Source organism: Phenylobacterium sp. (assembly GCF_013822795.1).
Taxonomy (GTDB): Bacteria; Pseudomonadota; Alphaproteobacteria; order Caulobacterales; family Caulobacteraceae; genus Phenylobacterium.
This window is the reverse complement of the sequence record NZ_PNLB01000006.1, coordinates 111,903-168,085: the sequence shown is the minus strand read 5'-3', so window position 1 is coordinate 168,085 and position 56,183 is coordinate 111,903. Positions and strand designations below refer to the sequence as shown.

The 56,183-nt window shown below is 68.8% G+C and carries 52 protein-coding genes (2 of these 52 cut by a window edge); 21 read left to right on the top strand and 31 right to left on the bottom strand.

Annotated features, from left to right (window positions below; genetic code table 11):
* Nucleotides 1-1,204 carry the 3' portion of an NAD(P)-binding domain-containing protein gene (locus C0481_RS07485; protein WP_293402228.1) on the top strand. Its footprint begins 158 nt before the window's first position, so 1,204 of the gene's 1,362 nt are visible here — the last part of the coding sequence; its start codon lies off the left edge, out of view; it ends in the stop codon at nt 1,202-1,204.
* Here C0481_RS07485 and C0481_RS07480 read toward each other — a convergent pair.
* Nucleotides 1,201-2,739, bottom strand: coding sequence for a N,N-dimethylformamidase beta subunit family domain-containing protein (locus C0481_RS07480; RefSeq protein WP_293402226.1), 1,539 nt, complete (start codon nt 2,737-2,739; stop codon nt 1,201-1,203). The genes C0481_RS07485 and C0481_RS07480 overlap by 4 nt on opposite strands.
* A 235-nt stretch (nt 2,740-2,974) precedes the next feature.
* On the opposite strand from C0481_RS07480, the gene C0481_RS07475 reads away from it, so the two are divergent.
* On the top strand, nt 2,975-5,218 hold the full coding sequence (locus C0481_RS07475; RefSeq protein ID WP_293402224.1) for a TonB-dependent receptor: 2,244 nt from the start codon (nt 2,975-2,977) through the stop codon (nt 5,216-5,218).
* 125 nt (nt 5,219-5,343) lie between these two features.
* A complete protein-coding gene (locus C0481_RS07470; protein WP_293402222.1) occupies nt 5,344-6,036 on the top strand; it encodes a TetR/AcrR family transcriptional regulator in 693 nt (230 codons plus the stop codon).
* Here C0481_RS07470 and C0481_RS07465 read toward each other — a convergent pair.
* The 3 genes from C0481_RS07465 to C0481_RS07455 are packed head-to-tail and all read right to left on the bottom strand — an operon-like array spanning nt 5,978 to nt 8,750.
* A complete protein-coding gene (locus tag C0481_RS07465) occupies nt 5,978-7,156 on the bottom strand; it encodes an MFS transporter (protein ID WP_293402220.1) in 1,179 nt (392 codons plus the stop codon). The two genes, C0481_RS07470 and C0481_RS07465, sit on opposite strands and share 59 nt — an antisense overlap.
* The gene (locus C0481_RS07460) at nt 7,153-7,806 is read right to left on the bottom strand and encodes a class II aldolase/adducin family protein (protein ID WP_293402218.1); all 654 of its coding nucleotides are present in this window, start codon (nt 7,804-7,806) and stop codon (nt 7,153-7,155) included. Before C0481_RS07460 ends, C0481_RS07465 begins: the two co-directional genes overlap by 4 nt.
* Nucleotides 7,806-8,750 carry a PfkB family carbohydrate kinase gene (locus C0481_RS07455; protein WP_293402216.1) on the bottom strand — a complete coding sequence of 315 codons (945 nt, stop codon included), beginning with the start codon at nt 8,748-8,750 and terminating at the stop codon, nt 7,806-7,808. Before C0481_RS07455 ends, C0481_RS07460 begins: the two co-directional genes overlap by 1 nt.
* A gap of 74 nt (nt 8,751-8,824) precedes the next feature.
* Here C0481_RS07455 and C0481_RS07450 point away from each other — a divergent pair, with 74 nt between their 5' ends.
* Nucleotides 8,825-10,105, top strand: coding sequence for an aminotransferase class III-fold pyridoxal phosphate-dependent enzyme (locus tag C0481_RS07450; RefSeq protein ID WP_293402214.1), 1,281 nt, complete (start codon nt 8,825-8,827; stop codon nt 10,103-10,105).
* 7 nt (nt 10,106-10,112) lie between these two features.
* Here C0481_RS07450 and C0481_RS07445 read toward each other — a convergent pair whose 3' ends face one another.
* Nucleotides 10,113-10,478: a hypothetical protein gene (locus C0481_RS07445; RefSeq protein ID WP_293402212.1), complete on the bottom strand. Its 366-nt coding sequence runs from the start codon at nt 10,476-10,478 to the stop codon at nt 10,113-10,115.
* Nucleotides 10,479-10,697: 219 nt separating this feature from the next.
* On the opposite strand from C0481_RS07445, the gene C0481_RS07440 reads away from it, so the two are divergent.
* The 5 genes from C0481_RS07440 (at nt 10,698) to C0481_RS07420 (ending at nt 20,625) form a co-directional block, all read left to right on the top strand.
* Nucleotides 10,698-11,345, top strand: a complete 648-nt coding sequence (locus tag C0481_RS07440) for a DUF4198 domain-containing protein (RefSeq protein WP_293402210.1) — start codon at nt 10,698-10,700, stop codon at nt 11,343-11,345.
* Between the two features lie 66 nt (nt 11,346-11,411).
* On the top strand, nt 11,412-12,572 hold the full coding sequence (locus C0481_RS07435; protein ID WP_293402208.1) for an efflux RND transporter periplasmic adaptor subunit: 1,161 nt from the start codon (nt 11,412-11,414) through the stop codon (nt 12,570-12,572).
* Entirely contained in the window at nt 12,569-15,637 is a 3,069-nt protein-coding gene (locus C0481_RS07430) for an efflux RND transporter permease subunit (protein ID WP_293402205.1), read from the top strand. Before C0481_RS07435 ends, C0481_RS07430 begins: the two co-directional genes overlap by 4 nt.
* Nucleotides 15,634-18,729, top strand: coding sequence for an efflux RND transporter permease subunit (locus tag C0481_RS07425; RefSeq protein ID WP_293402203.1), 3,096 nt, complete (start codon nt 15,634-15,636; stop codon nt 18,727-18,729). The genes C0481_RS07430 and C0481_RS07425 overlap by 4 nt, the downstream gene beginning before the upstream one ends.
* A 30-nt stretch (nt 18,730-18,759) precedes the next feature.
* Entirely contained in the window at nt 18,760-20,625 is a 1,866-nt protein-coding gene (locus C0481_RS07420; protein WP_293402201.1) for a sulfatase-like hydrolase/transferase, read from the top strand.
* On the opposite strand, the gene C0481_RS07415 is transcribed toward C0481_RS07420, so the two are convergent.
* From C0481_RS07415 to C0481_RS07350, 14 genes are all read right to left on the bottom strand, one after another.
* Entirely contained in the window at nt 20,622-21,296 is a 675-nt protein-coding gene (locus tag C0481_RS07415; RefSeq protein WP_293402199.1) for an alpha/beta family hydrolase, read from the bottom strand. The two genes, C0481_RS07420 and C0481_RS07415, sit on opposite strands and share 4 nt — an antisense overlap.
* The gene (gene corA, locus C0481_RS07410; RefSeq protein WP_293402197.1) at nt 21,287-22,255 is read right to left on the bottom strand and encodes a magnesium/cobalt transporter CorA; all 969 of its coding nucleotides are present in this window, start codon (nt 22,253-22,255) and stop codon (nt 21,287-21,289) included. The genes C0481_RS07415 and corA overlap by 10 nt, the downstream gene beginning before the upstream one ends.
* A gap of 68 nt (nt 22,256-22,323) precedes the next feature.
* Nucleotides 22,324-23,085, bottom strand: coding sequence for a uroporphyrinogen-III C-methyltransferase (cobA, locus tag C0481_RS07405; RefSeq protein WP_293402195.1), 762 nt, complete (start codon nt 23,083-23,085; stop codon nt 22,324-22,326).
* Nucleotides 23,075-25,735, bottom strand: a complete 2,661-nt coding sequence (locus C0481_RS07400; protein ID WP_293402193.1) for a nitrate reductase — start codon at nt 25,733-25,735, stop codon at nt 23,075-23,077. Before C0481_RS07400 ends, cobA begins: the two co-directional genes overlap by 11 nt.
* Before the next feature lie 4 nt (nt 25,736-25,739).
* On the bottom strand, nt 25,740-26,078 hold the full coding sequence (gene nirD / locus C0481_RS07395) for a nitrite reductase small subunit NirD (protein WP_293402191.1): 339 nt from the start codon (nt 26,076-26,078) through the stop codon (nt 25,740-25,742).
* Nucleotides 26,075-28,531: a nitrite reductase large subunit NirB gene (nirB, locus tag C0481_RS07390; RefSeq protein ID WP_293402189.1), complete on the bottom strand. Its 2,457-nt coding sequence runs from the start codon at nt 28,529-28,531 to the stop codon at nt 26,075-26,077. The genes nirD and nirB overlap by 4 nt, the downstream gene beginning before the upstream one ends.
* 25 nt (nt 28,532-28,556) lie before the next feature.
* Nucleotides 28,557-29,774: a nitrate/nitrite transporter gene (locus C0481_RS07385; protein WP_293402187.1), complete on the bottom strand. Its 1,218-nt coding sequence runs from the start codon at nt 29,772-29,774 to the stop codon at nt 28,557-28,559.
* Nucleotides 29,775-29,998: 224 nt separating this feature from the next.
* Nucleotides 29,999-30,991 (bottom strand): CmpA/NrtA family ABC transporter substrate-binding protein, encoded by a 993-nt coding sequence (locus C0481_RS07380; RefSeq protein WP_293402185.1) that lies wholly within the window; start codon nt 30,989-30,991, stop codon nt 29,999-30,001.
* Nucleotides 30,988-31,566: an ANTAR domain-containing protein gene (locus C0481_RS07375; RefSeq protein WP_293402183.1), complete on the bottom strand. Its 579-nt coding sequence runs from the start codon at nt 31,564-31,566 to the stop codon at nt 30,988-30,990. The genes C0481_RS07380 and C0481_RS07375 overlap by 4 nt, the downstream gene beginning before the upstream one ends.
* A gap of 88 nt (nt 31,567-31,654) precedes the next feature.
* Nucleotides 31,655-32,209 (bottom strand): NTP transferase domain-containing protein, encoded by a 555-nt coding sequence (locus tag C0481_RS07370; RefSeq protein ID WP_363223278.1) that lies wholly within the window; start codon nt 32,207-32,209, stop codon nt 31,655-31,657.
* Between the two features lie 34 nt (nt 32,210-32,243).
* Nucleotides 32,244-32,561 (bottom strand): peptidase inhibitor I78, encoded by a 318-nt coding sequence (locus C0481_RS07365; protein WP_293402179.1) that lies wholly within the window; start codon nt 32,559-32,561, stop codon nt 32,244-32,246.
* Nucleotides 32,558-33,016 (bottom strand): DNA polymerase III subunit chi, encoded by a 459-nt coding sequence (locus C0481_RS07360; RefSeq protein WP_293402177.1) that lies wholly within the window; start codon nt 33,014-33,016, stop codon nt 32,558-32,560. The genes C0481_RS07365 and C0481_RS07360 overlap by 4 nt, the downstream gene beginning before the upstream one ends.
* Nucleotides 33,013-33,717, bottom strand: coding sequence for a hypothetical protein (locus C0481_RS07355; protein WP_293402175.1), 705 nt, complete (start codon nt 33,715-33,717; stop codon nt 33,013-33,015). Before C0481_RS07355 ends, C0481_RS07360 begins: the two co-directional genes overlap by 4 nt.
* Nucleotides 33,718-33,805: 88 nt before the next feature.
* Nucleotides 33,806-35,281 (bottom strand): leucyl aminopeptidase, encoded by a 1,476-nt coding sequence (locus C0481_RS07350; RefSeq protein ID WP_293402173.1) that lies wholly within the window; start codon nt 35,279-35,281, stop codon nt 33,806-33,808.
* A gap of 154 nt (nt 35,282-35,435) precedes the next feature.
* Between C0481_RS07350 and lptF the strand changes: the two genes are divergently transcribed.
* The 9 genes from lptF (at nt 35,436) to C0481_RS21875 (ending at nt 45,836) form a co-directional block, all read left to right on the top strand.
* Nucleotides 35,436-36,581, top strand: a complete 1,146-nt coding sequence (lptF, locus tag C0481_RS07345) for an LPS export ABC transporter permease LptF (protein WP_293402171.1) — start codon at nt 35,436-35,438, stop codon at nt 36,579-36,581.
* Entirely contained in the window at nt 36,578-37,681 is a 1,104-nt protein-coding gene (locus C0481_RS07340) for an LptF/LptG family permease (protein WP_293402168.1), read from the top strand. The genes lptF and C0481_RS07340 overlap by 4 nt, the downstream gene beginning before the upstream one ends.
* Nucleotides 37,682-37,736: 55 nt before the next feature.
* Nucleotides 37,737-40,046, top strand: a complete 2,310-nt coding sequence (locus C0481_RS07335) for an LPS-assembly protein LptD (protein ID WP_293402166.1) — start codon at nt 37,737-37,739, stop codon at nt 40,044-40,046.
* Between the two features lie 58 nt (nt 40,047-40,104).
* Nucleotides 40,105-41,472 carry a peptidylprolyl isomerase gene (locus C0481_RS07330; RefSeq protein ID WP_293402164.1) on the top strand — a complete coding sequence of 456 codons (1,368 nt, stop codon included), beginning with the start codon at nt 40,105-40,107 and terminating at the stop codon, nt 41,470-41,472.
* 2 nt (nt 41,473-41,474) lie between these two features.
* On the top strand, nt 41,475-42,485 hold the full coding sequence (gene pdxA, locus C0481_RS07325) for a 4-hydroxythreonine-4-phosphate dehydrogenase PdxA (RefSeq protein WP_293402317.1): 1,011 nt from the start codon (nt 41,475-41,477) through the stop codon (nt 42,483-42,485).
* A gap of 96 nt (nt 42,486-42,581) precedes the next feature.
* The gene (locus C0481_RS07320; RefSeq protein WP_293402162.1) at nt 42,582-44,405 is read left to right on the top strand and encodes a DUF885 family protein; all 1,824 of its coding nucleotides are present in this window, start codon (nt 42,582-42,584) and stop codon (nt 44,403-44,405) included.
* Nucleotides 44,405-45,016 carry a class I SAM-dependent methyltransferase gene (locus C0481_RS07315; protein ID WP_293402160.1) on the top strand — a complete coding sequence of 204 codons (612 nt, stop codon included), beginning with the start codon at nt 44,405-44,407 and terminating at the stop codon, nt 45,014-45,016. Before C0481_RS07320 ends, C0481_RS07315 begins: the two co-directional genes overlap by 1 nt.
* A 39-nt stretch (nt 45,017-45,055) precedes the next feature.
* Nucleotides 45,056-45,535: a transcription elongation factor GreA gene (gene greA, locus C0481_RS07310; protein ID WP_293402158.1), complete on the top strand. Its 480-nt coding sequence runs from the start codon at nt 45,056-45,058 to the stop codon at nt 45,533-45,535.
* Between the two features lie 40 nt (nt 45,536-45,575).
* On the top strand, nt 45,576-45,836 hold the full coding sequence (locus C0481_RS21875) for a CPCC family cysteine-rich protein (RefSeq protein WP_363223293.1): 261 nt from the start codon (nt 45,576-45,578) through the stop codon (nt 45,834-45,836).
* On the opposite strand, the gene mtnN is transcribed toward C0481_RS21875, so the two are convergent.
* From mtnN to C0481_RS07295, 3 genes are read right to left on the bottom strand one after another with little or no spacing between them, the layout of a single operon-like run.
* On the bottom strand, nt 45,837-46,565 hold the full coding sequence (gene mtnN / locus C0481_RS07305; RefSeq protein ID WP_293402156.1) for a 5'-methylthioadenosine/S-adenosylhomocysteine nucleosidase: 729 nt from the start codon (nt 46,563-46,565) through the stop codon (nt 45,837-45,839). It abuts the gene before it with no gap.
* A 20-nt stretch (nt 46,566-46,585) separates the two neighbouring features.
* Nucleotides 46,586-46,858 carry an EscU/YscU/HrcU family type III secretion system export apparatus switch protein gene (locus C0481_RS07300; protein WP_293402153.1) on the bottom strand — a complete coding sequence of 91 codons (273 nt, stop codon included), beginning with the start codon at nt 46,856-46,858 and terminating at the stop codon, nt 46,586-46,588.
* Entirely contained in the window at nt 46,855-47,886 is a 1,032-nt protein-coding gene (locus C0481_RS07295) for a flagellar hook-length control protein FliK (RefSeq protein WP_293402151.1), read from the bottom strand. Before C0481_RS07295 ends, C0481_RS07300 begins: the two co-directional genes overlap by 4 nt.
* A 107-nt stretch (nt 47,887-47,993) precedes the next feature.
* Between C0481_RS07295 and C0481_RS07290 the strand changes: the two genes are divergently transcribed.
* A complete protein-coding gene (locus tag C0481_RS07290; protein ID WP_293402149.1) occupies nt 47,994-48,800 on the top strand; it encodes a hypothetical protein in 807 nt (268 codons plus the stop codon).
* On the opposite strand, the gene C0481_RS07285 is transcribed toward C0481_RS07290, so the two are convergent.
* Nucleotides 48,797-49,093: a LytTR family DNA-binding domain-containing protein gene (locus C0481_RS07285; RefSeq protein ID WP_293402147.1), complete on the bottom strand. Its 297-nt coding sequence runs from the start codon at nt 49,091-49,093 to the stop codon at nt 48,797-48,799. The genes C0481_RS07290 and C0481_RS07285 overlap by 4 nt on opposite strands.
* A gap of 272 nt (nt 49,094-49,365) precedes the next feature.
* Here C0481_RS07285 and rsmA point away from each other — a divergent pair, with 272 nt between their 5' ends.
* Nucleotides 49,366-50,190 (top strand): 16S rRNA (adenine(1518)-N(6)/adenine(1519)-N(6))-dimethyltransferase RsmA, encoded by an 825-nt coding sequence (gene rsmA / locus C0481_RS07280; RefSeq protein ID WP_293402145.1) that lies wholly within the window; start codon nt 49,366-49,368, stop codon nt 50,188-50,190.
* On the opposite strand, the gene C0481_RS07275 is transcribed toward rsmA, so the two are convergent.
* From C0481_RS07275 to C0481_RS07240, 8 genes are all read right to left on the bottom strand, one after another.
* Nucleotides 50,187-50,972: an SDR family oxidoreductase gene (locus C0481_RS07275; protein ID WP_293402143.1), complete on the bottom strand. Its 786-nt coding sequence runs from the start codon at nt 50,970-50,972 to the stop codon at nt 50,187-50,189. The two genes, rsmA and C0481_RS07275, sit on opposite strands and share 4 nt — an antisense overlap.
* Before the next feature lie 18 nt (nt 50,973-50,990).
* The gene (locus C0481_RS07270; protein WP_293402141.1) at nt 50,991-51,911 is read right to left on the bottom strand and encodes a hypothetical protein; all 921 of its coding nucleotides are present in this window, start codon (nt 51,909-51,911) and stop codon (nt 50,991-50,993) included.
* A 170-nt stretch (nt 51,912-52,081) separates the two neighbouring features.
* Nucleotides 52,082-53,311, bottom strand: a complete 1,230-nt coding sequence (locus C0481_RS07265) for a hypothetical protein (RefSeq protein WP_293402139.1) — start codon at nt 53,309-53,311, stop codon at nt 52,082-52,084.
* An 86-nt stretch (nt 53,312-53,397) separates the two neighbouring features.
* A complete protein-coding gene (locus tag C0481_RS07260; RefSeq protein ID WP_293402137.1) occupies nt 53,398-53,871 on the bottom strand; it encodes a hypothetical protein in 474 nt (157 codons plus the stop codon).
* A gap of 61 nt (nt 53,872-53,932) precedes the next feature.
* Nucleotides 53,933-54,700, bottom strand: coding sequence for a sulfite exporter TauE/SafE family protein (locus C0481_RS07255; RefSeq protein WP_293402315.1), 768 nt, complete (start codon nt 54,698-54,700; stop codon nt 53,933-53,935).
* A gap of 7 nt (nt 54,701-54,707) precedes the next feature.
* Nucleotides 54,708-54,890, bottom strand: coding sequence for a DUF3606 domain-containing protein (locus C0481_RS07250; protein WP_293402135.1), 183 nt, complete (start codon nt 54,888-54,890; stop codon nt 54,708-54,710).
* A 52-nt stretch (nt 54,891-54,942) separates the two neighbouring features.
* Nucleotides 54,943-55,308 (bottom strand): YbaN family protein, encoded by a 366-nt coding sequence (locus C0481_RS07245; protein WP_293402133.1) that lies wholly within the window; start codon nt 55,306-55,308, stop codon nt 54,943-54,945.
* 43 nt (nt 55,309-55,351) lie between these two features.
* A complete protein-coding gene (locus tag C0481_RS07240) occupies nt 55,352-55,789 on the bottom strand; it encodes an SRPBCC domain-containing protein (RefSeq protein ID WP_293402131.1) in 438 nt (145 codons plus the stop codon).
* 47 nt (nt 55,790-55,836) lie between these two features.
* On the opposite strand from C0481_RS07240, the gene pncB reads away from it, so the two are divergent.
* Nucleotides 55,837-56,183, top strand: partial view of a nicotinate phosphoribosyltransferase gene (pncB, locus tag C0481_RS07235; RefSeq protein ID WP_293402129.1) — the 5' portion only. The gene runs 958 nt beyond the window's last position; 347 of the gene's 1,305 nt are visible here — the first part of the coding sequence; its start codon is at nt 55,837-55,839; the stop codon falls past the right edge of the window.

The following is a 56,183-nucleotide window of genomic DNA, read 5'->3' as shown; positions in this document are numbered from 1 at the left end:
CTGCTACGAAAGCCTGCACATCGACACCTCGAAGTGGCGGCTGGCGTTCGAAGATTTTCCGGTCCCCGCCGACTGGCCCGACTTCCCGCACCACGCCCAGCTGTTCCAGTACTTCAAGGACTACGTCGACCACTTCGGCCTGCGCGAGACCATCACCTTCAACACTGCGGTCGAGAAGGCCCGCCGCACCGACGACGGCCTGTGGGAGGTGCGGCTGTCGACCGGCGAGACCCGGCTCTACGACGTGCTGTTCGTCTGCAACGGCCACCACTGGAGCCCGCGCGTCCCCGACTATGACGGCGAGTTCAACGGCGCGGCCTTCCATAGCCACGCCTATCGCGACCCGTTCGACCCAGTCGACATGCGCGGCAAGAACATCGTCGTGGTCGGCATGGGCAATTCGGCGATGGACATCGCCTCCGAGCTCGCCCAGCGGCCGATCGCCAAGAACCTCTGGGTCTCGGCCCGCCGCGGCGTCTGGGTGCTGCCCAAGTACATGAACGGCCGACCGGCCGACAAATCGGCCATGCCCTCCTGGATGCCGCGCAAGCTCGGCCTGTCGCTGGCCCGCGCAGCCATCAAGAAGTCGATCGGCAAGATGGAGGACTATGGCCTGCCCAAGCCCGACCACGAGCCGCTGGAGGCTCATCCGTCGGTGTCGGGCGAGTTCCTGACCCGCGCCGGCTGCGGCGACGTGAAGTTCAAGCCGGCGATCGAGCGGCTCGAGGGCGACCAGGTCCGCTTCGCCGACGGCAGTGTCGAGGACGTCGACGCGATCATCTTCGCCACCGGCTACGACATGCGCTTCCCGTTCTTCGATGATCCGGCCCTGGTTCCGGACGCCGATCATCGGCTGCCGCTGTTCAAGCGGATGATGAACCCGGCCGTGCCCAACCTCTTCTATATGGGCCTGGCCCAGCCGCTGCCGACGCTGGTCAACTTCGCCGAGCAGCAGGCCAAGCTGGCCGCGGCCTATCTGGCCGGTCGCTACCTGCCGCCCTCGCCGGCCGAGATGGCCGAGACCACCACGCGCGACGAGGAGGCGCATCTGGGCCAGTACTACCGGTCCAAGCGCCACACCATCCAGGTCGACTTCGGCGTCTATGTCGCCGACCTGCTGAAGGAGATCGTCCGCGGCGAGGCCCGCGCCAAGGCCGCCGGCTACGCGCCGCCGATCCCCGCCCGGGCCGGCGTCGCGGCCTAGGCGGTCCGCGTCACGCCGAACCGGCGCAGGACGTTGTGGGTGATGGTCGCCACGAACGGGTCCTGCGCCTTCAGGCCATGCGCCCATTCGGTCGTTCCGGTGTTGAACACCTCGCCCTCGCCGCGTTTGAAGCTGGCCAGCACCGCATGCCCGCGCAGCACAGCGGCCTGGGCCTCGGGGCTAGCGTTCCCGAACACCACGTTCGCGATCACGTCCAGCTTCTCGGGCGGGATGATCGGGTTGTAGCCGCGGCCGGCCTCCTCGCCGAAGGCGCACGGCGCGATGCCGATGATCTCGAGATTGGCCGGGACGCCGACGCTGGGGATCGCCTTGGGCAATCCGTCCTGGCCGAACTCGAACTTGCAGCCGTCGCTCTCGTAGCCGATCAGCGGCAGGTCGCCGCCCAGGATGTCGCCGTAGAACAGGTCCGAGCCTTCCAGCGCCCAGTGCTTGTCGTCGTAGATCGTGAAGCCGCCCTGCCCGCGTGAGACGCACATGCCCAGGCGGTGATAGCCGGCGAACACGAAGCTCAGGCCGGTCAGCGCCGCTTCGGGCTGCTCGAAGGCGGCGTGTGACCACAGATGCGTGGCGTCCTTGGCCGGCACATCCTCGGCCTCGAAGCCGCGCCACTTGTGGCAGATCAGGGTCTTGCCGTCGTTCTCCCAGCGCACCTTCCAGAAGCAGGTGTTGCCCGACAGGATGCCGACCTTGCCGCCAGCGTCGACGAAGCGCTCGACCTGCGCCCGCTGGCCGCCGGACCAGTACTCGCTGTGGCCGACGAAGAAGGCCGAGGCATAGTCCTTCAGCAGGTCCGGTTCAGCCTCCAGATCGTAGTCGGTGAAGACGTCGAAGACGTAGCCCTCGCGCTCGGCCCACTGCACGAACGCATGTTCCCATTTGTGCAGGAAGCCAGCGGACCCGTCATAGGGCGAGGCGCGGTGCTCCTTCATCCAGGCCGGCTCGCTGGCCCAGGGGCGTTCCTGGAAGCCGCGCTTGCGGGAATTGACCAGTCGCGGGGCGTCAGCCGGCGCAGCGGCGATCAGCGGCGCGAACGGCCGCTCGGTCGACAGCACGCCGATCGCCTGGTCCATCGCCTGATCGAACGGGACCTGACCGCTCATCAGCCCGGTGACGTTGGAATAGGCGTTGGCCCCGCCCCACCAGTTGTAGGCGTGATAGGTGTTGGTCGCCAGGACCAAGGCGGCTCGTGACTTCGGCTCGCCAAGCGGCGGCTTCACGCAGACGAAGTGGTGCGTCTCGGCCCCGGCCGCGTCGGTCAGCTTGATGTCATAGTAGCCCGAGCGCCAATCAGCCCCGACCTCGATCTCCAGGGTCGGCCGCCAGCCGCAGCCGTCGCGGTCGACGTTTTCCGGCACGGGTTGCAACTCGGTCGCCACGCCGTCCTGCGTCAGGACCACATCGTCGGTTCCACCGATCCTGGTGATCTGCAGCCGGCTCGGGCCTTGCGCGCTCGCCAGCAGGGTGAAGCGTTCGAGAGGCCGCACGCTCAGACGATCAGTGTAGCAACCCAGCATATGACACCCTCCCAGTGGCCACGATGTTGTGATAGTTTTTATTATTGCAGGGGGCCAAGGCGTTCGCCAACCCGCAATTTCCCTTGGCCTTTGATGCACGCGGTTTGAGCTGCTGTCGCCGCCAGAACACGCACCGCCGCCCACTTGCGCTCCCGTCGCAGACCCCCTCTTGCGCTATGATAGCTTTTGCTATCTCAAGGGCGCGCATCGCAGTTGCGACAAGAAGATTACGGGGATGAATATGAAGACGCTCTGGTTGATGGGCTGCGCCCTGGCGGCGCTCTCGGCGGGCGCGGCGCACGCGCAGGACAGCACCGCGATGGTCGAAGAGATCGTCGTCACCGCGCAAAAGCGGTCCGAGAACCTCCAGGACGTGCCGGTCGCCCTGACCGCCATCACCGGCCAGGCGCTGGCCAACCAGGGCGTCAACAACGTCGTGGCGCTGAACAATCTCGCGCCCGGCCTGCGGGTCAGCAGCGGCGACGCCGCAGCCAACCCGAAGATCTTCATCCGCGGCGTTGGCCTCAGCGACTTCAACCCGAACTCGTCGAGCGGCGTCGGCGTCTATGTCGACGGCGTCTACATCGGCTCGCCGCTAGCCCAGATGGCCGGTTTCTTCGACCTGGCCCAGGTCGAGGTGCTGCGCGGCCCGCAAGGCACGCTCTACGGCCGCAACACCAACGGCGGGGCGATCAACGTCACCACCAAGCGCCCGACCCAGACCTTCACCGCCGACGTGGCGGCTGAATACGCCACCTATAACGCGGTCAACCTGACCGCCGCGGTCGGCGGCCCGATCGTGCAGGACAAGCTCGCCTTCCGCGTCGCCGGCCAGTACGTCGCCGACGACGGCTTCACCTACAACCGCGTCACCGGCAACGACGTCAACGCCACCGACTATTGGGCCGGCCGCGCCCAGCTGCTGTTCACCCCGAGCGAGGACTTCGAGGTCCTGGCGCAGGTGAACCGCTTCGTGAACCGCGGCGACGCCACCGCCCCGCAGCACCGCGCCCTCTTCCCGGCGACGCCGGAGGCCGTCGGCCCGACCGGTTTCTGCGCCCCGGCGCTCTACTCCAGCGGCCAGTGCACCGACCTGCTCGGCTATGCCGACACCGACAACGACCGCTACGCCGGCGACTACAACCTCGAAGGCAAGGACAAGGTCGACCTGTTCGGCTCCTCGCTGGAAGCCAACTGGGACCTCGGCCCGGTCTCGCTGGTCTCCGTCACCGCATATCAGTGGGCGCATCGCAACGCCCTGGAGAACACCGACTCCAGCCCGCTGCAGATGATCGAGATCAACTACCTGTCGCGCTCGCAGCAGTTCACCCAGGAACTGCGCCTGCAGTCCAACGACCCGGCCGCGCGCCTGAAGTGGGTCGCGGGCCTCTACTACATGGACGAGACCATCAAGAATGCGACGCAGCAGGACATCCTGCGCGACCTGCGTCCGCTGTTCGTCACCCCGGACAACCCGACCGGCGCCAGCCTGGAAAACAGCGTCGCGGTGTTCGGCACGCCCTACACCCAGAAGACCAAGGGCTATGCGATCTTCGGCCAGGCTGACTACTCGCTGAACGATCGCCTGACCGCCACGGTCGGCCTGCGCTGGTCGGCCGACGACAAGGACTTCGACTATCGCAGCACCGCCGAGGGGTCGATCATTCTGCTCGAGTCCAAGCAGAGCAAGACCTTCTCCGACTGGTCGGGTCGCCTGGGCCTGCGCTACGAGGTCAATGACGACGTCAACGTCTACGCCACCTACAGCCGCGGCTATAAGGCGGGCGGCTTCTTCGGCGGCCTGGCGACCACGCCGGAAGAGCTCGAGCCCTACGACAACGAAATCCTCGACGCCTACGAGGTCGGCGTGAAGTCCGAGCTGTTCGACCGCCGCGTGCGCCTGAACATGTCGGCTTTCTATTACGACTACCAGAACCAGCAGGTGTTCGCCCAAGCCGTGCGCAACGGCCTGACGGTCCTGGTGCTCGACAACGCCGCCAGCTCCAAGGTCTACGGCGCCGAGGCCGACCTGACCGCGCGTCCGACCGAGAACCTCTCGATCACCGCCGGCCTGTCGCTGCTGAACGCCAAGTACGGCGAGTACGAGTCCGACGGCGACGACTTCACCGACAACCGCCTGCCGCAGTCGCCGAAGGTGACCTTCAACGCCGCGGTCAACTACAGCTTCCCGCTGGCCTCGGGCGCTTCGATCGTGACCAGCGCCGACGCGGCCTACTCGTCGAAGATCTACTTCGACAATTCCAACGCCGAGCGGCTGTCGCAGGACGGCGTCTGGATCGCCGGGGCTCAGGCCAGCTGGCGTTCGCCCGACACCTCGATCGAGGCCGGGGTGTTCGCCCGCAACGTCTTCAACGAGGACTACTTCGTGTCGATCTCCAACATCGACAGCCTCGGCCAGGACCTGCTGACCTACAACAGGCCGCGCAGCCTGGGCGTGTTCCTGCGCTACCACTACTAAGGTCTAAGACTAAGCTCTAGCGGCCCCGGCGTTTCTATGCGCCGGGGCTTAGCCATGCTTTCGCCGGGCGTCCCGGCCCTGCTATACAATTTGCGATCGTCGATCCGGCGAGAACCTGGAATCAAATGGCGAAACGCGCACCCGCTTCAGCCGCCGCAGGCGCGGCTCCCTCGCTCGACGCCAAGTCCCTGCCCTCGCGGCCGCGCGGCAAGAACACCTATGAAGTCGTGCTGGCCACCGCCGGCGAGGTGCTGGCCGAGGTCGGGTTCGAGCGGCTGACCACCAATCTCGTCTGCGAGCGAGCGGGGCTGACCCCGCCGGCGCTCTATCGCTATTTCCCGAACAAGTACGCGCTCGTCTCGGAGCTGGCCCGCCGCCTGATGGAGGCGCAGGATGAGGCGGTCTTCGAATGGCTCGACGAGGGCGGCGCGATCGCCAGCTCGCTCGAGGAAGCGGTCGCGAAGAACCTGCGGCTGCAGAAGCGGCAGATCGAGATAACTCGCAGCCAACCCGGCGGCCTTTGGATCCTGCGCGCCATCCGCGCGGTCCCGGCCTTCCAGGAGGTCCGCACCGCCTCGCGCAACACCGTCCTCGACCGCATGTTCGAGGTGCTGCGCCAGGCCTATCCGAACGTCAGCGACGATCATCTGCGGACCGCCATGCGGCTCTCCGAGCAGATGACCTACGCCGCGGTTGAGATGATCATTGAAGACCCCAGCCTCGACGACGACAAGGTCGCCGAGGAGGTCAGCTGGATGGTCAGCCTGTACTATCACCAGCTGCGGAAGCGGGCCGGGACGCCGTCAGCAGAGCGATAGCCGCCAGGGCGAGCACGAGAAGCACGGCCGACAGGCCGATGGCGCCCCTCACCTCGTCGTTGCTCACCACGAACGAGGCGACCAGCGGGCCGAAGCTGCTGCCCAGCAGCTGGGCGGTGCCGAGCTGCATGGCTGCTCGCCGGGTTGGGTCGAGCTGGATCAGCAATAGGGTTTGGAACGGTAGGGCGAACAGCCAGAGGAAGCCGAACACGGCTACGGCGCCCATGAACAGCGCCGCCTGCGGCGCGCCGAACAGGATGGCGAGGATGCCGCCGTTCAACGCGCCGACCGCCAGCAGGACGATCCCCGGCCGCTGCCAGCGCCGCGCCGCCAGCGTCGCCGCTGCTCCGCCGGCCACCTGCATGCCGAGCGCCACCGCCACCGCCAGGCCGGCCTGTTGGGCCGACATGCCGGAGAGCTCGGCCAGCGGCTCCAGATAGACCCAGAGCGCGACGATGAAAGCCATGAACAGGAAGCAGGCCGCCAAGCCAAGCAGCGGGCGCAGGCCGATGCCGCCGGAGCCCTTCTCCGCTTTGGGCAGCGGCGAGTAGCTGTCGGCTCCGGCCAGGGCGGCGATGGCGGTCAGTAGCGAGATGACGCCCAGCGCTTCCAGCGCGCCGTTGATGCCGAGCCAGGGCACGACCGTCGCCGGCAATGCCGCGGCCAGGACCAGCTGCGCCAGGGTCTGGACGGTCACGAACACGCCCGACAGATGCTCGGGACGCTGGGCGCGGGTGATGGTGCTGATCGCGGCCCAAAGCATCAGGCCCGCAAACACCCCGGCGGCGCCGCGCATGGCGATCACGCCTGCGCCGGTGACGAAGCAGGTGCCGAACATCGCGCCGGCATGGGCCACACAGGCCAGGGCCAGCTTCAACCGAACCCGGTCCGGCTTGAGGAACGCGGCGGCCAGGCCGCAGGTCAGGCCCAGCGCCAGCAGTTCGACGGTGGCGGCGAGCCCGATCTGCGAGGCGGTCAGCCGGCCTTCCGATTCAAGGCCGCCCAGCACCACAGGCTGCAGGCCCGCGATCAGCAGGGCGACGACGCCAATGGTCAGCGCGATCGTGACGTCCCGGCGGCTGGCGGCGGGAGCGCCCGCCACGCTGAGGGCCGCGGTCACGACTTCTGGCCGTAGGATTTGAAGCGCTGGAGAATGGTGTCCATCTCCTGCTTGTCGAGCAGCTTGGGGCCGCCGATCGCCAGCGTGCCCCAGTAGACCGCCGACTGCTCTTCGACTTCCTCGGCGATGGCCAGGGCGGCGTCGAGGTTGCGGGCGACGACGATCTGCCCGTGGTTGGCCATCAGCGCCGCAGCGCGCCCGTCAAGGGCCTCGACCACGGACTGGGCCAGTTCGGCCGACCCGAAGGTCGCATACGGCGCGACGGGCACGCTGGAGCCGCCGCCGACCGCGACCATGTAGTGCATCGGCGGGATCTCCAGCCCGGCGCAGGCCAGGATCGTCGCATGCCGCGAGTGGCAATGGACGACGGCGTTGGCGTCAGGCCGCCGGCTCAGCAGCCCCCAGTGCATCTGCCATTCGCTGGACGGCTTGAGGCTGCCCTCCGGCGTTGATCCGTCGGGCGCCACATAGACCATCTGCTCGGCGCTCAGCAGCGAGGGGACCACGCCGCTCGGGGTCACCAGCATGCCTTCGCCGAAGCGGGCCGAGACGTTGCCCGAGGTCCCGCGATTGAGGCCGCGGGCGTCCATCGCCCGCATCACATAGGCCATGCGCTCGCGTAGCTGGCCTTCGTCCATCTTCTGAGCCATCAGGCGCTCTCCGCCGTGCGCGCCGCGTTCATCGCCGCCTCGGTCGCTTCGAAATTCTCAAGTTTGCCCAGGGTCGCTAGGCCCTGCGCCACCTGCGCCGCCGTCGCGGTCGCGAACCGGCAGGCCTCTAGCGGCTCCCAGCCACGGTTCAGCGCGGCGATGAAGCCGGCGCAGTAGGAATCGCCGCAACTGGTGGTGTCGATCGGCGTGATCCTGTGAGCCGGCAGCGTAAACCGTCCGGTCGGCAGCACGATGTAAGACCCCTGCCCGCCGTTCTTGATGATGCAGGCCTTGGCCCCACGGGCGAGGAAAGCGTCCGCCGCGGCGTCCAGATCCTCGGTCCCGGTCAGCGCCAGCGCTTCGGCGGCGCTCGGCATGAAGTAGTCGACATAGGGCAGAAGCCGCTCCAGCTCCTGCAGCGCCGACGGCTGCGGCGAGATCAGGTCGCAGGTGATGATTGCGCCGGCTTCATGCGCCGCGCGCAGCAGCTCCGCGGCCGGGCCGCGGTCCAGTTTCGGCCCGCCAACGCCAGCATAGTGGAGGAAACGCGTCGCCTGAGCGGCGGCGAGGACCTCGTCGGTGACGGTCGCGAACATGCCCGCGCCCAGGGCGTGGAAGTTCGGGCGCCGGCCTTGCGAGTCGACGGCCAGAACGGTCGTCGAGGTTGGAGCGCCGGCCATGGTCGCAAGCAGCGAGGTGTCGACCCCGGCTTCTTCGAGCGCCATCCGCACGAAGCGCCCGATCAGGTCGCCGCCGACCGCCGAGGCCAGCTTCACCGGCACGCCCAGCGTCGCGGCGACCATCGCCGCGCCTGCTGCGGTCCCGGCCGGAGCGCAGGCGATGCCTTCGATGAGGGTCGTCCCCTCGCCGCTCGGCAGGCCGTCGATCGGCCGCGCGACGACGTCCAGCGTCGTCAGTCCAATGGTCAGCAGTCCGGACTTCATCGGTTCTCTCCCCTACGCCTTGATTAGTAAGCCCGGCTCGCTAGGATAGTCAAAACTATCTTAGAGGGGCCGACATGGTTTGGACGAACAGCAAGGACAGCGCGCTGCGTGAACGGGCGCAGGCGGTCATCCCCAACGGCATGTATGGCCACCAGTCGGTCATGCTCCTTCCCGACGACTATCCGCAGTTCTTCGACCGCGCCCAGGGCGCCTACCTCTGGGACATGGACGGCAACCGCTACGTCGACTTCCTCTGCGGTTATGGCCCCAACCTGTTCGGCTACGCGCATACGGGCATCGACCAAGCCTACTTCGACCGCGCCAAGCTCGGCGACACCATGACCGGCCCGGGCGAGGCCATGGTCCTGCTGGCCGAGGCGATGACCGCCCAAGTCAGTCACGCAGACTGGGCCATGTTCTGCAAGAACGGCACCGACGCCACGACCATGGCGATGATGATCGCCCGCAACCACACCAAGAAGAACACCATCGTCCTGGCCAAGGGCGCCTATCACGGCGCCGCGCCGTGGTGCACGCCGGTCAAGAACGGCGTCGCCCCCGCCGACCGCGCCAACCAAGTGTTCTACGAATACAACGACGTCGAGAGCCTCGAGGCCGCCGTGAAGGCCGCCGGCTCCGACCTGGCGGCGATCTTCGCCTCGCCGATCAAGCACGACACCTTCATCGACCAGGAACTGCCCAATCCCGAGTACGCCCGCCGGGCCCGCGAGCTCTGCGACGAGCACGGCGCGCTGCTGATCGTCGACGACGTCCGCGCCGGCTTCCGGCTAGCCCGCGACTGCAGCTGGGCGCTGGTGGATGTGAAGCCCGACCTCTCGACCTGGGGCAAGGCGATCGCCAACGGCCACCCGATCTCCGCCCTGCTGGGTTCGGACGTCTGCCGCTTCGCCGCGGCGACCATCTACGCCACCGGGTCCTACTGGTTCTCGGCGGCGCCGATGGCCGCGGCCCTGGAAACCCTGAAGCTGATCGCCCAGACCGACTACCTGGAGCACACCATCGCGCTCGGCGAGCGCCTGCGCAGCGGCCTGGACGAAGCGGCCGGCCGCCACGGCTTCGCCCTGCGCCAGACCGGCCCGGCCCAGCTGCCGCTCATCATGTTCGACGACGACCCGACCTCGGCCAAGGGCTACCTCTGGAACAACGCCCTCCTGAAGCGCGGCGTCTACTTCCATCCCTGGCACAACATGTTCATCTGCGCGGCGATGACGACCGCCGACATCGACGCCACGCTGAACGCCGCCGACGACGCCTTCAAGGTGGTCAAGGAGGCTGGACCGCTGGAGCCGGTCGCCAAGCTGGCCTTCCTGCACCAGATGGTCGACGGCCACTAGACGCTGGTCAGTGCCCGCCTTCGACCCAGGGCACGCCCGCCGTCAGGAAGTCTTCCGCTAAAGCCGCCTCCAACTCCAGCGCCTCCCAACGGCGCATGGGGTTGAGGTGGGCCACCAGGTCCGGCAACAGCCTTACGCCGAAGCGCCGAGCCGGACCACTCGCCTTGTATCCGGACTTGTGCTGGTCGAAGCGCATGTCCGGGTCGCGCGATGTCTGACCGACGTAGAGGCCCCACGGGTCGGGCCGTCGGTCGTCATGCAGTAGGATCACATAGACCGACTGCTTGGCGCCGGACGCGCCCCGCGTCGTGGCGCGCAGGCTCAAGGCCGCGCGCCGCGCTTTTCCCAACCAGTCAGGCGCCCCCTGGATCATGGCCGCCAGCCTAGTGGCTCGCCCCGAATGGAGCGAGCCTGCGATGCGGTCTCTAGAAGCGGCCGGTCGCAACGATCACTGCCGCCCCGACCGCCACCACAATCCAGAACTGTATTGCGATTAATTCGCAGTCGCTGTAGGTCGCCCTGGTGACGTTTGTGCGATTAACTCGCAAGAGCGGCGTGACGACCGTCTCGCATGCGGACAGGAAGGACCAAGATGCTGAAGATCACGACCCTGGCGCTGAGCAGCGCCCTGATGCTGGCAGGCGCGGCCCAGGCCCATGAAGTCTGGGTGGAGCGCGACGGCGCCGGCCCCGCGCGCGTCTATCTGGGCGAACCCGCCGATCCGGTGCCCGCGAACGGCGATCCGGAGTTCCCGAACCTGAAGGCGCCCGTGGTCTTCACGACTGACCGTGGCGCACCGGCCGCCCTCACCCGCAAGGCCGACCACATCGAAGCCGCGGTGAAGACGCCGGGGGACGTCCGCGTCCAGGATGACAACGTCTTCGCTCCGTGGAAGGGCGACGGCGACAAGCTGGAGGGCGCCGCCTACTACGCCCGCGCAGGCCGCGCCGAGACCGCCACCAAACTAGACCTGGAGATCGCGCCGGTCACCGCCAATAGCGACACCTTCGTCGTGGTCTGGAAAGGCCAGCCGCTGGCCGATGCCTCGGTAAACATCGTCAATCCCGACCGTTGGCAGAAGTCGTTCAAGACCGACGCCGCCGGTAAGGTGGCTGTGCCGACAAGTCTGAAGGGCCGCTACCTGCTCGCGGTCAGCCATCCCGTCGACGGCGAGGCGACTATCGGCGGCAAGCCGGTCGCCAAGGTCTATCACACCTCGACCCTGACCTTCGTGAAGTAACCCTCCCGCCCCCGGCGTCCTTGCGGCCGCCGGGGGCGGACCGCAATGCCAGTAATGGAGTACCGAGTGCCTGGATTTCGGGGGCGTGGCCTTGTCATTGCGTCGGTGGCCGCGACGTGCGTCCTGGCCGGCGGCTATTTTGCCTGGAAGACCTTGAGCGCCCCGGCCGAGGCCGAATCCGGCCCCCAGCCCGTGCCGGTTCGCGTCGCCGACGCCGCCGTCCGCCCGCTGGCGATCCATGTGAAGGCGCTCGGCTCGGTCACGCCGCTCAACACCGTCAATGTTCGAAGCCAGGTCGCCGGCGAACTGACCCACGTCAACTTCGCCGAGGGCCAGATGGTCCAGCGGGGCCAGCTGCTCGCACGGATCGACCCGGGCCCTTTCGAGGCCCAGGTCGCCGAAGCCCACGGTCAGAGCCGCCAGAACGAGGCGCAACTCCGCTACGCCCAGCAGCAGCTGCAGATCTACCGCGGGCTCGCCGACAAGCAGATCGTCGCCCAGACCCGCCTCGATCAGCAGGCGGCCCTGGTGGAGCAGCATGGCGGCGCCGTCGCCGCCGACCGCGGTCGCCTGGCCAACGCCCGTATCCAGCTCGACCGGACGCGGATCGTCGCTCCGATTTCCGGTCGTATCGGCCTGCGCCGGGCTGACCCCGGCAATATCCTCTCGGGCGGGACCGGCGAGATAATCGCCGTCATCACCCAGACCCGCCCGATCTCGGTCCTGTTCTCCGCGCCGGAGGGCCGGCTGCCCGAGATCCGCGCGGCGCTGGCCCAAGGCGGCGGCCTGGAGGTCAGCCTGTGGGACCGGGCCGAGAAGTCCGAACTCGCCCGCGGCAAGCTCTCGAACCTCGACAACCAGATTGATCCGCAGACTGGCGCCGTGCGTCTGCGCGCCACCTTCGGCAATGAAGACGAGAGCCTGTTCCCAAACCAGTTCGTGAACGTCCGCCTGACGGTCGGTCGGCTCGACAGCGCCGTCACCGCCCCGGATGCGGCGATCCAGCAGGGATCGTCCGGCCCCTATGCCTGGGTGGTCGACAAGTCCGGCGCCGCTCGGCTGCGCAAGCTGACGACCGGGCCGTCCAGCGACGGCGTCACCGCCGTCCATTCGGGTCTAGCGGCGGGCGATCGCGTGGTCGTCGAAGGCCTCGACCGCCTCAGCGAAGGCCGCAAGGTCCAGATCATCGCCCAGCCGGACTCCCAGGCCGTCCCGGCCAAGTCATGAACCCCTCGCGGATCTTCATTCTGCGTCCGGTCGCCACCGGGTTGCTGATGGCTGCGCTGTTGCTGGCCGGCCTGATCGCCTATCGGCTGCTGCCGGTCGCCGCCCTGCCCCAGGCCGACTATCCGGTCATCCAGGTGTTCACCTTCCAGCCGGGCGCGAGCGCCAAGGTCACGGCCGACACCATCACCTCGCCGCTGGAACGGCGTCTGGGCCAGATCCCGGGGTTGGAACAGATCTCGTCGTCCAGCTCGGGCGGCGCCTCAATGATCACGCTGCAGTTCTCACTCGAACTGCCGATGAGCATCGCCGAGCAGGAGGTGCAGGCGGCGATCGCCTCGGCCTCGGGCTTGCTGCCCGACGGCCTGCCGACGCCGCCGATCTATCGCAAGGTCAATCCGGCCGACGCGCCGATCCTGACGCTCGCCGTGACCTCGCAGGCCACGCCGTTGCATCAGGTCCACGACATGGTGGACACGCGCATCGCCCAGAAGCTGTCGCAGGTCTCCGGCGTCGGCAACATCACCCTGGCTGGCGGCCAACGCCCGGCCGTGCGCATCCAGGCCAATCCCCGCGCGCTCGCCGCGCACGGCCTGACCTTCGACGACATCCGCACCGCGGTCGCCGCCGGCAGCGTCAACCAGCCCAAGGGCGGCTTCGACGGCCCGCAGCGGTCGGTGATGATGGACGCCAACGACCAGCTGCGCTCGATCGAGGACTACCGCGCCCTGATCCTGGCCTGGCGCGAAGGCGCGCCGATCCGTCTCGAGCAGGTTGCGGGGGTGGTGGACGGGGTCGAGGACCGCCGTCTGGCCGCCTGGTCCGGCCCCTCGCCCGCCGTGCTCGTCAACATTCAGCGCCAGCCTGGCGCTAACGTCATCGGCGTGATCGATCGCATCAACGACCTGTTGCCCGAGCTGACCGCCACCCTGCCCGCGGACGTCAAGGTCGAGGTGCTGAGCGACCGAACCCGCGCCATCCGCTCCTCGATCACTCACGTGCAGATCGAGCTGCTGTTCGCGGTCGGCCTCGTGGTCGCCGTGACCTTCCTGTTCCTGCGCAGCGCGCGGGCCACGATCATCCCGGCAGTCGTCGTGCCGCTGTCGCTGATCGGCACGTTCGGCGCGATGCACCTGCTCGGCTACAGCGTGAACAACCTGACCCTGATGGCCCTGACCATCGCCGCCGGCTTCGTGGTCGACGACGCCATCGTCATGCTCGAGAACATCGCCCGCTATCTGGAGAAGGGCGAGGCGCCGCTGGCCGCCGCGCTGAAGGGCGCCAAGGAGATCGGCTTCACCCTGGTCTCCCTGACCATCTCCCTGATCGCCGTCCTGATCCCGCTGCTGTGCATGGGCGAAGTGGTCGGCCGCCTGTTCCGTGAGTTCGCCGTCACCCTGGCGGTGGCGATCCTGATCTCGTTGGTGGTCTCCCTGACCCTGACCCCGGCCATGTGCGCGCGGATGCTGCGCCCGCACGGCGCCCCGGCCCCAGGCTTCCTCGACGGCGTGATCGCCGGTTACGGGCGGGCCCTCGAGTGGGTGCTCGAACGCCGGCCGCTGTTCCTCGGGGTGACCAGCGCCACCATCGCCCTGCCGGCCTTGCTCTATGCCGTCGCGCCGAAAGGCTTCTTCCCGGTTCAGGACGGCGGCGCGATCCAGGTGGTCACCCGCGCGGCGCCCGACGTCTCGTTCCGACGGATGGCGGCCCAGCAGCAGACGGCTGTTCAGGCGATCCTGGAAGACCCGGCGGTCGAGAGCGTCTCATCGTTCATCGGCGTCGACGGCCAGAACGCCACCCCCAACGCTGGCCGTATGCAGATCAACCTGCACCCGCACGGTGAGCGACCGCCGGTGGCCAAGGTCATCGCCGGGCTGGAGAAGCGCACCGCCGGCCTGCCCGGGCTGCAGCTCTACATGCAGCCGACGCAGGAGCTGAACGTCGACGATCAAGTCGCGCGCAGCCAGTACCGCTTCAGCCTCTCCAGTCCGGACGGCGAACGCCTCGTCGTCTGGACGGCCCGCTTGGTCGAGCGGCTGTCAACCGTACCGCAGTTGCGCAACGTTTCCAGCGACCTGGAGCCCGGCGGCCTCGGCGCGCGGATCGTCATCGACCGCCAGGCCGCCGCCCGCCTGGGCGTCACCGCCGCCGATGTCGACTCCGCGCTCTACAGCGCGTTCGGCCAACGCCAGATCGCCACCCTGTTCACCCAGGCCAACCAGTACCGCGTGGTGCTGGAGGTCGCGCCCGACCAACAGTTTGGCCCCGAAACGCTGGAGCACGTCCACCTGAAGGCGGCGGGTGGCGGCCTCGTGCCGCTGTCCAGCTTCGCCAGCGTCGAACTTGAACCCACGCCGCTGTCGCACGCTCGGCTTGGCCAGTTTCCGGCCACGACGATCGCCTTCGACCTGGCGCCGGGCGCGGCGCTCGGCAAGGCCACCGCCGCCATCCAGGACGCCGCCCGGGACATCGGCCTGCCGGCCTCGGTGGAGCTGAAGTTCCAAGGCGCGGCGCGGGCCTTCGACGCCTCGCTCTCAGGGACGCTGTGGCTGATCATCGCCGCGGTCGTGGTGATGTATATCGTGCTGGGCGTGCTCTACGAGAGCCTAATCCACCCGGTCACCATCCTCTCGACCCTGCCATCGGCCGCCATCGGCGCGCTGCTGGCCCTGCTGCTGGCTGGCCGGCCGCTCGACCTGATCGCGGTGATCGGGATCATCCTGCTGATCGGGCTGGTGAAGAAGAACGGCATCATGATGGTGGACTTCGCGCTCGCCGCAGAGCGTGAGGAAAGCCTCACCCCGCGCGAGGCGATCCACCGCGCCGCACTACAGCGGTTCCGGCCGATCCTGATGACCACGCTGGCCGCCCTTGTCGGGGCCCTGCCGCTGATGTTCGCGACCGGCCCTGGGGCCGAACTGCGCCAGCCCCTAGGTCTGGTGATGGTCGGCGGCCTGGCGGTCAGCCAGATCCTGACCCTGTTCACCACGCCGGTGATCTACCTGGCCTTCGACGCCTTGGTCCGCCGCCGCCGTCCCGCTCCAGCCCTCGCCGCCGAAGCGCCGTGAAGCGTCCGTTCAATCCCGTCGAGACGTTCCTGCGGCGGCCGGTGGCGGCGCTGCTGCTCGCCGTCGCCCTGGTGCTTGCCGGGGCCGGCGCCTACCAGATCCTCCCGACCGCGCCGCTGCCCGAGGTCGACGTGCCGGTCATCGTCGTCGAGGCCAGCCTGCCGGGCGCCAATCCGCGCACCATGGCCGCTGCGGTCGCCACCCCGATGGAGCGGGCCATGGGCTCGATCGCCGGGATCACCGCGCTCAACTCGACCAGCGGCCAGGGCTCGACCTCGATCGAGCTGACCTTCGAACTCGACCGCGACATCAACGATGCGGCCCGCGACGTCCAGGCCGCGATCAACGCCTCGCGCGCCATGCTGCCGGCGGGCATGCCGTCAGAGCCGACCTATCGCAAGGTGAACCCGTCCCAAGCGCCGATCATGGTCCTGGCGCTCGCCTCGCCCAACCTGCCGCCCGGCGAACTCTACGATGCGGCCGCCACTATCCTGGCCCAGAAGCTCTCCCAGGCGCCTGGCGTCGGCGAGGTCAGCATCGGCGGCGCCGCCCTGCCCGCCGTGCGCGTGCAGATGAACCCGCACGCTCTTAACGGCTATGGCCTGGCGCTTGACGACGTGCGCAAGGCCATCGACGCGGCCGACCCCTCCGGACCGGTCGGCCGGGTCGAGGGCGGCGACCGGTTCTGGACCATCGTCTCCAGCGGTCAGCTGCGCAGGCCCGCCGACTACGCCGGCCTGGTGGTGGCCTGGCGCAACGACGCGCCGATCCGCCTGGGCGACGTCGCCCAGATCGTCGACGCCACCGAGAACCGCTACAGCCTCGGCTTCCACAACGACAAGCCGGCGGTGCTGGTCACGATCCGCCGCCAGCCGGGCGCCAACATCCTGGCCACCACCCAGGCGATCCACGCCGCCCTGCCCGGCCTGCGTGAACTGATGCCGGCCGACTCCAGCCTGACCGTGGTGCTCGACCGCAGCCCCGGCGTCCGCGCGACCCTGGCCGAAGCGCAGAAGACGCTGCTGATCTCCATCGTCCTGGTCGTGGCGGTCACCGCGCTGTTCCTGGGCCGCCTGCGCGCGGCGCTGGTGCCCAGCCTGGCGGTGCCGGTCACGCTGATCGCCGCCTTCGCGGGCATGGCGCTGATGGGTTTTTCGCTGAACAACCTCTCGGTCACCGCCTTGATCATCGCCGCCGGCCTTGTGGTCGACGACGCCATCGTCGTGCTCGAGAACATCACCCGCCACATGGACCAGGGTCTCTCGCCGCTGCGCGCCGCCCGGCGAGGCGTGGCGGAGGTCGGCTTCACCCTGGTCGCCATGAACATCGCCCTGGTCGTGGTGTTCGTCGCCATCCTGTTCATGGGCGGCCTCGTCGAAAAGCTGTTCCGCGAGTTCTCGCTCACGCTCGCAGTGACGGTGATGCTGTCGTTGGTCGTGTCGCTGACCCTGACCCCGACGCTTTGCGCGCGCCTGGCGCCGAAGGCCAGGAGCGGCCCGCCCGCAGGTCCGCAACGCGCTCTCAAGAGCCTGCGCGAAGCCTATGGTCGCTCCCTTGAGCGCACCCTGCGCCATCCCCTGGCAGCGGTCGGCGTGCTCGCGCTGGCCACCGCCCTGACCGTCGGCCTCTACACCTGGATCCCCAAGGGCATGCTGCCCGAACAGGACACCGGCCAGGTCAGCGGCTTCGCCCGCGGCGACGACGGCATCTCGTTCGCGGTCATGCAGCCCAAGATCGAAGCCTATCGCCGCCTGCTGCTGGCCGAGCCGGCGGTGGCCGACGTCGTCGGCTCGGCCGGGGGCGACAACGGCATCAACAACTCCTCGCTGATGATCCGTCTGAAACCGGCCTCGGAGCGTAACGAGACCTCGCAGCAGGTCATCGACCGCCTGCGCGAGGCGACCCCGAAGATCCCCGGCGGGGCGCTTTGGCTCAATCTTGACCAGGACATCGAGCTGGAGGCCCCCAGCCAGACCGGCGAACTGGAAGTCGTTCTGCGGGCCGACGACCTGCACCTCCTGAACCAATGGGCCCCGAAGATCTCACGCGCCATGGCCGCCCTGCCGGAGCTGACCGATGTCGAGGAGATCAGCGAGACCGGCAATCTGCAGGTCAATCTGGACATCGACCGCGACGCCGCCGCGCGCCTGGGCGTCGATGTCGCGACCGTCACCTCGGTGCTCAACAACGCTTTCAGCCAGCGCCAGGTCGCCACGCTCTACGACGCCCTCAACCAGTACCGCGTCATCCTCGAGCTGGAACCCGACCAGACCCGCGGTCCCGAAGCGCTGGAAATGGTGCACGTGATCGCCGCCGACGGCCGCAAGATCCCGCTCTCGGCCTTCACGACCTGGAGCTACAGCGTCAACTCCGACTGGGTCTGGCGCGAGCAGCTGTTCGCGGCCCGCTCCCTCGGCTTTTCGCTAGCGCCGGACGTGACCGCGCAGCAAGCCGAGCGCGCCATCCGCCAGGCGATGGCCGCCGCCTTCGTGCCCAACGACATCCAGGTCCGTATTGGCGGTGGCATGGACCTCACCAACAAGACCCTGTCCAACCAACCGCTGCTGATCGGCGGGGTCATCGTCGCGGTCTACATCGTGCTCGGGGTGCTCTACGAAAGCCTGCGCCACCCGCTGACAATTCTCTCGACCCTGCCGCCGGCCGGGCTGGGCGCGCTGCTGGCCCTGACCGCGACCGGCAAGCCGCTGACCCTGCTCGCGCTGCTCGGCCTCTTCCTACTGGTCGGCATGGTGATGAAGAACGCCATCCTGATGGTCGACTTCGCGCTGCGCGAACAGAGGCGCGCGGGCGTCGATGCGGCCCAAGCGATCTCGGCGGCGGCACGCACCCGCCTGCGGCCGATCCTGATGACCAACTGCGCCGCGATTCTGGGCGCCCTGCCGCTGGCGTTAGGGACCGGCGAAGGCTCGGAGATGCGCACTCCGCTGGGGGTGACCATCATCGGCGGGCTGCTGATCAGCCAACTGCTGACCCTCTACATCGTGCCGGCGGTCTATGTGTGCCTCGACGGGCGAGCGCTGCGACGGTCGCCCCAAACTCAACCGCTTCCCGCTGCCTCTCACACGGCCTAGACAACGTTACCAACGAGTCGGGAGGGATATATGGCGGGCATTACGAGGCGTAGCGCCATAGCCGCGGCAGCCGCGGTCGCCGTATCGAGCGAGGCCTCGGCCGCAGGGACGACGGACCGCCCCAACATCCTGTGGCTGGTCAGCGAGGACAACAATCCGCTGATCGGGGCCTACGGAGACCCGCTGGCCCATACGCCGACCATCGACGCCCTGGCGGCCAAGGGCGTGCTCTATCGCAACGCCTATTCCAACGCTCCCGTCTGCGCGCCCTCACGGTTCGGGATTCTGACCGGGGCCTATCCGGAGTCCTGCGCTCCGGCCGAACACATGCGGGCCCGCGCGGCGCTTCCTGCGGAACTGAAGACCTATCCGGAACTGCTGCGCGCCGCCGGCTATCACTGCACCAACAACGCCAAGACCGACTACAATTCGGACGTCGATCCGGCCAAGATCTGGGACCAGTCCGGCGCTAAGGCCCACTGGCGCGGGCGCCCCGCTGGCAAGCCCTTCATGGCCGTCTTCAACTACGAGACCACCCATGAATCACGGCTGTTCCTGAATCCGTCGCCCGGCCGGGTGGCGCCCGACCAGGTTCGCGTTCCGGCCTATCTGCCCGACACACCCGGCGTGCGCGGTGACTTCGCCAACTACTACAATCTCATCGAGAAGATGGACGGCCAGCTCGCCGAGCGTCTGGCCGAACTGGAGGCCGACGGGCTCGCCGACGAAACCATCGTCTTCTACTACTCCGACAACGGCGGCTCGCTGCCGCGCACCAAGCGCTACTGCTATGACGGCGGTCTTCGCTGCGCGCTGGTGGTCTGCCTGCCCCCCAAATGGGCGCATCTCAGCCCCCACAAGCCAGGCGCGAAGGTTCAGGCCCCGGTCAGCTTCATCGACCTCGCCCCGACTCTGCTTTCCCTCGCGGGCCTCGCGCCCACGCCACAGATGCAGGGCGCGGCCTTCCTCGGATCGAAAGCCAAGCCGGCCAAGACCTACGCCTTCGGCATGCGCGGCCGGATGGACGAACGCTACGACTTCGTCCGCACGGTCACCGACGGCCACTGGCGCTACATCCGCAACTACATGCCCCATCGCCCCTGGGGCATGCACGGCGCCTTCGAGTGGCTGGCCAAGGGCTATCAGGATTGGGAGAGCGCCTGGCGCGCGGGGACGCTCGACGCCGACCAGCGCCGGTTCTTCGAGACCAAGCCCTACGAGGAACTCTACGACCTCTCCGCCGATCCCGACCAGATCCGCAACCTGGCGGCCGAACCTTCGGCGAAACGGACGCTGGCCAAGCTGAGCACGGCGCTCGACCGCCACATGCTATCGATCGTCGACAACGGCTTCATACCGGAAGGCTCGCCGCTCGAAGGCTATGACGCCAGCCGGACCGGCGCCTACGCCCTGCCCAAGATCATGGCGCTGGCTTCGGCAGCCGCGAAAGGCGATCCCGCGAACCTTCTCACGTTCCAGACGACCCTCGCGGGCGAAGATCCTGTCGCCCGCTACTGGGCGGCGACTGGGTTGCTGATCCTTGGGCCTCGCGCGGCGCCGGCGAAGGCGGTCCTGCGCAAGGCGATGGTCGACGACGTCTCGCCCCAGGTTCGCGTCGTGACGGCCGAGGCCGTCGCGGGACTGGGCGACCTCGACAGTGCGCTTGCCGCCCTTACCGCACTGGCCGATGGCGACCAGCCCTGGCAGGTGAAGCTCCAGGCGCTCAACGCCCTGACGGCGCTCGGCGAGGCGGCTCGGCCGGCGCTGCCGACCTTCGAGCGCGCCGCCGCCAGTCCGCAGGAGTATCTGCGCAACGCCGGCCGCTACATGAGCGCGGTGCTCAAGGGCAAGTACACCCCGGCATACCCAGTCTTTCCGATGCCTGGCCGCGCCTAGTTCGCGGCCATCCAGGTCACGCAGGCATCCAGGATTTCGGCCAACACCTCGGGGTCCTTGCGGCCGCTCTTGGCGGGAGCGTGGAACGAGTGGTCTGCGAACTCAGCGAGCATCAGGCTCGCCCGCGGTCGGAGGCTCGCGACAGTCTCGTTGAGCAGATCCAGCCGGGCGAACTCGTCGTTGGTCCCCTGCAGGAACAGCATCGGGACCTCGATCTCCGCCAGATGCGCGGCCCGCTCGACTCCGGGCTTGCCTGGCGGGTGCAGCGGAAAGGCGAAGAACACCAATCCTCGCACGCCCGCCAGCGCCTGCTCGGCCTGGGCCTGCGAGGTCATCCGCCCGCCGAACGATCGGCCGCCGGCGAACAGCGGCAGGTCCGGCGCCAGGTCGGCCGCCTTCGCGAGCGCCGCCCGCACGGCCTCATGCGCCAGCGCGGGGCTGTCCGGGCGTTTCGAGCCGCGCTCCATGTAGAGGAAGTTGTAGCGCAGGGTCGCGATCCCCCGCTCCGCCAGCCCCTCGGCGGTGGCGGCCATCGCCTTGTGGGCCATGCCGGCGCCGGCGCCGTGAGCCAGGACCAGCAACGCCGTGGCGCCGTCCGGCCGGGTCCAGAGCCCCGAGACGCTGCGCTCGGCGTCCAGCTGGATGGTCACCTCTTCCATGGCTACAACCATTTCGATCGCTTGAACCGGGCATAGAGCACCAGGCAGATCGCCACGATGGCGAGCACCACCATCAGATAGCCGTAGCGCCACTTCAGTTCCGGCATGACCTCGAAGTTCATGCCGTAGATGCCCGCGATCGCGGTCGGCACGGCGAGGATCGCCGCCCAGGCCGCCAGCCGCCGGGTGATGGCGCCCTGGCGTTGCTGCTCCATCAGGCTGCTGGCTTCGAACACCGACGACAGCACTTCGCGCAGAGCCTCGACCAGCGAGGCCACCCGCCGGACGTGGTCGTAGACGTCGCGGAAGTAGGGCCGGACATCGAGGTCGATGCACGGCATCTCATGGTGTTCGAGGCGACTGGCCACCTCCTCCATCGGCCCGAGCACCCGCTTGAAACGCATCAGTTCACGGCGAAGGGCGAAGATGCGCAGCACTTCGGCCCGGCTTAGGAAGGCGTCGAGGGCGTAGCGCTCCATCTCCAACACCTTCTCCTCGATCGCATCGACGATCGGGAAGTAGCCGTCGACGATGAAGTCGAGCACGGCGTGCAGGATGTAGTCGGCGCCGTGCCTGAGCTGGGCCGGTGCGGCCTCAAGATGCTCGCGCAGCTCGATATGCGCCCGCGCCGAACCGTGGCGGACAGTGATGATGTGGCTAGGGCCGACAAAGATGTCGGTCTCGCCATAGCCGATCGTCTCGCCTTCCAGGTGGGCTGTGCGGGCGACCACGAACAGCTGGTCGCCATAGACGTCGACCTTCGGCAACTGGTCGGACTTCAGGGCGTCCTCGACCGCCAGCGGGTGCAGGTTGAAGCGCTGTTTCAGGACGTCGAGTTCGCTTTCGGTCGGCTCGAACAGGCCGATCCAGGCGAACTGTCCTGGTTCCATGTGCAGGCTGTCGGGGTCCTGCAGGTCGATGCCTCGCACCCGCCGGCCCTCGCCGTAGACATAGGCGGCTATGACGCTCATCGGGCTCACCACGAACAACGGGAATCGGCGGCAGTGTGCGCCTCCCCCGCGGCCCGGGCCAAGCCAGCCTAGCTGGCTAGCTCCGTTAGCAGATCCGGCTGGCGTGCGACGGCCAGCGCTGCGACCTCGCCGACGACGATCAGCACCGGACCGTCGAGGTGGCCGGGGATCATCTCGGCCAGTCCGGCGAGTACGCCTGTGAACAGCCGGGCCTCGGGCCGGCCGGCGTTCTCGACCGCCAGGACCGGGGTCACCGCCGGCCGGCCCGCAGCCAGCAGCCGCTCGCGGATCTCTCCGGCCGCCGCGCCGCCCATGTAAATCGCCAACGTCGCCTCCGGATCGGCGGCGGCCCGCCAGTCCTCAGCCAGGCTTCCCTGGTCCAGCCGCGCCGTGGTCAGCACCACGCGCCGCGCCTGGCCGCGATGGGTCAACGGGAAGCCGAACTGCGCCGCCGCGGCTGCAGCAGCGGTCACCCCCGGGATGACCTGCGCCTCGATGCCGGCCGCCTGCAGCGCCGCCATCTCCTCGCCGACCCGGCCGAACACCGACGGATCGCCGCCCTTCAGACGCACGACGTTGAGGCCGCGCCGCGCCAGCCGCACCATCAGCCGGTTGATCGTCGTCTGGGCCATGCTGGTTCGCCCGGCCCGCTTGCCGGTCTGGATTTTCAGGCAGTTGGCCGGCGCCAGGTCGAGGATCTCCTGCGGGACCAGGGCGTCGTAGAGCAGCGCCTGGGCCTCGCCCACCGCCCGCGCCGCGCGCACTGTCAGCAGATCGGCGGCGCCGGGTCCGGCTCCGACGAGCAGAACGCGTCCGGGGTCATGCGGCATGGCGCACCTCCTTGCTTTGGGTCTGGGCGATGATGCGGGCGATCTCAGGCCGGCAGGACCCGCAGGACGAACCGGCGCCCGTAGCCTCGCTGACGGCGTCGACCGTGCCGGCGCCGGCCTCGATCGCCGCGCCTATCTTGTCGGCCCGGACGCCGCGACAGGCGCAGACCAGCGGCGCGCTCTCGACCGCCCGCCCCGGAGCCCGCCCGATCAGTAACGCCGTGCGGTCGAGCGCACCCAGCGCGTCCTTGGCGAACAGCTCGGTCAGCCAGTCGCGCGGCGGCAGCGCGCCGCTCGTGGCCGTGAACAGCACCCGCTCCAGCGCCTCGCCGGCCAGATACGCTTCGCGCAGGCTGCCGGCGGCGGCGTCCTCGAAGCGCAGCGGTTCGCCCGTCGCGCCTTTGCTTAGCGCACGGCGCAGCGCCTCGCGCTCGGTCTCGTCGCCGCGCCCGGCGAACTCGTGCAACTGGCAGCCATGCTGCGGGATGCGCCGCCAGACGAGATCGAGTCCGGCCGGAGGCGACCAGCCGTCTCGAGCGATGAAGAAGCCGCGCCAGGTCTCGCGGTAGGGCCTCACCCGCGCCGGCGTGTGTTTGAACTCCGGCTGACCCGACTGCGGATCGACCGCCGCGGCGACCAGAGGGTTGGCCCGGCCGCTAGGCGCGAAGGCCTGCGTCCAGTGCATCGGCATGAAGATCGCGCCCCGCCGCTGGCGATCGCTGATCTTGGCCAGCGCGACAGCTTCGCCCTGTGCGGTCTGCACCCGCGCAAGCGCCCCGTCGATGACGCCCAGCCCCTCGGCGTCGGCCGGATGCATTTCGACATAGGGCTCGGGCGTGTGGCGGCAGAGGTCGGGGGCCAGCCCCGTCCGCGTCAGCGTATGCCAGTGATCACGCACCCGGCCGGTGTTGAGCGCCAACGGGAACGACGGGTCGGTCGCCTGCGCCGGCCCCTTGGCCTCCGTGACCACCATCCGCGCCCGGCCGTCCGGCGTCTGGAAGACGCCGTCCTCGAAGAGGCGCGCCGTGCCGCCGGTCGCCGTCACCGGCCATTGCACGGGCTCCAGCGCCTCGTAGGCCTGTGGCGTCAAGCCCGCCAACGGCCCCAGCGACAACGTCCGGCCCTGATTCTCGTAGTTGGTCAGTCGCGCCCACTCGCGGAACACCTGGGCAGGCGAGCGCCAGTCGAAAGCGTCGCGATGGCCCATCGCGCTGGCGACGTCGGCGATGATGCGCCAGTCGGCCCGCGCCTCGGCCGGCGGATCGAACAGCCGCCGCTGACGCGAGATCCGCCGCTCGGAGTTGGTGACCGTGCCGTCCTTCTCGCCCCAGGCCAGGGCCGGCAGCTTCACATGCGCGAAGTCCATGGTGTCGGTCTGCGCCATGCAGTCGGAGACCACCACGAACGGGCACGCGGCCAGCGCCGCGCGCACCTTGCCGGCGTTGGGCAGGCTGACCGCCGGATTGGTCGCCATCACCCACAGCGCCTTGATCTTGCCGTCGGCGATGGCGTCGAACATGTCGATCGCCTTCAGGCCCGGGCGCGGCGCGACGTCCTGTGCGCCCCAGAACCGCGCCACGCGAGCCCGCGAGACGTCGTCGAAGTCCATGTGCCCGGCCAGGGTCGTGGCCATGCCCCCGGTTTCGCGCCCGCCCATGGCGTTGGGCTGGCCGGTGATCGAGAACGGGCACGCGCCCGGCTTGCCGATCCGGCCGGTAGCCAGGTGGACATTGAGGATCGACAGGCCCTTCGCTACGCCTTGCGCCGACTGGTTGGCGCCCATCGAGAACAGGCTGACCGTCCGCGGCGTCTGGGCGAACCAGTCGAAGAACGTTTTCAGATCGGCCAAGGGCACGCCGCAGTCGGCCGCCACCGTCGCCGGCGACTGATCGTGCTGAGCCAGCGCCGCCTTAACCTCGGCGAAGCCAGAGACGTGAGCGGCGACATAGGCGGCGTCGACTACTCCGCGCCGGTCGAGCTCGGCCAGCAGGCCGTTCCACAGCCGCACGTCGCTCTGCGGCGCGAGCGCCAGATGCAGGTCGGCGACCTCGGCGGTGTCGGTGCGGCGCGGATCGATGACCACGTGCCGCTGGCCGCGCGCCTTGGCCTGCTCCATCCGCCGGAACAGCACGGGATGAGTCCAGGCCGCGTTGTGGCCCGAGAACACCACCAGGTCCGCGAGATCGAGGTCCTCGTAGCAGCCGGGCACGAGGTCGGCGCCGAACGCCTGCTTGTGAGCGACGACCGCCGAGGCCATGCAGAGCCGCGAATTGGTGTCGATATTCCCGGAGCCAATGAAGCCCTTCATCAGCTTGTTGGCGGCGTAGTAGTCCTCGGTCAGCAGTTGGCCCGAGACGTAGAACGCTACGGAGTCCGGCCCGTGCCGCGCGATCGTCTCGCGAAAGCGCCGGGCGACCAGGGCCGTGGCCTCGTCCCAGCTCGCGGCCCGGCGGCCGATCATCGGACTCAACAGCCGCCCGTCCAGCCCGACCGTCGCCCCCAGCGCCGAGCCCTTCGAGCACAGTCGCCCGAAGTTCGACGGATGCGACGCATCGCCCGCGACCTCCAGTATCCGTCCCTCGGCCCGCCCGGCGACGCCGCAGCCGACGCCGCAATAGGGGCAAGCCGTGCGAACTGCGCCCCCGCTCATCGCTTCAGCTCCGTCCCAGCAGCAGGCGGCCGTCGCGGACCTCCAACGGTACGACCGGCGTGCAGCCCTTGCCGCGGTCGGCGCCCATCGGCTCGCCGCTCGCCAAGTCGATCGACCAGTTGTGCAACGGGCAGGCCACCGCATGGCCGTGGATAATGCCCTGGCTCAGCGGCCCGCCCTTGTGGGGACAAGCGTCCTTCAGTGCGAACACCTTGCCGTCGCCGGTCCGGAAGATGGCGATGTCGCCATCCGGGGTCGGCACCCGGCGCGCGCCGCGTAGCGGGATATCGGTCACCGCCCCGACGTCGGTCCAAGCGATCGGATCTTTCACCAGCACGTTCATGACGGCGCGAACTCCATACGGCGGCTAAGCGGGTTGAACTCTTCGGCGTGACGGCCGGCGACGCGCTCGGCCCAGGGGTCGATGCGCGAGAAGCGCTGCGAGTAGGCGAACCGGTCGTAGAGCGCCTTGCGGGCCTCGGGATCCTCGACCTGGGCCTTGATGCTCTCCAGGCCGACGCGGGCCATCCACTTGTAGATCCGCTCCAGGTACCAGCCGTTCTCCCGGTAGAGCTGGGTCACGGCGCAGATCGTCCAGACCGCCTCGTCCTCGGTGACGACCTTGGTCAGCACCTCGGTCCCCTGGATGTGCAGGCCGGCCGCGCCACCGACGTGAATCTCGTAGCCGCTGTCGACGCAGATCACCCCGATGTCTTTGCAGGTCGCCTCGGCGCAGTTGCGCGGGCAGCCGGAGACGGCCAGCTTGACCTTGGCCGGCGCCCACGAGCCCCACATGAACTTCTCGAGCCGCACGCCCAGGCCGGTGGAATCCTGGGTTCCGAACCGGCACCAGTCGGAGCCGACGCAGGTCTTCACCGTCCGCAGGCCCTTGGCGTAGGCGTGGCCGCTGACCATGCCGGCCGCGTTGAGGTCCGCCCACACTGCCGGCAAGTCGTCCTTGCGGACCCCCAGCAGGTCGATGCGCTGCCCGCCGGTCACCTTCACCGCCGGCACGTCGAACTTCTCCACCACGTCGGCGATGGCCCGCAGTTCGGCGGCGCTGGTCATGCCGCCCCACATCCGCGGCACAACCGAATAGGTGCCGTCCTTCTGGATGTTGGCGTGGGCGCGCTCATTGATGAACCGCGACTGCTTGTCGTCGCGATACTCGCCTGGCCACGCGCAGAGCAGGTAGTAGTTCAGCGCCGGCCGGCACGAGGCGCAGCCGTCAGGCGTCGTCCACTCCAGCCCCTGCATGGCGGCTGGGATCGACTTCAGCCCCTCGGCGACGATACGTCGGCGGACCTCGTCGTGGCCCTTGGGCGTGCAGCCGCAGACCGGCTTGGGGCCCGTCTGCGCCTGGAAGCCGTCGCCCAAGGTCAGTTTCAGCAGCTTTTCGACCAGCGGCGTGCAGGAACCGCACGATGCCGACGCCTTGGTGACCGCGCGCACCGAATCCAGGGTGGACAGCCCCTGCCCGGTGATCGCGCCGGTGATCTCGCCCTTGCAGACGCCGTTGCAGCCGCAGACCTCGGCCTCGTCGGCCATGGCGGCAACGGCGGCGCTAGGGTCCAGGCCTCGAAGGCCCTCCGTCACGCTCTGGCCGAAGATCAGGGTTTCGCGGATGTCGGCGACCTGCGCCCCCGACTTCATCAGGTCGAAGTACCAGGGCCCGTCCGCCGCGTCGCCGAACAGCACCGCGCCGGCGACCTTGCCGTTCTCCAGCACGACGCGCTTGTAGACCCCGCGCCCGGCGTCACGGAACACGATGTCCTCGCACTCGGCGCCGCCCCCGAACTTGCCGGCCGAGAACACGTCCACGCCGGAGACCTTGAGCCGGGTCGAGAGCACCGAGCCTTCGTACGCGCCCTCGCCCTGGGTCAGGGTTTGGCCGAGCGCCTTGCACATCTCCCAGATCGGCGCGACCAGGCCATAGCATTGGCCCCGATGCTCGGCGCACTCGCCGACCGCCAGGATCGCCGGGTCGGAGGTGCGCATGGCGTCGTCGACGATGACGCCGCGGCCGATTTCGAGACCGCTGTCGCGGGCCAGCGCGACGTTTGGACGAATGCCGACCGCCATCACCAGGATGTCGCACGGCAGGACCCGCCCATCCTTCAGCTTCAGCCCCGCGACCTTTCCATCCTGTCCGACGATCTCCTCGGACTGGGCGCCGAGCACCGTGTCGACGCCGCGCTGGGCCATCGCCTCGACCAGCAGGAAGCCGGCGGAGGCGTCCAGCTGCCGCTCCATCAGCACGTCCATCAGGTGGATGACGGTCGCCGCCATGCCGCGGCGGACCAGGCCATAGGCCGCCTCAATGCCCAGCAGACCGCCGCCGATCACCACGGCCTTCGCGCCCGGCTTAGCGGCGGCCGCGACCATCGCTTCGACGTCGTCGAGGTCGCGGAAGGTGACTACGCCTTTGAGCTCGGCTCCCGGCAGCGGCAGCCGCACCGGGTCCGAACCCATGGCCAGCAGCAGCCGGTCATAGGGTTCGGCCAGTCCGGAGGCGGTGCGGACCACCTTCGTGTCGCGGTCGATCTGGGTCACCGCATGCCCGGCGTGCAGGGCGATGCCGTTGTCGCGGTACCAGGCCTCGTCGTTGAGGACGATGTCCTCGAAGGCCTTCTCCCCGGCCAGCACCGGCGAGAGCATGATCCGGTCGTAGTTCACCCGCGGCTCGGCGCCGAAGATGGTGATCTCGTAGCGGTCCGGGTCGCGCTTGAGCACTTCCTGCACCGCCCGGCAGCCGGCCATGCCGTTGCCGATGACGACGAGCTTTTCCTTGGGCATCGTAACGCTCCGGTCACAGAGGAAATCAAAGGCGAAGCGGGGCGCCGGCGGCCTGCGCGCCCCAGGTCTGGCGCCAACGCGCCTTGACCCCGGTCAAGCAAGCCAGGGCCAGCAGGGCGAGCCCTGCGAAAGCCAGCAGGCCGGGCTGGTAGCTGCCGGTCGCCTGTTTGGCCCAGCCGAGGCTGGCGGCGAGATAGAAGCCGCCGATCCCGCCAGTCATGCCGACCAGGCCGGTGACGACGCCGATCTCCTTGCCGAACCGCTGCGGCGCGAGCTGGAACACCGCGCCGTTGCCGGCGCCCAGCGCCATCATGCTGAACATCAGGACGCCGAGCGCGATGTAGGGATTGGCCGCCTCGAAGCTGGCCAGGGTCAGGCCGACCGCGGCCAGCATGTAGACGACCGTCAGGGTGCGGACCCCGCCGAAGCGGTCGGCCAGAGCTCCGCCGACCGGGCGGATGAACGAGCCGGCGAACACGCAGGCGGCGGTGAAGAATCCGGCGGTCACCGCCGACAGGCCGTACTCGGAGTTGAAGTAGATGGTCAGCGACGATGACAGGCCGACGAAGCCGCCGAATGTCACGCCATAGAGCAGCATCAGCCACCAGGCGTCAGCGGTGCGCAGCACTCCGAGGTACTCCGAGAGCTGCTTGGGCGGCGGACGGTTCGGCGCGTCCTTGGCGAAAATCAGGTAGACCACGAACGCGACCGCCAGCGGCAGCACCGCCAGGCCGATGACGTTGGTCCAGCCGAAGGTCTGGGCCAGGCCCGGCGCGAACAGCGCGGCCAGGGCGGTGCCCGAGTTGCCGGCGCCGGCGATCCCGAGCGCCAGGCCCTGGTGCTCAGGCGGATACCAGCGCGAGGCCAGCGGCAGGGCGACAGCGAACGATGCGCCGGCCACGCCCAGCACGACGCCGAGCATCAGCACCTGGTCGTAGCTGTTGATACCGAGGAACCAGGCCAGCCCCAGGCCCGCCATCACGATGACCTGGCCGATCAGGCCGGTCTTCTTGGGACCGATGTGATCGACCATCACCCCGGCGACCAACCGCAGGAGCGCGCCGGACAGCACCGGAATGGCGACCATAAACCCCTTCTGGCCGGGGTCGAGGTGCAGCGTCTTGGAAATGGCGACGCCCAGCGGGCCCAGGATCACCCAGACCATGAAGCTGAGGTCGAAATAGAGGAACGCCGAGAGCAGGGTCGGCGTGTGGCCCGACTTGAGGAATGAACGACTCAGCATGGCTGGTTGGCCCCGTGCAGGAATGAACGGAAGCGGCGGCGTCGCCGAAGGCGGAGGTCCGCCCGTCATCGGGCGGTTTTCCAGGGGCCGCGAACGCCGTTGTCCTGAGGCCGAGACCAGGAGACCCCGGCTCGGCGGGGGCGTCATCTGCAAATCAAACGCAGATGGCGAGCTCTTTGCTGCAGCGCAAAATCTTGGCGCCGTCCCAGAGCCGTGATCGGATTTTAGGCGTTCTGGCCGGCGCGAGCCGCCTCATAGAGATCCAGCCGGTACACCTGCCCCGCCACCGACGAGGCCTCGGCGTCGGCCGCGACCTGTCCCCAGCGCGCCATCTGGCCCAGTAGCCAAGCGGCCTGGGCGGGGCGTGGGGCGTTGGCCCCGTCGCGGTGGAAGATCACGTCGTCCAAGCTGGTCGCGATGGCGGCGCGCGGGGCGTCCACGTACGGCTCCCGGGCCAGCAGGCTCGACAGTTCGCCGCGATGCTCGGGCGCGTCGCACCAGGCCGCCGCCGCGATCAGCGCCCGCAGCAGCCGGTTCAGGATCTCGCCGTTTTCCTCGCCCCACTCCTGAGTCACGCCCAAGACCTTGTCCGGCGCCTTGCCCCACAGCTGCGAAGCGCGCACCGCCACCCGTCCCGCTCCGGAGGCGACGGCGACGCTGCTCCACGGCTCCCCGGCGCAGAAGCCCTCGATCACGCCGTCGGCGAGCAAGTCGGCCATGCGCGAGGGTGCGGCGACTGTCAGGCGGATGTCGTTGTCGGGGTCGACGCCCGCCGCTGCCAGCCAGTCGCGCAGCAGGTAGTTGTGCACCGAGTACGGATAGACGACGGCGAACGTCAGCGGGCTCGCCCCCTCCTTGCGCCGTCGCGCGATCAGCTTGGCCAGCGCCACCGCCTCGCCGTTCTCGCCCGGGGCCGCGGTCAGCCGTGTGGACAGCGTCACCGCCGCGCCGTTCAGGTTCAACGCCATCGGCGCGATCATCGGCGTCGGCTCGCTGCCCGCCCCCACGGTCGCAGCCAGCGCCAGCGGCGCCAGCATGTGGGCGCCGTCCAGCGCCCCGACCGCCACCTTGTCGCGGATCGTCGCCCACGACACCTCGCGGCTCAGCTCAACCTTCAAGCCCTCCGCCTCGAAGAACCCACGCTCCTTGGCGATCACCAGGGGCGCGCTGTCGGTCAGGGGCACGAAGCCCAACCTCAGGACCTCGCTGCGGCTCATGCGCCGTCTCCCTTCAGCACGCCCGCGAAGGCCAGCAGATCAGCCGCCACCGCCCCCAGCGGCCGCCCCGTGTCCATGGACAGCTTGCGGAGCAGCCGATAGGCCGCGTCCTCTTCCAGCCCGCGTTCTTTCATCAGCAGCGCCTTGGCCCGCTCGACCGTCTTGCGCGACGCCAGATCCGCCTTGGCCCGATCTAGATCCTGGCGCAGTTGGTTCATCAGCTGGAAGCGGGTCATCGCCACCTCCAGGATCGCCCGCACCCGGCCGACCGCCAGGCCGTCGACGATGTAGGCAGCGACTCCAGCGCGAACCGCCTCCTCCGCCAAGCCCGGTTCCGACCGATCGACGAACATCACCACGGGGCGTGGATTGGCCAGGCTGGTCTCGCGCAAGCTCTCCAGCGTGTCGCGATCGGGACTGTCGGCGGCGACGACCACGACGTCGGGACCGAAGCGGGCGACCTCCGCCTCGTCGAACACGGAGGCTCGCCGCACTTCCAGCGGCTCCACGCCGGCCAGGCCCTCGGCGACGAGGGCGGCCCGGGCGGGATCAGGATCGATGACGAGCACGCGCATGCCGCTCGACTAAGAGCGACATGGGGCGCTTGAGCAGGGGGCGAGGCGTACGCTTGTTGTTTGCAGCATTGAAACGCCCGGCGATCGGTCAGCCGGCGCCCGGTTTCTCGGCAGAATCCTCGCCAGGCATGCACGCCAACAGCGCATCACGCTCGCCTAACGTGTTCGCTCCACGGATTCGCGCCGTGACGTCCTGAGGGCATGCCGGCCGCGCCAGCCCAGCCCGTTCGGCCAGTCGGCCCAGCGGCCAGCCCGCTTCAGCCCCTGGCGGTACCGCGGAGAGGCTCAGGACCATCGGCAGATGCAGGCCGTCATAGGCCGCGCCTGGCTCGTCAGCCGCGAGCAATGTAGCCAGGTCCGCCGCCTGCAAGGTCGGTGCGTCGACAGCGAGCACGAGCGCTCGCGTACAGCCCGCCTCGTGCAACGCGCGGGCTCCGGCCAGCACGCCCCCGACCGGCCCGCCAAGCGGCGGCTCGTCGCGCACATGCGGCAGACCGTGCGAGGCGCCGCCGACGGTGATCACCGGGTTTGCTCCCACGGCCGCAGCCAGGGCCGCGACCCGCTCCACCGCGCTCGCTCCGCCCCAGATCTGCGTCGCCTTGTCGGCGCCCATCCGCGTGGAGCCGCCGCCCGTCAGGATCATCGCCCCTAGGACCGGGGTCATCTGGCGCGCGGCCCTAGCCGCACTTGACCTCTTTCACGATCCCGGTGGCCGCATCGTAGAAGAAATTCAGCCGCCGCTCGTTGAAGTCCATGGTGACCGGACAGGTCGTGCAGGCCACGCGCTGTAGGTTCGGCTGCACCGGCACCGGGATCTCCGAACGCGGGCGGCCGACGTACTTCTGAGCGGCTTCCGCGCCGCAGTGATCCGGCTCCTTCGGCTGCGGCGGCGGGGCCGGGGCAGGCTTCGGCGGCGCCGGCGGCGGCACCGGCGGGCTGTCGGCGCAGGCCGACAGGGCCATCAGGGTCACGCCAAGGATGATGAACGTCTTCATGCCTGCTTCTCCCATCCCCTCTCTTGTTGCTTCCAGTAGACCGCGGGATGCCCCTTGGATTTCACCGTCTTCCACTGGCTTCGCGCCACCGCCAACTGGGCCTCGTCGCGCCCGTCGAAGACGATCATGCATCGGGCGTAGCCGGCAAGGTCTCCCGGATCGGCGCCATCGACCACGAACAACACGTCCGCGCCGTTCGGATTGTCCATCGCCGTGGTCAGCAAGATCGGCTGGCGCGCCGGTTGCGGTTCGTCGGCGGTCCCGTGCGGCAAAAAGCTGTCGTCGCGATAGGCCCATAGCCAGCCATCCAGGTGCTCGATCCGCTCCGCCTCACGGGCGCGCACGATCGCCTTCCAACCGCGCCCGAGCGTGCGCTCGAGCAGATCGGGCAAGACCTGGTCCAGCCCGGAGCGCTCGAGGTGGTAGAACCAGACTTCGCAGGGCGCTTCGCTCACGCGCCCGCCTTCAGTCCCAGAAGTCGCGTCAGGGCCAGCATGCCGTTGGTCACCTCCGCCGGGTGTGTGGCCATGGACAGATGATGTAGATCGCGCCGCAGGGTCGGCCAGCCCAGCCGTCGCGCCTCTCCCGCCTCGCGTTCGTAGGCCTTCGAGAGCCGCAGGAAGCCCCAGCCCACGTCGCTGGGCAAGTCCGTCTGCGGCGCCGTCTCCTCGAACCAGGCCATCGGCGTGGCGGCCAGTTCGCCGATGAAGCGCTCGCGAACCGGGCCCTCCGGCAACAGGCTTTCCAGCGCGCCGGGTGGGAACCACTGATCCCAGGCCGGAATCATCCCCTCCTCCGCCTTGGATTTCAGGCTCGCCACCAGGCCGTCGCCCGCCGTCTCGAACCAGCAGCGGCCCGGATGGGGCGGGATGGCGTCGACATAGAGCACGCCGCGCACCTGGCCCTTGGCGGCCGCGACGATCGCGGGCGCGAGCCCGCCGGCCGCCGAGTGAACGGCCAGCACGAAGGGGCCGCCCTGGCTCAGCACCTGGGCCGCCACTGCCTGGGCCGCGCTTTCGTAATAGGGCGCCGCCAGCGCCGCCATCGGCGGGATCACCGGGCGCGTCGACTCGATCCCCCGAGCCGCCAGTTCGGCCGCGACCGGACCCCAGGCCGCCGGGCCCGTCAGCGGGCTATGAAGCAGGATGAATCGCATGGGAGTGTTCTAGCTCAGATGCTCCGTCACTGGGGGCTCTGAGATAAAAGGCTGACGGAGGGGCTCAAACCCCTCCGTCGCGCGGGCCTCAGCCCTCGTACTTGTCCTGAACCATGCGGTTCAGAAGCCGCACGCCAAAGCCGGTCGCGCCGTCCGGGATGGTCGGGACGGTCGAGGGCTTCTTCCAGGCGGTGGAGGCGATGTCCAGGTGCGCCCAGGGCACGTTGTTGACGAAGCGCTGGATGAACAGCGCCGCGGTGATCGAACCGCCCGGCCGACCGCCGGTGTTCTTCATGTCGGCGATCATCGAGTCGATGTTCTTGTCGTACTGGGCCGGCAGCGGCATGCGCCACAGCGGCTCGCCCTCGGCGCCCGAGGCCGCCAGCAGATTGGCCGACAGCTCGTCGTTATTCGAGAACAGGCCGGCGTAGTCGTTGCCGAGGCTGATGATGATCGCGCCGGTCAGGGTGGCCAGGTCGACCATGAACTTCGGCTTGAAGCGGTCCTGGCAGTACCAGATGGCGTCGGCCAGCACGAGGCGGCCTTCGGCGTCGGTGTTGATGATCTCGATGGTCTGGCCCGACATCGAGGTGACCACGTCGCCGGGGCGCTGGGCGTTGCCGTCAGGCATGTTCTCGACCAGGCCGAGGATGCCGATGGCGTTGACCTTGGCCTTACGGCCGGCCAGCACGTGCATGAGACCGGCCACGGCGCCGGCGCCGCCCATGTCCCACTTCATGTCTTCCATGCCGTCGGCCGGCTTGATCGAGATGCCGCCGGTGTCGAAGCAGACGCCCTTGCCGACGAAGGCGATCGGCTGGGCCTTTTTGTCGGCCGCGCCGTACCACTTGATGACGGCCAGCTGGCTTTCGCGGGCGCTGCCCTGACCGACGCCGAGCAGGCTGCCCATGCCGAGCTTTTCCATCTCGGCCTCGCCGAGGATCTCGACCTCGAGGCCGAGGGTCTCCAGCGCCTTCACGCGGCGGGCGAACTCGGCCGGGTACAACACGTTCGGCGGCTCGGAGACCAGGTCGCGCGAGAACGCCACCGCATCGGCCAGCGCGGCCAGCGGGGCGAAGGCGGCCCGCGCCTTGTCGGCGTCGGCGGCGACGATCTGGGTCTTGGCGATCGACGGCTTCTTGTCCGCCGGCTCCTTGGTCCGGTAGCGATCGAAGCGATAGGACGCCAGCCGCACGCCCAGGCCCGCGTGCGCCGCCGAGCCGCCGGCCGGCAGCTCCACACGCAGCGTCGTCAGGCCAGAGGTCTTCACCGCATTGTAGGCGCTCGCCGCGGCATGTTCAGCGGCCACGTCATCGAAGCCGTCCTTCTTGCCGCCACCGACCAGCAGGATGCGGCTTGCAGCGCCGGCGGCGCCCAGCACGTCCAGGATCTGGCCCTTGGCGCCGGTGAAGCGTTGGGCGGCGGCCGCGCGCGCCAGGGCCCCGCCGGCCTGGGCGTCGGTCTGGCCGGCAGCGCCGTCCAGGACCGCGCCTTCGAACACCACCAAGGCCAGGGCGCTCTTCTCGGGAAGCGCCGCGCCGACCGCGATGAACTCGATCTCCATAAGTCTCGAACTCCGAATAGAATTGGGCCCGCGCCCACCTCGCTCGAAAGCTTGGCCGTTCTTGCGGCGGTTGTGTGACGCGGCGACGCATGATTTAGAGCAGGTTCACGCCAAGGGCGCGCAAAATCCCCGGCCGAACCCCACTTTTCTGCCCATGCTGCTGATCGATCGCTATCTGCTCCGCCAGCTCCTCGGACCGGCCGTGCTCGCCACGGGCGCGCTGGCGGCTGTCGCCCTGCTCTCGCAGAGCCTTTCAGCGCTGGACCTCATCGTCGGCCAGCAGCAGAGCGCGCTCGTCTTCGCCAAGGTGACGCTGCTGGCCATGCCGCAGTTGGTCAACATGGTGCTGCCGATCGCCGTGTTCGTCGCCGCCCTGGTGTCGCTGAACCGGCTGCACACCGAACAGGAGATCGTCGTCTGCTTCGCGGGCGGAATGAGCCGCTGGCGGGTGATCTCGCCGGGCATTCGGCTGTCGGCGATGATCGCGCTGCTGGCGCTGGTCATGAATCTCTGGATCCAGCCGCTGGCGGCGCGCGAGATGCGCGAAACCCTGTTTGAGGTGCGCACAGACCTAGCCTCGACCCTGATCCGCGAAGGCGAGTTCACCAATCCGGCCCCCGGCCTGACCGTCTACGCGCAGTCGGTCGACCCCACGGGCCTGATCCACAACCTCTTCATCCATCAGGAAAAGGACGGCGGCGGCGCCACCACCTACACCGCCGAGGAAGGCCGCCTGGAGAAGCGCAACGGCAAGCCGGTGCTGACCATGCATCGCGGCTCCATGCAGGAGTTCGACAAGGCCGACGTCCTGAACTACCTGACCTTCGACGACTACCCGTACGAACTCGCGCCGTTCATGCGCAGCGACGAACTGATCCATTTCAAGCCGTCGGACCGCTACCTTCACGAATTGCTGTTCCCGGACCTCACCCAGGACTGGGAAAAGCGCAATCAGCTGAAGCTGCTGGCCGAAGGTCATAACCGTATCGCCAGCCCGCTCTACAACATCGCATTGATGGCGCTGGCCTTCGCCGCGATCATCGGCGGCGGTTTCAGCCGCATGGGCTATGGCCGGCGCATCGCAATCATGAGCGCGGTGGCCGTCGGCTTCCGGATCCTCGGCTTCGTCGTCCAGGCCGCCTCCGAGGAAGCAGCCTGGCTGAACGTACTGCAGTACGTCGTGCCCGTGGTCGCCACCTATGTCGGGCTGCGCGGGATCTTCCGCGAAAAAGTCTCGCGTTTCATCGACATGCGCCTGAAACCTCATCGGATCAGCCGTCATGGGGAGGCCGCCGCATGATCGGCGCCGGCAAGCTCGAACGCTACGTGATGGGTCGCACCCTGGCCGGCGTCGGCGCGGCGCTGGCGGTGATCTCGGCGGTGATCATCCTGGTCTCCTTCGTGAACCTCTCGCGCGAGGTCGCGGTGCGCGCCGACGTCGGCGTCGCCCAGTTGTTCGGGCTGACCCTGCTGCAGACGCCGTCCGTCGTGCTGCTGCTGCTCCCGTTCGTGTTCCTGTTCGGCGGCATCGCCGCCTATGTCGGCCTAAATCGCCGTTCGGAGCTGGTCGCCATGCGCGCGGCCGGGGTCTCGGCCTGGCGCTTCATTCTGCCGTCGGCGGCGGTCGCCTTTCTGATCGGCGTCGCCGTGGTGCTGGTGTTCAACCCGCTCGCCGCCTCGTTCAGCGCCAGATACGAATCCAACCGCGCCAACCTGATGGAGAACTACCTGACCGACGCCCCCAAGGAGGTGTGGCTGCGGCAGGGCGACGATCGGACCCAAATGGTCATCCACGCCAAGCAGCGCGACACCGAGCAGGGCCGCGTGCGCCTGCGCTCGGTCTCGGTCTTCGTCTATCAGAAGGATCGCGCCGGCCGTCCGGAGTTCAAGCGCCGGCTGGAAGCGGCGGAAGCGCAGCTCTTTCCCGGCTATTGGAAGCTCTGGGACGTGCGCGAGGCTAGCGCCGGCGAAAGCTCGGTGCGCTCGGACTCGCTGTCGATCCGATCCACCCTCGACGTAGAATCGGCCATGGAGCGGTACGCCGCCCCGGAATCCGTAGCCTTCTGGCGTCTGCCGGACGCCATCCGGCTGACCGAGCAGGCCGGCTTCTCGGGCAACGGCTACCGGCTGCGCTTCCAGCAGTTGCTGGCGACCCCGGTGCTGTTCGCGGCCATGTCGATCCTCGCCGCCGCCTTCTCGCTGCGCCTGGCGCGGCTGGGCGGGCTGGCGGGCCTCGCCGGCGCCGGTGTCGGCCTCGGCTTCATCGTATTTTTCTTCAATGAGTTTGCGGGCGCGCTCGCCGGCGCCGACATCATCCCGCTGTTCGCGGCCGCCTGGGCGCCGCCTGTGGTGGCGCTGCTGTCGGGTCTTGCACTGCTCTGTTACACCGAAGACGGTTGAATCGCCGGTCTGACCGGCTATGCATCACGCTTCAGGGTCCGCGCGAGGGGAGTTCATGAGTCTCGGCAGGCGTTCAGCCTCAGCCAAGCGCGGCCTGCTTGCAGGCGCAGCGCTGATGGTGTTCTGCGGCGCGGCCCAGGCGCAGGAGGCCGCGCGCGTGGCGCCGGCCTCTCCGGACGGCCTGGCGCCCGGCCAGCTCTACATGGAAGCTGACCTGGTCATCCGTGACGACAAGAACAAGATCACCACGGCCAAGGGCGAGGTCGAGGTCCGCTATCAGGGCCGCACCCTGCATGCTCAGGAACTGATCTACGACGAGGCCAAGGGCCTGATCCGCGCCCGCGGCGACACATCGATCATCAATGCCGACGGATCGGTGCAGTACGCCGACGAGATCGTCCTCGACGATGAGATGAAGGCCGGCGTCGCGACGGGATTCTCCTCCCGTCTGCCGCAGAACGTAAAGATGGCCGCGGCCAGCGCCGTGCGTCGCTCCGACACCATCAACGAGCTGAACCGCGCGATCTACACCCCGTGCGATATCTGCGCGCCAGACACCAAGACCGCCAAGGCCCCGACCTGGTCGATCAAGGCCGACAAGGTGGTCCAGGATAAGGAGCGCCAGCTCGTCTACTATCGGAACGCCGTCATCCAGGTGAAGGGCGTGCCGCTCATCTACCTGCCGATCTTCTGGCACCCGGACCCGCAGGCGCAGCGCAAGTCGGGCCTGCTGCCGCCGGAAATCTCCTTCTCGGATCGCCGCGGCGTCTCCTATGAGCAGCCCTATCTTTTCGTGCTGTCGCCATCTTCAGATTTGACGCTAAGCCCTCAAATCAACACGAAAGTTAACCCGCTGCTGAACGGGAAGCTGCGCAAGCGGTTCTATTCGGGCGGGCTCGAAGCGCGGTTCGGCTACACCTACGACGACGACATCGCCGCACCCCAGGGCCAGAGCGGCGACGAGACTTCACACAGCTACATCCTGGCGTCCGGCGCCTTCGCCATCAACGACAAGTGGCGCTGGGGCTTCACCGCCGAGCGAACCTCGGATGACCTGCTGTTCGACAAGTACGACATCGGCGGCGTCTACGAGGCCCGCGGCCCCTACGTCGCCGACGACCGGCGCCTGATCAGTCAGGTCTATACGATCCGCGAGGATCAGCGGTCCTACTTCTCGGCCGCGGCCTTCACCATCCAGGGCCTGCGTCCCGACGATAACGATCGCACCTTCCCGATCGTCGCCCCGCTGATCGAGTCCCGCTGGGAAGCCGAACCGGCGGTGCTGGGCGGCCGACTGCGCGTGCGCGCCAGCGCTGTCGCCCTGACCCGGGACCAATCGCCCATGAACGCGCCGCCGGAACGGCTCGACGGTCTCGACAGCCGCCGCGCCACAGGCGAGGTGGACTGGCGCACGACCTTCGTCTCCAAGACTGGCGTGGTGGTCTCGCCCTACGTCCAGGCCCGGATCGACGCCTATTCGATCGACGACAACCTCCAAGGCGTGCTGTCGAATGGCTCGCGCTCGGACAGCCTGATGCGCGGCCTGGGCGTCGCTGGGGCTGATGTAAGCTATCCTTTCTTCAAGCGTTACAAGAGCTTCACGGCAGTTCTTGAACCAATCGTCCAGGTGGCCTTGTCGCCCGACGTGAAGCAAGTCGTGCTCGGCTACGATACGACCGGCGCGCCGATCTATCTGAACGAAGATGGTCTCGCCTTCGAGTTCGATGAGACCAATCTCTTCCGGCCCAACAAATTCCCAGGTTACGACCTCTATGAGGACGGCATTCGGGCCAATGTGGGCGGACGGGCCTCGATCCTTTGGGATGACGGCCGTCGGGCAAGCGTCCTGGTCGGCCGCTCGCTGCGCACCGAAGACAACGACGTCTTCACCCAGGCCAGCGGCCTGCGCACCAAGTCCTCCGACTGGATCGTCGCGGCCTCGGCCGAACCGGTCCGCGGACTTTCTCTCTTCACGCGCGCTCGCCTGGATTCAGACGACCTGGCCGTGGCCCGCGCCGAGGCCGGAGCCAACGTCAACTCCAAGTGGGGCTTCGGCTATGTCCGCTATCTGCGCGACCGCTCCAGCCCCATCGCCACCGACACCAACGGACGGGTGGAGAACCTGGACCTCGGCGGCGAAGTCTATCTCACCAAGAATTGGTCGCTGACCGCCTACGGCAACCGCGACCTGCAGGCCGACGCCTGGGTGGTCCGAGACATCGGCGTGGCCTATCGCGACGAGTGTCTGCGCCTCGACGTCTACTATCGGCGCGAAGACGCCATCGGCAATCGCCTCGGCGCGACCGAGTCTCTCGGGTTCCGCCTAACCCTCGCCACATTGGGCGAACCGATATATGGCAACTGACAACCGCGGCCGCCCCGGTGCGCCGCCCGCTACGGCTACGCTAAGGAAGACCTCATCCATGATCCGCGCGCGTAAAGTCACGGGCCTTGCGGCGCGCGGCGTCGCCTTGGCCGCCGCCTTCGCCGCCGCGGCTGCGCCGCTATACGCGTTCGCCCAGGCCCCTGCCGCCGCTCCGGCCGCCGCAGCGCCTGCGCCAACTGCTGCGCCGGCGCCCGCTCCTGCGCCGCGCGGCCTGACTGAATCGGTCGCGGCCGTCGTCAACGACGACATCATCTCGACCTATGACCTGGCCCAACGGATGCGCCTGCTGATCGCCACGTCAGGCATCCAGCCGACCCAGCAGAACATCGCCCAGTTCCAGCGCGAGGCCCTCGTCTCGCTGGTCGACGAGCGCCTGCAGATCCAGGAGCTTCGCCGTCAGGAGAAGGAACAGAAGATCTCGTTGATCGCCGACTCCGCCGAGGTCGACGAAGAACTGACCGACATGGCCCGCAACAACAACATGTCGCTTGAGCAGTTCACCAACTCGCTGGCCGGCCAGGGCATCGGCGCCGCCACGCTGCGCGACCAGGTTCGGGCCCAGATCAGCTGGCAGCGGTGGATCCGCGGCCGTTACGGCTCGCGTCTCCGCGTCGGCGAGGATCAGGTCAAGGCCGTGCAGCAACGCATGGCCGCGGCGGCCTCCAAGCCGCAGTACCAGATCAGCGAAGTCTTCATCGACGCCAACCGCGTCGGCGGCATGGAGACTGCCGTCAACGGCGCCACCCAGCTGATTTCCCAGATGCAGCAAGGCGCGCCCTTCCCGGCCGTCGCCCGGCAGTTCTCGGCCTCGGCCACGGCGGCCAACGGCGGCGACGCCGGCTGGGTGACCGCGGGCGAGATGGCGCCGGAGATCGACGCCGCGCTCGACCAGATGCGGCCCGGCCAGCTGTCACAGCCGATCACGGTGCGCGACGGCGTTTACATCATCTTCCTGCGCGACAAGCGCTCCGGCGCCGCGGCCTCGGTCGTCCACCTGAAGCAAGCCGCTGTCGCCCTGCCGCAAAGCGCGACCGATGCGCAGGTCGCCGCCGCCACCGCCACGCTCGAAACCGTCCGCGGCCAGATCACCGGCTGCAGCGACATCGAAGCGAAGGCCGGTCGGGTCAACGGCGTCGTCGCCGGCGACCTCGGCGAGACCGAGATCAAGGACCTGGCGCCCGCGTTCCGCCAAGCGATCGAAACCCTGGAAACCGGTCAGATTTCGGGGCCGATCCGCACGAACGCCGGCCTCCACATCCTGGCGGTCTGCGGCAAGCGCGCCGGCGGAGCCGAAAGCCTGACCGCCGAGCAGATCGAAAGCCGGCTCTATGGCCAGCAGCTCAGCATGATCGCCCGCCGCTACATGCGTGACCTCCGGACGTCGGCGACGATCGAGACCCGGTGACCCTGCCCGACCAGCCGCCGCTCGCCCTCACCCTCGGCGATCCCGCCGGGGTTGGTCCGGAGATCGTCGTCAAGGCCTGGAACCAGCTCCGCCACGAAGGCCCTGCCTTCATGGTGGTCGGGGACGCCCAGTCGGTCGCCTCTGCATCCGGCGCCAACATGCGGACCGTCCGCCGGGTGACCACGCCCAAGGAAGCCGTGGCGGTCTTCAGCGAAGCGTTGCCCGTACTCGACATTCCGTTGCGCAGTCCGGTCATAGCCGGCCAGCCGTCCGCAACCGCCGCTCAGGCCATCATCCGCTGGATCGAGACCGCCGTCGGCCTGGCCTTGTCCGGTGCGGTCAGCGGGGTGGTCACCGCCCCGATCGCCAAGGCTCCGCTCTACGCGGCCGGCTTCGGCTTCCCCGGCCATACCGAGTTTCTCGGCGAACTGACCGCTGGCGCGCCTTACGAGGGTGCGCGCGGCCCAATCATGATGCTGGCGGTGCAGGGCCTGCGCACCACGCTGGTCACCGTCCACGAGCCGATTTCCAAAGTCGGCACCCTGCTCAGCATCGACGCCATCGTCAATGCAGGGCTCGTCACCGCCCAGGCCCTGCGCCGGGACTTCGGAATCTCCGAGCCGCGTCTGGCAGTGGCCGGCCTCAATCCGCATGCCGGCGAGGACGGAACCATCGGCCGCGAGGATGTCGAGATCATCGCGCCGGCTGTCACCGCATTGCGCGCCCAGGGCGTGAACGCCACAGGCCCCACTCCGGCCGACAGCCTGTTCCACGAGGCTGCCCGCGCCCGCTTCGACGCGGCCGTCTGCATGTATCACGACCAGGCGCTGATCCCGGTCAAGATGCTGGATTTCTGGGGCGGCGTGAACGTCACCCTTGGACTGCCGATCGTCCGCACTTCGCCCGATCACGGCACGGCGTTCGACATCGCCGGACGCGGCCTGGCTCGGCCCGACAGCCTGATCGCCGCCATTCGCATGGCTGACGAAATCGCTGCGCATCGCGCTCTCTGACTGCGGCGCGCCAACGGCCGGTTCTGTCGCCGGCGACTTGCCGACTCCCTCCGCGCATGGCCTTTTGCCCCGTTCTTGTCCGGGGAGTTCCGCACCATGCTCAATCGCCGCCACCTGCTCGCCGCCTCCGCTGGCGCAGCGAGCCTTGGAGCGTTCGCACCGGCCCGCGCCAAGACCACGGACGCGCAGGGCCAAGCCCTAGCGCTCTACGACCGGATCTTCGAGGGCATGCTGGCGGCCGATCCGCTCAACGCCTCGGGCCTCGGCCTCGACAAGGACGCCCGCGCCCCGCTCAAGTCGCGGGTCGGGGATCGCTCCGAGGCCGGCCGCATGGGCTCGTTTCAACCGCTGATCGACGCCCGCGACGCCCTGATGGCCATCGACCGCTCGACGCTCTCGGGCCGCAGCGTCACCGAGTATGACACCGTCACCTGGTACGCTGACCGCTGCGCCGAGGGCGCGCGCTTCGCCTTCGTCGGCGTTGATTCCTACGACTATCCTGTGCCCTACGTGCTCAGCCAGCTCACCGGCTGTTACCAGAAGGTCCCGGACGCCCTCGACACCAAGCACGTGATCGAGACCAGGGCTGACGCCGAGGCCTACCTTGCGCGCCTCACCGACTTCGCCAAGGCGATGAACGACGAGACCGCCCGCGCCAAGGACAACGCCGCCCTCGGCCTGATCCCGCCGGACTTCATCCTCGACAAGGCGCTGGCGCAGATGAACGCCCTGGCCGCCCAGAAGGGCGAGAGCTCGGGCCTGGCCGCTTCCGTGGGCCAGCGCGCCGCCGCCAAGGGCTTGGGAAGCGACTGGGCCGCCAAGGCCGCGGCAATCGTCGATGGTCCCGTCGCCCAGGCCCTTGCTGATCAGATCGGGCTGCTGACCGAGCAGCGCCGCACCGCGGTGCACGACGCGACCATCTCGCGCCAGCAGAGCACCGCGGCCTTCTACGAGTACGCCCTGCGCTTCCACACCACGACCAATCTGACGCCCGACGAGGCGCACAAGATCGGCCTTGAGCAGGTCGCCGACCTGACCGCCCGACTTGATCCGTTGCTCAAGGCCCAGGGCCTGACCCAGGGCACGGTCGCCGCGCGCCTGGACGCTTTCGCCAAGGACCCGGCCCAGTTCTATCCGAACACTGACGCTGGTCGGCAGGCTCTGCTCGCCGAACTGAACCGCCAGATGGCCGCCGTAAAGGCCGCCGCGCCGAAGATGTTCAACACCATCCCCAAGGGCGGTATGGAGATCCGGCGCGTGCCGCCGGCGATCGAGATCGGCGCGCCCCGCGGCTATGCCGAGAGCGGCTCGCTCGACGGCTCGCGGCCGGGGACCTACTACATCAACCTGCGCGACACGACCGAGTGGGCCAAATGGGCGCTGCCCACCCTCACCTATCACGAGGCGGTTCCTGGGCACCTGTTCCACGGCGCGCTCGTGCAGGAGGCCGGCGCCTCGCCCATGCTGTTCAAGAACATCGGCTTTACCGCCTATGGCGAGGGTTGGGGGCTCTATGCCGAGCAACTTGGCGACGAGCTCGGCATGTACGACGCCTATCCCGCGGGCCGCATCGGCTGGCTGCAGTCGTTCCTCTACCGCGCCGCCCGGATCGTCCTGGACACCGGCATTCACGGCAAGGGCTGGAGCCGCGAACAGGCGATCGCCTACATGCGCGACACCGTGGGTCTGCCGCAGGGCGCGGCCGAGAACGAGATCGACCGCTACGTCGTCTGGCCCGGTCAGGCCTGCGGCTACAAGATTGGCCACACCGAGATCGACCGCCTGCGCTCCAAGTCCAAGGCCGCCCTCGGCCCGAAGTTCGACGTCAAGGGCTTCCACGACGCTGTCCTGCTCGGCGGCTCGCTGCCGCTGGCCGTGCTCGAGCGCGTCGTCGATCAGTGGACGGTGTCTCAGCGCTGATGAGCGACCCGGCCGACCTCGCCCGCGAGCTGACCATCGACTTTGTCGGCGGCGCGGTCGGCCATCGCCACCGGTTCGGCGGCGGCCGCGGCCAGGATCTTCCGCGGGCCGCCGGGTTCGTGAAGGGGATCACGCCGAGCGTCATCGACGCCACGGCCGGCCTCGGCCGAGACGCCTTCCTGTTGGCCTCGTTGGGCGCGCAAGTGACGCTGATCGAGCGTTCGCCGCACGTACACGCTCGCCTCGCCGCCGGGCTGGAGGCCGCCGCCGGCGATCCCCAAACGGCGGAGGTCGTCGCCCGCATGACCCTGCTGCATGGCGACGCCCGCCAGCTGCTGACGACACTCTCCGCCGACGTGGTGATCGTCGACCCGATGCACCCCGAGCGGACCTCCACCGCCTTGGTGAAGAAGGACATGCGGCTGCTGCGCGACCTGGTCGGGACTGATCCGGACCAGCTCGAACTGATGCAGGCGGCGCTGGCCTGCGCTCGTAAGCGCGTGGTCCTGAAGTGGCCTCGAAAAGGCCCGCCGATGCTAGGCCTGCGCGCCCCCTCGCACCAGATTATCGGCAAGACGCTCCGCTACGACGTCTTCATGACCGGCGTCTGACGCCTTACTTTACGCCCTTCGAACTGAGACAATGCCCGCATGAGCGTCGCCTTCACCAAGGAGGGGGACAGCGAGTCGGTCGCCGCCGACCTGCCTGATCGCCCGATCTCTCCGCACCAGAACCTCGTCACCGCCAAGGGCCTGGCCCAGATCGAAGACGAGCTCGCCAAGGCCCGCATGGCCTACAGCGCCGCCCAGACGGCCGGCGACGTGCACGCCGACCGCACCGCCATGGCCAGGGCCACCCGCGACCTGCGCTACTATGGCGCTCGACGCGCCAACGCCCAGCTGGTCGAGCCCGACCTGTCGCTGGGCACCGTTCAGTTCGGCCGCACAGTCACCATCGAGCGCGAAGACGGCCGCCGCCAGACCTACGCCATCGTCGGCGAGGACGAGGCCGATCCCGCCGGCGGCTCGGTGTCCTACATCTCGCCGCTCGCCCGCGCCCTGCTCGGCAAGACGGTCGGCGACCTCGCCGACATCAATGGCGCCGAGGTCGAGGTGGTCGGGATCGAGTGATCTCTCGACGTCTTGAGGCTGGAATGGCTGGTACAGCGTCCTGATCGAATGCGGCGAAGGCGTCAGCCACCGCTGTCCCTGTTGCAAGCGCCTCACCTTGAAGGGACGAGGCATGTTCGAGGCCTGTCCCGTCTGCATTTGGGAGGACGACGGACAAGATGACCATGACGCCGATGTTGTCCGTGGCGGCCCAAATCGAACGCTCTCGCTGAACCAGGCTCGGGCCAACTACCTGGCCTACGGCGCCGCTGACGAGATCGTCTTGCCGTATGCGCGACCGCCGACAGGCGCCGAGCAGTAGCTATGGGGCGCCCGCCAACAGCCCCAGCAGCGTCTCGACACAGGCCGCCGAGTTCACCGCCGCGGCCTCGACCATCTCGTCATAGGTGAGGTGACTATCCCCGCCTGCCAGGTCCGAGAGCGTGCGGATCACGTAGAGCGGCACGCCCCAGGCCTGAGCGACGACCGCCACCGCGCCTGACTCCATATCGATGGCGTCCGCACCCAGGCGGGCGTGCAGTTCGTCGCGCGTGGCGGCGCAGTTCAGGAAGTAATCCGCTGTGACAACGCCGCCGAGCCGCGCGTCCAGCCGCTCGCTGACCGCCTGCGCCAAACTGACCAGGACAGCTCGCACTGAATTCTCGACCGGCTCGGGCGCGATCAGCGGCGGCGCGCCGACCGGGATCACCCCATAGGCAGTCGGTATGAACGCGCCGTCTGAGATGATCCCATAGTCGTGCACCGCGAGCCGGTCGGCGAGGAGCACAGACCCCACCCCGAGCGCCGGATTAAGTCCGCCGGCGACGCCGGAGAAGATCAGCGACCGCGCACCGAACATCGACAGCAGCAAGGTCGCGGCGGCCGCAGCGTTGACCTTGCCGATCCCCGCTTGCGCCAACACGATCGCCTCGCCCCCGAACCGCGCCCGCCAGACCTTGGTGGGGCCATGGACGTCCGGCTGCGGATCGGCGTGCAGGACCCCGCGCAGGGCGTCCATCTCTTCAGGCGTAGCGCAAAGGATCGCGTGCATGCGCGCGGCTTAGCACGGCCTCAGCGCCGCTGCCCCTCTTCCGCGGCGCGCAGGACGAAAGCCAGGATTTCCGCCACCGCCACGTAAAGTCGCTCGGGGATTTCGCTCTCCAGCTCGATGCTCGACAGCGCCTGGGCCAGAACCGCGTTCTTCTCGACCGGCACGCCATGCGCCTGCGCCGCCTGGATGATCTTCTCGCCGATCAGCCCACGCCCGCTGGCCACCACGCGCGGCGCGTGCGGCGCATCGTAGGTCAGGGCCACGGCCAGGGTCTTGCGGGGCGGCTCGCTCATGAGGTCTGGTCCACCAACCGCCCGGCTTCAGGTTCGGGCATGCGCGGCGCGCCGGCGTGGACGGCGATCTCAGCGCGGAAGTCAGCGCGCGCCAGCGCCGCGCCTAGCCGCTCGCGCCCCTCCTCCAGCCGCGCCAGCCCGCTCTCGCGCTCGGCCCACAGCCCGACGATCGCCTGGCCGCCGGCCAGCGAGACCCGGGCGTGGATCGGCCCCAGCGGCTCGATGTCCAGGGTGAAGGCGGCCCGCCAGGTGGGGTGCGTATCGCCGCCCTTGCCGCGACCGTCGCGGCTGATCTCGAACTGCGCCACCGCCGCGCCCTGCGGGGTGGTGAACGGCATCTCGAACATCCAGCGGGTCACTTGCGCCTCGACCGGCTCGTCCGCCGGCAGCGAGGCGATTTGCAACAGTTCCTGCCGCGCCACAGCGCTTTCGGTCTCGGCGAGCAGCCGCTGCCCGATCTGGCTGGGTGCGGCGTCCGCCGGCAGGCTTGGGCTGGCGGCCGGCTGGGCCCGCGGCCCCCCGGCGCGATAGGGCGGCGGCGGGGTCCGCGCCGGGGGGCGGGCGTCAGGCCCACGTGGGGCGCCAGCCAGCCACGCGCTGAGCGCCTGGCGCAGCACCAGCAGTCCGGCCTTCATGTCCTGGCCCATCGGCGAGACCTGCGGGGCAGCCGCCAGCTTCGCCTCAAGGAATAGTCCTGATTGCGACAACGCTCTGGCGACGTCTGCGCCTCCGACCCGCGCGTCAAACGGCGTGGCCTGGGCCAGCACCTGCGCCGCCGCCGAGCGAACGGGACTGGGCAGGGCGGGATTCCCCGCCGCCTGGGTCAGGTCCGCCATCAGCGGCGCCAGGCCGCCCTGGCGCGCCGCCGCCTGCTGCGCCGTCTGGGCCAGCATCTGGGACTGGACCTGGCCGGGATCGATATCGATCGAGGGCGCAGCCGGCGGCGCCACCGGAATCACCGGCCGCACCGGGGTCACCGGTATGGTCACCTGGGGCGCCAGCGGGCCTTGGATCGGCGTGATCGACACGGGCGACTCACCTGCCAAAAGTTGCCGACATCTTACCGACTGGGAGTGAAGCTCGGCTTAAGATCGCCCCCCTATTCCCACCTGAGCGGTGACTCGGAGGACCTTGCATGGACGCGGACATTGCTGGCGCTGAGGTCGTCCGCTGGCTGGATGGCCCCGAGGCGAGCGCCGACCTGCTCGTCGGATGCGGCTTCGACGACGGCGATAGCGAGGAACTCCTGTCGATCGTGGCGGTGGATCTGGACCATCGCCGGATCGCGTACGCCACGCCTGGCGGTGAGCGCTGGGTCCCGTTCGCCAGGTTGGCTGAGGGCGTGGTGGTCGCCAGCAGCGCTCTGCACGCCGCCGTCGACGCGGCGACACCGGCCAGCGTCCGGGAGGAAAACGCCGCCCATGACGAAATCCGCGACCTGGTCCCACAGCGACCGCCCTCACGCGAAGACCTGTTCGTTCTTCTGCAGGCGGTCCGCGATCACCGACGCGGGGTGACCCCCGACCGCGACGCGCGCCGCCTCCGCGCCAAGGCCCTGAAGCGCAGCGGAGCGTGGATCGCAGGCGTCGCCATCGCCGGCGGGTGGCGCGACGCTGCGATCGCGGGCGGCGCCTGGCCGCAGGGGGACATCGCCGTCCATCTGGCGCGGTTCCAACGGGAGGCCAAGGACCCGCGCGGCGCGCTGGCCACGCTCGCCGACCTCCGGTTCGCCCGTCCGCCCCTGACCGAGCGCCAGCGTGCGATCGTCGCCACCATGGAGGGCGCCGCGCACGCCGACCTCTTCGAAGCCCAGCGGCGCAACGCAGAGCATCTTGAGCGCGCCTTCGCGTGCGCGGCCCAAGCCTGGGCCATCGCCCCGAAGGACGAGGAGGCCAACGCGCTTTATCAACGGCTTCACGCCCTGACGCCCAAGCGCCCCTAGCTCTGCAGGCGCAGCGCCCGCGTCACCGCCTTGGCGTAGGTCGGGCCTACATCGACGACCGCCCCGTCCTCAAGATGCAGCTGCATCGGGCCACGGCCGGTGCGGGTGACCCGCCGGACCGCCTCCAGCCGCACGAAGGCCGAGCGCCGCACCCGCATCAACTGGGCCGGATCCACCCGTTGGGCGAGCTCTCCCATGGTGATCCGTAAAATGTGGCGGCGTCCCGCAGCGTGGATGATCGCGTAGTCCTTCGCCGCCTCGATCCGCTGGATCTGGGCGATGGGCACCCGCACGTAGCCTGCTCGCTCCGCCACACACAGGGCCGTCTCATAACTCCTAGCCTGGCAGACGCACGTAACGGGCGACGCTACCCACCGCCCCAAGCGGTCTTGGGTGATCTCTCTCGCCGCCGTATCGGCCCGCACGAGCGCCAGTCCCATCGTCACAAGTCCCTGTGTCAGTTGCTTGCATGCACGTTAGCGAATCCGCCGCCGACGCCGCCTCCCCCGTTCGGACGAGGTCGCCCCTGCCCTTTGCGCGCCGCGCCTGCTATTGGGGCGGCGCAATGCCCCTCGACCAGCTCCCGCCCCTGCGTGAAACCCTCGCCGAGCACGATCTTCTGGCCAAGAAGAGCTTCGGCCAGCACTTCCTGCTGGACCTCAACATCACGCGGAAGATCGCCCGGCTGGCCGAGGTCGGCGAAGGCGACCACGTGATCGAGGTCGGTCCTGGCCCCGGCGGCCTCACGCGCGCCCTGCTGGAAACCGGCGCCAAGGTCACCGCGGTGGAGGCGGACCCGCGTTTCGCGCCGCTGCTCGAGGAACTCTCCGTCGCCTCCGGCGGTGCGCTTACCCTGCGCCTGGAAGACGCACTGAAGACCAACGAGGCCGAGGTCGCCGCCGGCGCTCCGGCCCACATCGTCTCCAACCTGCCCTACAACGTCGGCACGCCGCTGCTGATCAAGTGGCTGACGGGCGCCTTCACGCCCGCCTCGATGACCCTGATGTTCCAGAAGGAAGTCGCCGACCGCATCGCCGCCGAGCCGGGGTCCGACGCCTATGGGCGGCTCTCGGTCATCGCCCAGGCGACCAGCCACACCGCCGTCGTCATGGACGTCCCGGCCCGCGCCTTCACCCCGCCGCCCAAGGTCGCGTCTGCAGTGGCGCGGCTGACCCCGCGCGACGACCGCCCGGCGCCCGAGCGGCTCGACGCCCTGCAGCGGGTCACCGCCGCGGCTTTCGGTCAGCGTCGCAAGATGCTGCGCTCCAGCTTGAAGGTCCTCGGCGGCGCCGAGCTCTGCGAAGCTGCCGGCATCGCGCCGGAAGCCCGTGCCGAGACCATCGACATTCCAGGCTTCCTGGCGCTCGCCGACGCCCTGCGCCAGCGCTAGCCGAACATCTTGGCCCGCAGCCGGCGCATGCCGCCGATCCAACGGTCATAGTCTGCGGTTTTGCGCTGCATGTAGGTCAGCACGACCGGGTGCGGCAGGATCAGGAAGCTCTCGGCCGCCAAGCCCTGCACCACGCTCTCCGCCACCTCGTCGGGGCTCAGCACCCCGTCCAGGTTCTGCGGCTGAGAGGCGCTGTCTCCCTGACGCAGCATAGCGGTGTCGACGCCTTGTGGGCACAGGATCGAGACCTTGATGCCTTGATCGCCGTGGGTGATGGCCAGCGACTCGGCAAAGCCCACCGCTGCATGCTTGGTGGTCGAGTAGACCGCCCCGCCGATCTGCGACAGCAGGCCCGCCGCCGAGATGGTGTTGAGCAGATAGCCGCCGCCGCGCACCTGCATCCCCGGGATGGCCGCCCGCGCTGCATGCACGTGCGCCATGACGTTGACGTTCCAGGCCCGGTTCCAGACGGCGTCCGGCGAGGAGGCCGCGCTCTGCTTATCCGGATCGCCATCGCCGACCCCGGCGTTGGAGCAGAAGAGATCGATGCCGCCATGGCGCGCCTCGATGTCGGCGACCATCGCCGTCACCGCTGCGCCGTCGCTGACGTCCAGCGTCACCGCCTCGCCGCCGATCTCCTTGGCCACCGCCGCGGCGCCCTCGCCGTTGCGGTCGGCCACGATCACCGCCTTGGCACCCTCGCGTGCGAAGCGACGGGCGAGCCCCGCGCCGATCCCCTCAGCGCCGCCGGTGACGACGACGACCTTGCCCTTAACGTCCATGGAAATGCGTCCTCTTGATCAGGCTTGCGCCGCGTCGGCGTAACCGGCGTACGAGTTCTTCATGCTGGCGTGATTGAGCAGCATCTGCGCGACCTGCTTCTCGCCCTTGGCGTCGAACACCCGCGTGCGCACCCAGTAGGATTCCGTGCGCTTGCTCTCGGCCAACGCGACGATCTCCCGCCGCAGCACGTACTCCTCGCCGACGAACAACGGCCCATCGATCAGCTTGATCTCCTGGTCAGCGAACAGCCCGACGGCGGGCCCCTTCACCGGGAACGCCGCCTCACGGCTCGAGTACTCGAGCAGTACGCTCAGCATCTCGAACGGAATGATCGGCCGGCCCCACGGCGAGGCCGCCGCGTCGGAGTACACAGGGGAGTTCTCGGTGATCTTGGCCAGCTTCTGGTTCAGGCTGAACGGATAGAGCGCGCCCATGTGCTGGTCGGGATCCATGCGGACCCGCTCGTCCTTTGCGCCGGTCATGCCGACCTTCAGGTCCTCCAGGATCAGCAGCTTGCCGGGTGGGCGCAGCGCCGCCATCCGGGCCTCCAACAGGCTCGGCTCGGTCTGCGGCCCGATGCTGGCGCTGGCCTCCAGGACCGGGGTGCCGTCAGCCTTTTCGGCCCAGACCCGCGTCCGGGTCGCGCCCTCGGCGGGGAGCTCGGCGAAGGCGCGGACCTCCTCGCCCTCGACCACCATGTTCAGGAAGTGCGATGAGATACAGCCGCTCTCGTACCAGCGCTGGCCCCAGATCTTGGCCAGCAGCGGCTGGAACTGGCTGAAATGCGTCGGCCCCTCGATCGGCCCGGCCCGGAAGCCCAGCTTCTCGGCCATGGCGTCGTCATGGATCGAAGAGTGACCGCCATATTCCTGGTCAGCCAGCATCTGCTGCGGCTTGCGCAGCGGACCGGCCAAGCTGAGGGGCGTGTCGAAGCTCATGGGGCATCTCCTAAGCGGGCATGCGCCGGCGACGGCGCATCACTCTCTATAGACGCACGCCCGAAAAACTCGAACAACCGTTTGAATGGGCGCCGCCGATCACCCCTTGATGAACCGCAGCAGGTCGGCTGCTGATGGGCGGTCGCAAGCACAGCGAGCATCAGCATGCCTCAATAGACGCGCTCAAAGCGCCATCCGGTGAAGCTCAAGAGCAGCATCCCAGTCTGTCGTACGGGGCCAGCCCCTGGCATCCAGCGGTTCACGTAGCGATACGAGCCGCGGTCATTGGCTTCCAGAATCCACCTGGAGCCGTCTGAGCCCCCGCGACACCCCCCAGGCGCAAGGTTCAGAGCATCGCCGGTTGCGAGCACTCGGTTCAATTCCACCACCTCGGCGGCGCTCAGCATCCTTTCCACACGCTCGCCAATGCGACCCGGACCATATCCTCCGGCCCCGGTCAGCTTCTTGGCGGTCAGCCGCATCCTGCCGTCAGGAAGCTCATCGACGCGGATGATGACCGGCGCGTGGAAAGTCGGCAGCCAGGTGAATCTGTAGCTCCTCGAGCCATCGGTCGGAGCCGCCCGCGACGCCAGATAAAGCGACGGTTCGCCGGCCGCTCGGAGATGACCCGAGTACCACCCGGCCTCGAAGTCATCGAGGGCCCTTCCGCTGGTGTCAGGCGGATCAAGATCTTCGCAGTGCGCCCCAGTCATGCTCCAGAGTTCAGGCGCGAAGTACTGCTGCGGTGGAAGCCAATCGAGCCGTCCCGCCCCGGCCGCCGCGACGACAAACGCAAACCCAATCGCGCCTAAAGTCATCACCAAGGCCAGGGAACTGACCCCGACTTCGCCTGCTTTGGGCGGCCAACTCGGGATCGTGTAAGGTCTCGACCGCGCCCTCTGCCGGTAAGGCGCTGGGAAGTCGGCGCCGTTTCGGACAGATGTAGGAAGCGGCGCCTGAACGTCGACACGCGGTCGCCGCAGGCTCCACCAAGCATACCCGGTCGCCGCGCCGGGGAGCGCGCCCAGGAGCGCAAAGGGCATAGAGAAGGGCGTCGACGTCGCCAACATCATCGCACCGCCGACGAACGTGAAGCCGCCGGCCGCGCCGCCAAGGATGTAGGACGCCGTGCTTTCGAGATGTACCCGACGCAGGACGACCGCAAGCGGAACGCCGACCACCACGGCGGCGCTCATGACCACGCCCAGTGCACGCGCCGCGGCGACGCCGACGGCGACCCAGACTGCCAGGGGGCCATCCGGATTCCAGTAGCGCGTGGAAACTGCGGCGGCGATCCCAAGCCAGGGAATGGCCGCGGCGATCAGGCTACCAAACAGCACGGCCTTGAAGAGCGCGTTCGCAGCAGGCCAAAAGCCGTTTTGGTTCGCACCTCTCGCCACCGGCCGCGCCCCCCGTTCGCAGCCCACGATCTCGCACCGGTCAGGCCGATACGGTCAAGCCCCGCCAAAGCCAGTCGAGCAGCCTGTCAGTACGGAAGGCCCCGATAGCCGTAGTCGAACGCGCCATAGGGTCGCCCGCCGCCCCAGTAGGAACGATAGCCGTTCTTCTCCTGGCCGATGGTCAGCGCCAGCGTCCCGGTCTCGCCAAGCGGCATGACGCTGGTGATGTAGCCGCTACGATAGCCGCCGGTCCCCACCGCGACGCCCACTTCGCCATGGATCTGGCGATCTCTCGGCAGTCGCACGCCCTCGCCATAGGCCTCTTCCGGCGTCGTCGCGGCCGGCGATTCGGCCAGCCAGCGCTTGATCTGCTCGGCGGTGTCCAAGACCTCGGGCTGGGGGGCGATCGTCGCCGGCGCCGCCGGTTCGGCGGCCGCGAGGTTGATTTCCGAAGGCGCGGCGCCGGTGGCGCCGGCGGTGCTCATCGCCTCCTGGGCCTGGGCGACGCCCGTCATCAGGACCAGCACGGCCGAAGCCGCCAGAATGGTACGCGTACGCATGTCAAAAGGCGCCTCCAAGCGCGCCATAGCTTAGGCAGCCGATATGGGCGCTCATAAGGCGCTAGCCAAGCAGCGAGACCGCCCCGCCCCATGCCAGCTTGCCGCCTACCGCGATCAGCAGAAGGTAGATGATCCGATAGAAGTTCCCGGCCGGGACCCGCCGCACCAGCCACACGCCAGCCCAGGTCGAGGCGATGGCCAGCGGCAGCAGGACCAGGGCCGTCATCATCGCCTCGCGTGTGAACTGCCCCAGCGCCCAGTAGGCCGGGACCTTCATCCAGTTCACGACGGCGAAGAAGATCGCGCTGGTGCCGATGAACACGTCGCGCGGCAAGTTCTTGGGCATCACGTAGATCTGGAACGGCGGCCCGCCGGCATGGGCGATCTGGCTGGTGAAGCCGGCTGTCACGCCGGCCAGCACGCCGCGCCAGGGCAGCCGCTCCACCCGCGCCGGCTTCTGCGGCGCCGAGCCGCGCTCCGCCCATAGCCGCATCAGCGCAAAGACGATCGACACCGCCCCGACCGCCAGCTCGACCGCGCCGGGTTTGACGAACGCCGCCAGCGAGTAGCCCAGGGCGATGCCTCCGGCCGCACTCGGCAGCATGATCGCCAACACGCTCCGGTCCCAGGTCTTGCGGAACGACCAGACGCTGACGACGTCCTGAACGATCAGAATCGGCAGGGTGATCGAGGCCGCCAGCACCGGCGACACCGCCAGCGCCATCATCGGCACAGCGATGACGCCGATCCCGGAGAACCCGCCCTTGGCCAGGCCCAGCAGGATCACCGCCGGGATCGCGACGGCGTAGAAGAAGGGGTCGGTCAGCAGGGGGACGTTACTTCCGCTTGCCGAGTTCGGCGGCGATATCCTTGACGTTGTGGCCGACCTTGCGGTGCGCGGCGATCACCTGCTCGGGCTTCACGCCCCAGCGCTTGGCCCAGAACGCCACCTCGTGGCGCTCACGGATGTCCAGCCGCACGTTGTCGCGAAAGTCCCGCTTGCCCTTGGGTTCGGCCATGATCGCCTCCGTGATCGGCCCTGGCTACCAAGTCCGCTCGGCGGCGCCTACCCTATTGCGGCGCGCTCGGCCGGCTGACCACGAACGCCGCACATAGGCCCAGAGCCCCAGCCACCGCGAGCGCCAGCCACAGGTTCGGATGCACCGACAGGAAGAAGACGGCGAACCCCGCCGCCATGCCGGTGCAGGCCAGCACCTTCGCCCGCCGGGGAATCGCGCCGTGGGCGCGCCAGTCGCGGACCAGCGGCCCGAACTGCTTGTGGTTCAGGATCCAGGCTTCCATGCGCGGCGACGACTTGGCGAAACAGGCCGCAGCGATGATCAGGAACACCGTCGTCGGCAGCAAAGGCAGGAACGCGCCGGCTATGCCCAACGCGGTAAACCCCAAGCCCAGAAACAGATAAAGCGCGCGCGTCATGCCAATTGAGAGTCTCTCTCAAAAGCCGCCACTGCGATAGGGGTCAAACGGCCAAATCTGCGAAGCGCTGCGCCAACGCGACATTGACCGCCTCGTAGGCGGGGACGAAGTCGCGCGCGATCTTTGCCTTGCTCCAGGTCGCCGGCAGCAGCCCGCCCAGCAGTTCGGTGTGCAGCACGTGCGTGCCCGCGGCGTGCGGGGTCAGCAAGAAGCCATGCCGGCCGGCGAACAGCAGCGGCACGTGACCCGACCAGGCCAGCTCTCGCCCGGGCTCGGCGGCGACGATCCGCACGGTCTGGCGGATGACGCCCTGCCCCGCCAGGTTTCGGAACGCCATCCTCGCCCGCGTCCCCAGCTTCGCCTCGCCGCGGACTTCCAGGTTCAACGGATTCCATTCGCTGTAACGGGCGAAGTCGGCCAGCACGGCCCAGACTTGATCTGGCGTGGCCGGGATGATCGCCTCGGTGCGGATCTGATGCATGGCGCGACTATATTCGCAAAACCCGCGCCGACTGCCATTGTCGAGCCATGGCGAACACCGACCTCGCGACACGGACCTACAATCACGGCTGGCGGCTGGACCCGATCATCCGCAGCCTGCTCGATACCGACTTCTACAAACTGTTGATGCTGCAGCTGATCTGGAGCCTGCACCCCGAGGTCCAGGCCACCTTCTCGCTGATCAACCGCACCCGCCACGTCCGCCTGGCCGACATCGTCGACGAGGGCGAGCTGCGCGCCCAGCTCGACCACGCCCGCACCCTGTCCTTCTCCAAGAAGGAGCTGATCTGGCTGGCCGGCAACACCTTCTACGGCGAGACGCAGATGTTCAAACCAGGCTTCATCGCCTGGCTCGCCGACTTCCGCCTGCCGGC

What these genes read in the sequence shown, in the direction of transcription:
- C0481_RS07480 (WP_293402226.1), bottom strand. Translation starts at nt 2,739, where the DNA reads ATGCTGGGTTGCTACACTGATCGTCTGAGCGTGCGGCCTCTCGAACGC.
- C0481_RS07475 (WP_293402224.1), top strand. Translation starts at nt 2,975, where the DNA reads ATGAATATGAAGACGCTCTGGTTGATGGGCTGCGCCCTGGCGGCGCTC.
- C0481_RS07470 (WP_293402222.1), top strand. Translation starts at nt 5,344, where the DNA reads ATGGCGAAACGCGCACCCGCTTCAGCCGCCGCAGGCGCGGCTCCCTCG.
- C0481_RS07460 (WP_293402218.1), bottom strand. Translation starts at nt 7,806, where the DNA reads ATGGCTCAGAAGATGGACGAAGGCCAGCTACGCGAGCGCATGGCCTAT.
- C0481_RS07455 (WP_293402216.1), bottom strand. Translation starts at nt 8,750, where the DNA reads ATGAAGTCCGGACTGCTGACCATTGGACTGACGACGCTGGACGTCGTC.
- C0481_RS07450 (WP_293402214.1), top strand. Translation starts at nt 8,825, where the DNA reads ATGGTTTGGACGAACAGCAAGGACAGCGCGCTGCGTGAACGGGCGCAG.
- C0481_RS07445 (WP_293402212.1), bottom strand. Translation starts at nt 10,478, where the DNA reads ATGATCCAGGGGGCGCCTGACTGGTTGGGAAAAGCGCGGCGCGCGGCC.
- C0481_RS07440 (WP_293402210.1), top strand. Translation starts at nt 10,698, where the DNA reads ATGCTGAAGATCACGACCCTGGCGCTGAGCAGCGCCCTGATGCTGGCA.
- C0481_RS07430 (WP_293402205.1), top strand. Translation starts at nt 12,569, where the DNA reads ATGAACCCCTCGCGGATCTTCATTCTGCGTCCGGTCGCCACCGGGTTG.
- C0481_RS07420 (WP_293402201.1), top strand. Translation starts at nt 18,760, where the DNA reads ATGGCGGGCATTACGAGGCGTAGCGCCATAGCCGCGGCAGCCGCGGTC.
- C0481_RS07415 (WP_293402199.1), bottom strand. Translation starts at nt 21,296, where the DNA reads ATGGTTGTAGCCATGGAAGAGGTGACCATCCAGCTGGACGCCGAGCGC.
- corA (WP_293402197.1), bottom strand. Translation starts at nt 22,255, where the DNA reads ATGAGCGTCATAGCCGCCTATGTCTACGGCGAGGGCCGGCGGGTGCGA.
- cobA (WP_293402195.1), bottom strand. Translation starts at nt 23,085, where the DNA reads ATGCCGCATGACCCCGGACGCGTTCTGCTCGTCGGAGCCGGACCCGGC.
- C0481_RS07400 (WP_293402193.1), bottom strand. Translation starts at nt 25,735, where the DNA reads ATGAGCGGGGGCGCAGTTCGCACGGCTTGCCCCTATTGCGGCGTCGGC.
- nirD (WP_293402191.1), bottom strand. Translation starts at nt 26,078, where the DNA reads ATGAACGTGCTGGTGAAAGATCCGATCGCTTGGACCGACGTCGGGGCG.
- nirB (WP_293402189.1), bottom strand. Translation starts at nt 28,531, where the DNA reads ATGCCCAAGGAAAAGCTCGTCGTCATCGGCAACGGCATGGCCGGCTGC.
- C0481_RS07385 (WP_293402187.1), bottom strand. Translation starts at nt 29,774, where the DNA reads ATGCTGAGTCGTTCATTCCTCAAGTCGGGCCACACGCCGACCCTGCTC.
- C0481_RS07380 (WP_293402185.1), bottom strand. Translation starts at nt 30,991, where the DNA reads ATGAGCCGCAGCGAGGTCCTGAGGTTGGGCTTCGTGCCCCTGACCGAC.
- C0481_RS07375 (WP_293402183.1), bottom strand. Translation starts at nt 31,566, where the DNA reads ATGCGCGTGCTCGTCATCGATCCTGATCCCGCCCGGGCCGCCCTCGTC.
- C0481_RS07370 (WP_363223278.1), bottom strand. Translation starts at nt 32,209, where the DNA reads ATGATCCTGACGGGCGGCGGCTCCACGCGGATGGGCGCCGACAAGGCG.
- C0481_RS07365 (WP_293402179.1), bottom strand. Translation starts at nt 32,561, where the DNA reads ATGAAGACGTTCATCATCCTTGGCGTGACCCTGATGGCCCTGTCGGCC.
- C0481_RS07355 (WP_293402175.1), bottom strand. Translation starts at nt 33,717, where the DNA reads ATGCGATTCATCCTGCTTCATAGCCCGCTGACGGGCCCGGCGGCCTGG.
- C0481_RS07350 (WP_293402173.1), bottom strand. Translation starts at nt 35,281, where the DNA reads ATGGAGATCGAGTTCATCGCGGTCGGCGCGGCGCTTCCCGAGAAGAGC.
- lptF (WP_293402171.1), top strand. Translation starts at nt 35,436, where the DNA reads ATGCTGCTGATCGATCGCTATCTGCTCCGCCAGCTCCTCGGACCGGCC.
- C0481_RS07340 (WP_293402168.1), top strand. Translation starts at nt 36,578, where the DNA reads ATGATCGGCGCCGGCAAGCTCGAACGCTACGTGATGGGTCGCACCCTG.
- C0481_RS07335 (WP_293402166.1), top strand. Translation starts at nt 37,737, where the DNA reads ATGAGTCTCGGCAGGCGTTCAGCCTCAGCCAAGCGCGGCCTGCTTGCA.
- C0481_RS07330 (WP_293402164.1), top strand. Translation starts at nt 40,105, where the DNA reads ATGATCCGCGCGCGTAAAGTCACGGGCCTTGCGGCGCGCGGCGTCGCC.
- C0481_RS07320 (WP_293402162.1), top strand. Translation starts at nt 42,582, where the DNA reads ATGCTCAATCGCCGCCACCTGCTCGCCGCCTCCGCTGGCGCAGCGAGC.
- C0481_RS07315 (WP_293402160.1), top strand. Translation starts at nt 44,405, where the DNA reads ATGAGCGACCCGGCCGACCTCGCCCGCGAGCTGACCATCGACTTTGTC.
- greA (WP_293402158.1), top strand. Translation starts at nt 45,056, where the DNA reads ATGAGCGTCGCCTTCACCAAGGAGGGGGACAGCGAGTCGGTCGCCGCC.
- mtnN (WP_293402156.1), bottom strand. Translation starts at nt 46,565, where the DNA reads ATGCACGCGATCCTTTGCGCTACGCCTGAAGAGATGGACGCCCTGCGC.
- C0481_RS07300 (WP_293402153.1), bottom strand. Translation starts at nt 46,858, where the DNA reads ATGAGCGAGCCGCCCCGCAAGACCCTGGCCGTGGCCCTGACCTACGAT.
- C0481_RS07290 (WP_293402149.1), top strand. Translation starts at nt 47,994, where the DNA reads ATGGACGCGGACATTGCTGGCGCTGAGGTCGTCCGCTGGCTGGATGGC.
- rsmA (WP_293402145.1), top strand. Translation starts at nt 49,366, where the DNA reads ATGCCCCTCGACCAGCTCCCGCCCCTGCGTGAAACCCTCGCCGAGCAC.
- C0481_RS07275 (WP_293402143.1), bottom strand. Translation starts at nt 50,972, where the DNA reads ATGGACGTTAAGGGCAAGGTCGTCGTCGTCACCGGCGGCGCTGAGGGG.
- C0481_RS07270 (WP_293402141.1), bottom strand. Translation starts at nt 51,911, where the DNA reads ATGAGCTTCGACACGCCCCTCAGCTTGGCCGGTCCGCTGCGCAAGCCG.
- C0481_RS07260 (WP_293402137.1), bottom strand. Translation starts at nt 53,871, where the DNA reads ATGCGTACGCGTACCATTCTGGCGGCTTCGGCCGTGCTGGTCCTGATG.
- C0481_RS07250 (WP_293402135.1), bottom strand. Translation starts at nt 54,890, where the DNA reads ATGGCCGAACCCAAGGGCAAGCGGGACTTTCGCGACAACGTGCGGCTG.
- C0481_RS07245 (WP_293402133.1), bottom strand. Translation starts at nt 55,308, where the DNA reads ATGACGCGCGCGCTTTATCTGTTTCTGGGCTTGGGGTTTACCGCGTTG.
- C0481_RS07240 (WP_293402131.1), bottom strand. Translation starts at nt 55,789, where the DNA reads ATGCATCAGATCCGCACCGAGGCGATCATCCCGGCCACGCCAGATCAA.